At 71.2% G+C, this 55,004-nt stretch carries 61 protein-coding genes (2 of these 61 running past the window's edge); 49 read left to right on the top strand and 12 right to left on the bottom strand.

The window, feature by feature from the left end; genetic code table 11:
• A protein-coding gene (locus CLV43_RS10760; RefSeq protein ID WP_106186970.1) for a type III secretion system chaperone family protein crosses the window boundary here: on the top strand, window positions 1-284 show its 3' portion. Its footprint begins 196 nt before the window's first position; the window shows 284 of its 480 coding nt (coding positions 197-480); the start codon falls outside the window, past its left edge; the stop codon is at window positions 282-284.
• An 80-nt stretch (window positions 285-364) separates the two neighbouring features.
• Complete coding sequence (locus tag CLV43_RS10765; protein ID WP_106186971.1) at window positions 365-1,264, top strand: DUF4349 domain-containing protein; 900 nt, start codon at window positions 365-367, stop codon at window positions 1,262-1,264.
• 539 nt (window positions 1,265-1,803) lie between these two features.
• Here CLV43_RS10765 and CLV43_RS10770 read toward each other — a convergent pair.
• Window positions 1,804-3,381: a 4-coumarate--CoA ligase family protein gene (locus CLV43_RS10770; protein WP_106186972.1), complete on the bottom strand. Its 1,578-nt coding sequence runs from the start codon at window positions 3,379-3,381 to the stop codon at window positions 1,804-1,806.
• A 459-nt stretch (window positions 3,382-3,840) separates the two neighbouring features.
• Window positions 3,841-5,256 carry an MFS transporter gene (locus tag CLV43_RS10775; RefSeq protein WP_245886279.1) on the bottom strand — a complete coding sequence of 472 codons (1,416 nt, stop codon included), beginning with the start codon at window positions 5,254-5,256 and terminating at the stop codon, window positions 3,841-3,843.
• A 52-nt stretch (window positions 5,257-5,308) separates the two neighbouring features.
• On the opposite strand from CLV43_RS10775, the gene CLV43_RS10780 reads away from it, so the two are divergent.
• Window positions 5,309-6,031: a TetR/AcrR family transcriptional regulator gene (locus CLV43_RS10780; protein WP_106186974.1), complete on the top strand. Its 723-nt coding sequence runs from the start codon at window positions 5,309-5,311 to the stop codon at window positions 6,029-6,031.
• A gap of 73 nt (window positions 6,032-6,104) precedes the next feature.
• On the opposite strand, the gene CLV43_RS10785 is transcribed toward CLV43_RS10780, so the two are convergent.
• Window positions 6,105-6,698, bottom strand: coding sequence for a TetR/AcrR family transcriptional regulator (locus tag CLV43_RS10785; protein WP_106186975.1), 594 nt, complete (start codon window positions 6,696-6,698; stop codon window positions 6,105-6,107).
• A 121-nt stretch (window positions 6,699-6,819) separates the two neighbouring features.
• Between CLV43_RS10785 and CLV43_RS10790 the strand changes: the two genes are divergently transcribed.
• Complete coding sequence (locus CLV43_RS10790; protein WP_106187531.1) at window positions 6,820-8,370, top strand: MDR family MFS transporter; 1,551 nt, start codon at window positions 6,820-6,822, stop codon at window positions 8,368-8,370.
• Between the two features lie 61 nt (window positions 8,371-8,431).
• Window positions 8,432-9,178, top strand: a complete 747-nt coding sequence (locus CLV43_RS10795; RefSeq protein WP_106186976.1) for a phosphoglyceromutase — start codon at window positions 8,432-8,434, stop codon at window positions 9,176-9,178.
• Here the strand turns inward: CLV43_RS10795 and CLV43_RS10800 are convergent.
• Entirely contained in the window at window positions 9,175-9,801 is a 627-nt protein-coding gene (locus CLV43_RS10800; protein WP_106186977.1) for a helix-turn-helix transcriptional regulator, read from the bottom strand. The two genes, CLV43_RS10795 and CLV43_RS10800, sit on opposite strands and share 4 nt — an antisense overlap.
• A 66-nt stretch (window positions 9,802-9,867) precedes the next feature.
• Here CLV43_RS10800 and CLV43_RS10805 point away from each other — a divergent pair, with 66 nt between their 5' ends.
• The 13 genes from CLV43_RS10805 to CLV43_RS10865 all read left to right on the top strand — a co-directional run bounded on the left by CLV43_RS10805 (window position 9,868) and on the right by CLV43_RS10865 (window position 21,486).
• Window positions 9,868-10,665, top strand: a complete 798-nt coding sequence (locus CLV43_RS10805) for an oxidoreductase (RefSeq protein WP_106186978.1) — start codon at window positions 9,868-9,870, stop codon at window positions 10,663-10,665.
• A 133-nt stretch (window positions 10,666-10,798) separates the two neighbouring features.
• Window positions 10,799-11,974 (top strand): sensor histidine kinase, encoded by a 1,176-nt coding sequence (locus CLV43_RS10810; RefSeq protein WP_106186979.1) that lies wholly within the window; start codon window positions 10,799-10,801, stop codon window positions 11,972-11,974.
• A complete protein-coding gene (locus CLV43_RS10815; RefSeq protein WP_106186980.1) occupies window positions 11,971-12,651 on the top strand; it encodes a response regulator transcription factor in 681 nt (226 codons plus the stop codon). Before CLV43_RS10810 ends, CLV43_RS10815 begins: the two co-directional genes overlap by 4 nt.
• 27 nt (window positions 12,652-12,678) lie before the next feature.
• A complete protein-coding gene (locus tag CLV43_RS10820) occupies window positions 12,679-13,689 on the top strand; it encodes a Ppx/GppA phosphatase family protein (RefSeq protein ID WP_106187532.1) in 1,011 nt (336 codons plus the stop codon).
• Window positions 13,689-15,107, top strand: coding sequence for a hypothetical protein (locus CLV43_RS48435; RefSeq protein WP_211304323.1), 1,419 nt, complete (start codon window positions 13,689-13,691; stop codon window positions 15,105-15,107). The genes CLV43_RS10820 and CLV43_RS48435 overlap by 1 nt, the downstream gene beginning before the upstream one ends.
• The gene (locus CLV43_RS10830) at window positions 15,104-15,916 is read left to right on the top strand and encodes a sugar phosphate isomerase/epimerase family protein (RefSeq protein WP_106186981.1); all 813 of its coding nucleotides are present in this window, start codon (window positions 15,104-15,106) and stop codon (window positions 15,914-15,916) included. Before CLV43_RS48435 ends, CLV43_RS10830 begins: the two co-directional genes overlap by 4 nt.
• 28 nt (window positions 15,917-15,944) lie before the next feature.
• A complete protein-coding gene (locus tag CLV43_RS10835) occupies window positions 15,945-16,865 on the top strand; it encodes a proline dehydrogenase family protein (protein WP_106186982.1) in 921 nt (306 codons plus the stop codon).
• Window positions 16,866-16,885: 20 nt separating this feature from the next.
• Window positions 16,886-17,695: a thioesterase family protein gene (locus CLV43_RS10840; RefSeq protein ID WP_425445740.1), complete on the top strand. Its 810-nt coding sequence runs from the start codon at window positions 16,886-16,888 to the stop codon at window positions 17,693-17,695.
• 55 nt (window positions 17,696-17,750) lie between these two features.
• Window positions 17,751-18,563, top strand: a complete 813-nt coding sequence (proC, locus tag CLV43_RS10845) for a pyrroline-5-carboxylate reductase (protein ID WP_106186984.1) — start codon at window positions 17,751-17,753, stop codon at window positions 18,561-18,563.
• 153 nt (window positions 18,564-18,716) lie between these two features.
• Window positions 18,717-18,929 (top strand): helix-turn-helix domain-containing protein, encoded by a 213-nt coding sequence (locus tag CLV43_RS10850; protein ID WP_106186985.1) that lies wholly within the window; start codon window positions 18,717-18,719, stop codon window positions 18,927-18,929.
• A gap of 144 nt (window positions 18,930-19,073) precedes the next feature.
• A complete protein-coding gene (locus tag CLV43_RS10855) occupies window positions 19,074-19,175 on the top strand; it encodes a 30S ribosomal protein bS22 (protein ID WP_015105422.1) in 102 nt (33 codons plus the stop codon).
• Between the two features lie 254 nt (window positions 19,176-19,429).
• Window positions 19,430-20,467: an NAD-dependent epimerase/dehydratase family protein gene (locus tag CLV43_RS10860; protein WP_106186986.1), complete on the top strand. Its 1,038-nt coding sequence runs from the start codon at window positions 19,430-19,432 to the stop codon at window positions 20,465-20,467.
• 17 nt (window positions 20,468-20,484) lie between these two features.
• Window positions 20,485-21,486 (top strand): lysophospholipid acyltransferase family protein, encoded by a 1,002-nt coding sequence (locus tag CLV43_RS10865; RefSeq protein ID WP_106186987.1) that lies wholly within the window; start codon window positions 20,485-20,487, stop codon window positions 21,484-21,486.
• A 6-nt stretch (window positions 21,487-21,492) separates the two neighbouring features.
• Here CLV43_RS10865 and CLV43_RS10870 read toward each other — a convergent pair whose 3' ends face one another.
• Entirely contained in the window at window positions 21,493-22,080 is a 588-nt protein-coding gene (locus CLV43_RS10870; RefSeq protein ID WP_106186988.1) for a TetR/AcrR family transcriptional regulator, read from the bottom strand.
• Between the two features lie 209 nt (window positions 22,081-22,289).
• Between CLV43_RS10870 and CLV43_RS10875 the strand changes: the two genes are divergently transcribed.
• Together CLV43_RS10875 and CLV43_RS10880 are read left to right on the top strand one after the other, a co-directional pair.
• Window positions 22,290-23,138, top strand: a complete 849-nt coding sequence (locus tag CLV43_RS10875) for an alpha/beta fold hydrolase (RefSeq protein ID WP_106186989.1) — start codon at window positions 22,290-22,292, stop codon at window positions 23,136-23,138.
• Between the two features lie 47 nt (window positions 23,139-23,185).
• A complete protein-coding gene (locus CLV43_RS10880) occupies window positions 23,186-24,172 on the top strand; it encodes a zinc-dependent alcohol dehydrogenase family protein (protein ID WP_106186990.1) in 987 nt (328 codons plus the stop codon).
• Between the two features lie 54 nt (window positions 24,173-24,226).
• Here the strand turns inward: CLV43_RS10880 and CLV43_RS10885 are convergent, their stop codons facing one another.
• The 3 genes from CLV43_RS10885 to CLV43_RS10895 form a co-directional block, all read right to left on the bottom strand.
• Window positions 24,227-25,123: an HAD family hydrolase gene (locus tag CLV43_RS10885; RefSeq protein ID WP_245886281.1), complete on the bottom strand. Its 897-nt coding sequence runs from the start codon at window positions 25,121-25,123 to the stop codon at window positions 24,227-24,229.
• Between the two features lie 48 nt (window positions 25,124-25,171).
• Complete coding sequence (locus tag CLV43_RS10890) at window positions 25,172-26,272, bottom strand: DUF5667 domain-containing protein (protein WP_146174728.1); 1,101 nt, start codon at window positions 26,270-26,272, stop codon at window positions 25,172-25,174.
• Between the two features lie 90 nt (window positions 26,273-26,362).
• On the bottom strand, window positions 26,363-27,016 hold the full coding sequence (locus CLV43_RS10895) for a sigma-70 family RNA polymerase sigma factor (RefSeq protein ID WP_106186993.1): 654 nt from the start codon (window positions 27,014-27,016) through the stop codon (window positions 26,363-26,365).
• Window positions 27,017-27,187: 171 nt separating this feature from the next.
• Between CLV43_RS10895 and CLV43_RS10900 the strand changes: the two genes are divergently transcribed.
• The 20 genes from CLV43_RS10900 (at window position 27,188) to CLV43_RS10995 (ending at window position 44,530) form a co-directional block, all read left to right on the top strand.
• Window positions 27,188-28,663 carry an AMP-binding protein gene (locus CLV43_RS10900; RefSeq protein ID WP_106186994.1) on the top strand — a complete coding sequence of 492 codons (1,476 nt, stop codon included), beginning with the start codon at window positions 27,188-27,190 and terminating at the stop codon, window positions 28,661-28,663.
• Window positions 28,664-28,705: 42 nt separating this feature from the next.
• A complete protein-coding gene (locus CLV43_RS10905) occupies window positions 28,706-28,942 on the top strand; it encodes a glutaredoxin family protein (RefSeq protein WP_106186995.1) in 237 nt (78 codons plus the stop codon).
• A gap of 172 nt (window positions 28,943-29,114) precedes the next feature.
• A complete protein-coding gene (locus CLV43_RS10910) occupies window positions 29,115-30,671 on the top strand; it encodes a molybdopterin-dependent oxidoreductase (protein WP_106186996.1) in 1,557 nt (518 codons plus the stop codon).
• Window positions 30,672-30,760: 89 nt separating this feature from the next.
• Window positions 30,761-31,438, top strand: coding sequence for a fasciclin domain-containing protein (locus tag CLV43_RS10915; protein ID WP_106187533.1), 678 nt, complete (start codon window positions 30,761-30,763; stop codon window positions 31,436-31,438).
• Between the two features lie 439 nt (window positions 31,439-31,877).
• Window positions 31,878-32,690, top strand: a complete 813-nt coding sequence (locus CLV43_RS10920) for a redox-sensing transcriptional repressor Rex (RefSeq protein WP_106186997.1) — start codon at window positions 31,878-31,880, stop codon at window positions 32,688-32,690.
• Between the two features lie 55 nt (window positions 32,691-32,745).
• On the top strand, window positions 32,746-34,113 hold the full coding sequence (locus CLV43_RS10925) for a glutamyl-tRNA reductase (RefSeq protein WP_106186998.1): 1,368 nt from the start codon (window positions 32,746-32,748) through the stop codon (window positions 34,111-34,113).
• Entirely contained in the window at window positions 34,110-35,060 is a 951-nt protein-coding gene (gene hemC / locus CLV43_RS10930) for a hydroxymethylbilane synthase (protein WP_106186999.1), read from the top strand. Before CLV43_RS10925 ends, hemC begins: the two co-directional genes overlap by 4 nt.
• A 15-nt stretch (window positions 35,061-35,075) precedes the next feature.
• A complete protein-coding gene (locus CLV43_RS10935) occupies window positions 35,076-36,608 on the top strand; it encodes a bifunctional uroporphyrinogen-III C-methyltransferase/uroporphyrinogen-III synthase (protein WP_106187000.1) in 1,533 nt (510 codons plus the stop codon).
• 106 nt (window positions 36,609-36,714) lie between these two features.
• Window positions 36,715-37,692 carry a porphobilinogen synthase gene (hemB, locus tag CLV43_RS10940; RefSeq protein ID WP_106187001.1) on the top strand — a complete coding sequence of 326 codons (978 nt, stop codon included), beginning with the start codon at window positions 36,715-36,717 and terminating at the stop codon, window positions 37,690-37,692.
• Window positions 37,689-38,222 (top strand): hypothetical protein, encoded by a 534-nt coding sequence (locus CLV43_RS10945; RefSeq protein ID WP_106187002.1) that lies wholly within the window; start codon window positions 37,689-37,691, stop codon window positions 38,220-38,222. Before hemB ends, CLV43_RS10945 begins: the two co-directional genes overlap by 4 nt.
• Before the next feature lie 52 nt (window positions 38,223-38,274).
• Window positions 38,275-38,895 carry a hypothetical protein gene (locus tag CLV43_RS10950; RefSeq protein WP_146174729.1) on the top strand — a complete coding sequence of 207 codons (621 nt, stop codon included), beginning with the start codon at window positions 38,275-38,277 and terminating at the stop codon, window positions 38,893-38,895.
• 155 nt (window positions 38,896-39,050) lie between these two features.
• Complete coding sequence (locus CLV43_RS10955; RefSeq protein WP_106187004.1) at window positions 39,051-39,587, top strand: hypothetical protein; 537 nt, start codon at window positions 39,051-39,053, stop codon at window positions 39,585-39,587.
• A complete protein-coding gene (locus CLV43_RS10960; protein WP_106187005.1) occupies window positions 39,584-39,982 on the top strand; it encodes a hypothetical protein in 399 nt (132 codons plus the stop codon). The genes CLV43_RS10955 and CLV43_RS10960 overlap by 4 nt, the downstream gene beginning before the upstream one ends.
• A gap of 15 nt (window positions 39,983-39,997) precedes the next feature.
• Window positions 39,998-40,612, top strand: coding sequence for a hypothetical protein (locus CLV43_RS10965; protein WP_106187006.1), 615 nt, complete (start codon window positions 39,998-40,000; stop codon window positions 40,610-40,612).
• The gene (locus tag CLV43_RS10970; RefSeq protein ID WP_106187007.1) at window positions 40,609-41,205 is read left to right on the top strand and encodes a hypothetical protein; all 597 of its coding nucleotides are present in this window, start codon (window positions 40,609-40,611) and stop codon (window positions 41,203-41,205) included. Before CLV43_RS10965 ends, CLV43_RS10970 begins: the two co-directional genes overlap by 4 nt.
• The gene (locus CLV43_RS10975; protein ID WP_211304324.1) at window positions 41,205-41,666 is read left to right on the top strand and encodes a hypothetical protein; all 462 of its coding nucleotides are present in this window, start codon (window positions 41,205-41,207) and stop codon (window positions 41,664-41,666) included. Before CLV43_RS10970 ends, CLV43_RS10975 begins: the two co-directional genes overlap by 1 nt.
• Window positions 41,663-42,007 carry a hypothetical protein gene (locus CLV43_RS10980; RefSeq protein ID WP_106187008.1) on the top strand — a complete coding sequence of 115 codons (345 nt, stop codon included), beginning with the start codon at window positions 41,663-41,665 and terminating at the stop codon, window positions 42,005-42,007. Before CLV43_RS10975 ends, CLV43_RS10980 begins: the two co-directional genes overlap by 4 nt.
• A gap of 11 nt (window positions 42,008-42,018) precedes the next feature.
• Window positions 42,019-43,335, top strand: coding sequence for a glutamate-1-semialdehyde 2,1-aminomutase (hemL, locus tag CLV43_RS10985; protein ID WP_106187535.1), 1,317 nt, complete (start codon window positions 42,019-42,021; stop codon window positions 43,333-43,335).
• Window positions 43,332-43,961 (top strand): histidine phosphatase family protein, encoded by a 630-nt coding sequence (locus CLV43_RS10990; RefSeq protein WP_106187009.1) that lies wholly within the window; start codon window positions 43,332-43,334, stop codon window positions 43,959-43,961. Before hemL ends, CLV43_RS10990 begins: the two co-directional genes overlap by 4 nt.
• Window positions 43,958-44,530 (top strand): TlpA disulfide reductase family protein, encoded by a 573-nt coding sequence (locus tag CLV43_RS10995; RefSeq protein ID WP_106187010.1) that lies wholly within the window; start codon window positions 43,958-43,960, stop codon window positions 44,528-44,530. The genes CLV43_RS10990 and CLV43_RS10995 overlap by 4 nt, the downstream gene beginning before the upstream one ends.
• 463 nt (window positions 44,531-44,993) lie before the next feature.
• On the opposite strand, the gene CLV43_RS11000 is transcribed toward CLV43_RS10995, so the two are convergent.
• Window positions 44,994-45,989 carry a M64 family metallopeptidase gene (locus tag CLV43_RS11000; protein WP_106187011.1) on the bottom strand — a complete coding sequence of 332 codons (996 nt, stop codon included), beginning with the start codon at window positions 45,987-45,989 and terminating at the stop codon, window positions 44,994-44,996.
• Between the two features lie 169 nt (window positions 45,990-46,158).
• Between CLV43_RS11000 and CLV43_RS11005 the strand changes: the two genes are divergently transcribed.
• The 4 genes from CLV43_RS11005 (at window position 46,159) to CLV43_RS11020 (ending at window position 51,028) form a co-directional block, all read left to right on the top strand.
• Window positions 46,159-46,938, top strand: a complete 780-nt coding sequence (locus tag CLV43_RS11005) for a cytochrome c biogenesis CcdA family protein (protein ID WP_106187012.1) — start codon at window positions 46,159-46,161, stop codon at window positions 46,936-46,938.
• Complete coding sequence (gene resB, locus CLV43_RS11010; RefSeq protein ID WP_106187013.1) at window positions 46,939-48,489, top strand: cytochrome c biogenesis protein ResB; 1,551 nt, start codon at window positions 46,939-46,941, stop codon at window positions 48,487-48,489.
• Complete coding sequence (gene ccsB, locus CLV43_RS11015) at window positions 48,489-49,451, top strand: c-type cytochrome biogenesis protein CcsB (protein ID WP_106187014.1); 963 nt, start codon at window positions 48,489-48,491, stop codon at window positions 49,449-49,451. Before resB ends, ccsB begins: the two co-directional genes overlap by 1 nt.
• A 122-nt stretch (window positions 49,452-49,573) precedes the next feature.
• Window positions 49,574-51,028, top strand: a complete 1,455-nt coding sequence (locus CLV43_RS11020; RefSeq protein WP_106187015.1) for a MinD/ParA family ATP-binding protein — start codon at window positions 49,574-49,576, stop codon at window positions 51,026-51,028.
• Window positions 51,029-51,087: 59 nt separating this feature from the next.
• Here the strand turns inward: CLV43_RS11020 and CLV43_RS11025 are convergent, their stop codons facing one another.
• Window positions 51,088-51,273, bottom strand: coding sequence for a hypothetical protein (locus tag CLV43_RS11025; RefSeq protein ID WP_106187536.1), 186 nt, complete (start codon window positions 51,271-51,273; stop codon window positions 51,088-51,090).
• A gap of 58 nt (window positions 51,274-51,331) precedes the next feature.
• On the bottom strand, window positions 51,332-51,550 hold the full coding sequence (locus tag CLV43_RS11030; RefSeq protein WP_106187537.1) for a BldC family transcriptional regulator: 219 nt from the start codon (window positions 51,548-51,550) through the stop codon (window positions 51,332-51,334).
• A gap of 157 nt (window positions 51,551-51,707) precedes the next feature.
• Between CLV43_RS11030 and CLV43_RS11035 the strand changes: the two genes are divergently transcribed.
• The 5 genes from CLV43_RS11035 (at window position 51,708) to CLV43_RS11050 (ending at window position 54,246) form a co-directional block, all read left to right on the top strand.
• Complete coding sequence (locus tag CLV43_RS11035; protein ID WP_106187016.1) at window positions 51,708-52,184, top strand: Lrp/AsnC family transcriptional regulator; 477 nt, start codon at window positions 51,708-51,710, stop codon at window positions 52,182-52,184.
• A gap of 11 nt (window positions 52,185-52,195) precedes the next feature.
• Entirely contained in the window at window positions 52,196-52,459 is a 264-nt protein-coding gene (locus CLV43_RS11040) for a DUF4229 domain-containing protein (RefSeq protein WP_281262151.1), read from the top strand.
• A 227-nt stretch (window positions 52,460-52,686) separates the two neighbouring features.
• Window positions 52,687-52,872 (top strand): hypothetical protein, encoded by a 186-nt coding sequence (locus CLV43_RS47065; RefSeq protein ID WP_146174730.1) that lies wholly within the window; start codon window positions 52,687-52,689, stop codon window positions 52,870-52,872.
• Between the two features lie 4 nt (window positions 52,873-52,876).
• Window positions 52,877-53,464 (top strand): RNA polymerase sigma factor, encoded by a 588-nt coding sequence (locus CLV43_RS11045; RefSeq protein WP_106187018.1) that lies wholly within the window; start codon window positions 52,877-52,879, stop codon window positions 53,462-53,464.
• A complete protein-coding gene (locus CLV43_RS11050) occupies window positions 53,461-54,246 on the top strand; it encodes an OmpA family protein (protein WP_106187019.1) in 786 nt (261 codons plus the stop codon). The genes CLV43_RS11045 and CLV43_RS11050 overlap by 4 nt, the downstream gene beginning before the upstream one ends.
• A 43-nt stretch (window positions 54,247-54,289) precedes the next feature.
• On the opposite strand, the gene CLV43_RS11055 is transcribed toward CLV43_RS11050, so the two are convergent.
• A protein-coding gene (locus tag CLV43_RS11055) for an ADP-ribosylglycohydrolase family protein (protein WP_106187020.1) crosses the window boundary here: on the bottom strand, window positions 54,290-55,004 show its 3' portion. It continues 260 nt past the right edge of the window; 715 of the gene's 975 nt are visible here — the last part of the coding sequence; its start codon lies off the right edge, out of view — the gene reads right to left on this strand; it ends in the stop codon at window positions 54,290-54,292.

The raw sequence follows: 55,004 nt of genomic DNA on the forward strand, positions 1-55,004 counted from the left end.
ACCGGTTCCTGCTGCGCCGCAACGCGAAGCTCTACGGCGTGCACTACACCGTCGACACCGAGGGCGACATCTACCTGGTCGGCCGGATCGGCCTGGCCGCCGTGACGGCCGACGAGCTGGACCGCGTGCTCGGCCAGGTCGTCGAGGCCGCCGACGGCGACTTCAACACGCTGCTGGAGATCGGGTTCGCGGGCGCCATCCAGCGCGAGTGGGACTGGCGGGTCTCGCGCGGCGAGTCGCTGGCCAACCTCCAGGCGTTCAGGCACCTGGTGAACGAGGCCTGATCGTGACCAGGCGGGCGCAACTGGGTGCCCGCGCCCTTCCGTCTACCCCCTGAACGCGGGGCGACTGGAGGGGATCTGACATGGGTAGACGCACGCTCGTGGTGACCGCGCTGGCGGTCATGGCGCTGGCCGGGTGCTCCGGCACCGAGAGCAAGAGCTCCAGCGGGGGCGCGGACGTGGCCGCACCGGCCATCGCCCCCGTCCCCGCTCCCGCGCAGGGCAACAGCACACCCGGCGCCAAGGAGGCCGCACCCGACCAGCGGCAGAACGAGGCCCAACCAGCGGGCACACCATCACCCGACCGCCAGCTCGTCCGCACCGCCGACGTCAGCCTCCGCGGCGAGGACGTCGAGGCGGTGCTGGCGAAGGTCAAGGAGCTCGCCCAGCGCGAAAGCGGCTTCGTCAGCGTCGAGAACTCCAACTCCTCCAGCGGATCGGTCACGCTGCGCGTGCCTGCCGACCGGATGGACGCGCTGCTCAAGGGCATCGGCGAGATCGACGGCACCACGCTGGTCAACCGGTCCGTGAAGTCCGAGGACGTGACCGAACAGGTCGTCGACGTCGAATCCCGCCTCGCCACCCAACGCGCCAGCGTCGACCGCGTGCGCGCCCTGCTGGACCGGGCCGCCACCACGTCGGAGATCACCCAGATCGAGGGCGAGCTGACCAGGCGGCAGAGCGAGCTGGAGTCGTTGCAGCGCAGGCACGACACGCTCAAGGGCCAGGTAGCGCTGTCCACCATCTCCGTGACCATCCGCAAGGAAACCACCGCCAAGCCCGCCGAGGAGGACATCGGCTTCCTCAGCGCCCTAGCCTCCGGCTGGTCCGCCCTCGTCAAGGCGTTCCGCGTCATCGTCGTCGTCATCGGCGCCGTCCTCCCCTTCGCCGCCGTCCTCGGCCTGCTCGGCGCCGCCCTCTGGGCCCTCCGCAAGCGCCGCCGCACCACGAAGACGCCGGCCGCCGTTCCGTCGTCTGAGTGACCGCACGGGAAAGGCCCCCGGCGGGGGATCTTGTCGGGGGCCTTTCCGTGGTGATCAGGGCAGGAGTATTGGGAAACACGCAGTCGCTTGTGAGCACGGTTGCACCAATCTCGACCAAGACGCCCATGGCGTTCCGCAGCATCGGCTACAGAGGGCACATGTCGAATTCCTTGCGGGTCATGACGGCGTTGTCGGCCGCGGTGACAGCGGTTTGCGCTGTGGTCCTGGTGGTCGTCGTGTTGTCGGGGAACGTGACGGTGCAGGTGCAACCACTGCGGACGTGAGGGGACACGTTCAGCGCCGAACTGGAGGTAGGCGCTCCAACACCTTGACCTCACTTGACCGGTTGCGCTGCACACCACAGCCTCGGCTTCGCCCGGTAGAGCGCATGAAAGGGCCCCCGGCGATGATCTTGCCGGGGGCCCTGGTGGCGAAGTGCCGCAGTCAGGGGCAGACGGTGGCATTGGCGGTCCGACCGCCGTTGGCTTGTTCTGCTTGGTCAGACCCTCAACGGGGCCTCGACCAGCACCGCCCAATAGCTACGAGTCCGCCTTCTCCCGCGCCCGGAGGTCCTTGCGCAGGATCTTGCCGGCGGCGGACTTAGGGATGGCTTCGATGAACTCGACGACGCGCACCTTCTTGTGCGGGGCGACGCGGTCGGCGACGAAGGTCATCACGCCGGCGGCGTCGAGGTCGTCGGCGTTGGCTTGGCGGACGACGAAGGCTTTCGGGACTTCTTCGCCGTCGGCGTCGAGGACGCCGACGACGGCGGCGTCGGCGATCTGGGGGTGGGTCAGGAGGACGGCTTCGAGTTCGGCCGGTGGGACCTGGTAGCCCTTGTACTTGATGAGCTCCTTGACCCTGTCGACGATGCTGACGACACCGTCGGCGTCGATGACGGCGACGTCGCCGGTGTGCAGGAAGCCGTCGGCGTCGAGGGTGGCGGAGGTGGCTTCCTCGTTGTTGAGGTAGCCCTTCATGACGTTGGGGCCGCGGCACCACAGCTCGCCGCGTTCGCCGACGCCGACGTCCTCGCCGGTGGCGGGGTCGACGAAGCGGTTCTCCATGTTGGGGTAGATGACGCCGACGGTGCCGACGGAGATGTCGTCGCGGCCCTCGGGGATGGCGTGGCTGACAGGGCTCATCTCGGTCATGCCGTAGCCCTGGAGGACCTTGCAGCCCAGGCGTTTGCGGACCGCGGCCGCGAGGTCGACGTCGAGGGGGGCGGCGCCGGAGAAGATGGTGTCGATGGCGGAGAGGTCGAACTGGTCGACCAGGGGGTGCTTGGCCAGTGCGACGGCGACCGGCGGGGCGATGTAGACGCGGTCGGTGCGGTGCTCGGCGATGACCCGCAGGAACTCGGGGAGGTCGAAGCGGGGCATGGTGACGACGGTGGCGCCGACGGAGAGGCCGTTGTTCATCAGGACCTGCATGCCGTAGATGTGGAAGAACGGCAGGACGGCCAGGATGCGGGTGTCGCCGCCGATGTTGATGATCGGCGTGGACTGGACGATGTTCGCCACGAGGTTGCGGTGGGTGAGCATCACGCCCTTGGCCTTGCCGGTGGTGCCCGAGGAGTAGGGCAGCACGGCGACGTCCTCGGCCGGGTCGATCACCACCTCCGGCACGGGGCCGGTGCTCGCGAGCAGCGTCGTGAGGGACGGGTGGCCCTCGGCGCCGTCGAGCACGACGACGTCGTCGTCGGTGAGACCCACCTGCTGGGCCGCGGGCAGGCCGTTGGGCAGCAGCACCGAGACGGTGAAGAGCATCTTGGCGCCCGCGTCGGCGAGCTGGCTGGCCACCTCGTTCGCGGTGTAGAGCGCGTTGATCGTGGTGGCGGTGGCGCCCGCGCGCAGGATGCCGTGGAAGACGACCGCGTAGTACGGCGTGTTGGGGCTGAGGATGCCCACCACGTCGCCCTTGCCGATCCCCCTCTCGGCGAGAGCGGCGGCGAGCCTGTCGATCGCGCCCGCGAGCTGCCCGTAGGTCATCTCGGCGCCGGAGGTGCCGTCGATGAGCGCCACGCGGTCGGCGCGCTCGGCGACGTCCGCGAACAACAGCTCGTGCAAGGAGACGTCCGGGACCACTACGTCGGGGAACGGACTGCGGAAGATCATGCGGCGGCCTCATTCGGTCGGTCGTTGCACCGTGATCGCGTCATCGTGTGTCACCCCACACCACAGGTCAAGGCGTAGCAAGACGTTACCGACGGAGACCAATAGCACTCGAATGGAGTAGTGGTTGACCTTGTGGACGCCGGGCCGGATCTGCGAAGTTGACAGGGCCTGCGCGGCTCGGCTCCCACGCACTCCACGAGCCCCGCAGGGAACCTCGCGGTTCGCAAACCCCCCGTCGAACCGCGGCCCGCTGGACTTCCGGGCTCCCCCCGCCCGATGTCCGCTCTAGCGGGGAACCAACGCGGGGTGGTCCGAGTTGTGACTCCCCCTCTCTCCCGGACCGCCCCGCGCTTCCCCCGCCGTGTTGCTCTGAGTAGCTTTTTCGTCAGAAACCGATGCTCAATTGGCTGACAGGGTGACCTGGGCTTTCACCCGACCGGGAAGTAGATCCCCCCGAGGTCACGCTTCCGCGCGCTGGGCGTGTTTCGGCAGCAGCCAGACCAGGGCGAAGGTGAGCAGGCACAGGGTGGCGGCGAGGGCGATGACCAGCTCGGTCGCGTAGGTGGTGGTGGCGTGGTCGGCGCTGGTGAAGAAGACGGTGCCGAGTGCGGCCACGCCGATGGCGGCGGAGAACTGCTGGACGGCGTTGAGCATGCCCGAGCCGGTGCCGATCTCGTCGGTGGTGGCGTCGCCGAGGACGAAGTCGAAGAGGGGGACGAAGACCAGGCCGGTGCCGAAGCCGGTGACCAGCAGGGCCGGGGCGAGGGTGGTGGAGGTGGTGGGCGGGGCGGAGATGGTCCACCAGAGGGCGAGCAGGCCGAGGACGGTCAGGCCGAGGCCGAGGTGGAGGGTGGTGCGGCCGAGCTTGCGGGTGAGCACGGCACCTGCCAGGACGACGGCCACGGCGCTGCCGAGCGCCCAGGGGATGAGGGTGAGGCTGGTGTGCAGCGGGGTCCAGTGCAGGCCCAGTTGCAGGAGCAGGGTGAGGGCCAGCTGGAAACCGCTCGACGAGGCGTAGAAGCACGCGACGACGGCCAGGCCGACGACGAAGCCGCGCCTGGTGAACAGGGTGGGGGCGATCACCGGGTGGGGGCTGCGGCGTTCGGAGGAGACGAACAGGGCCAGGGTGGCGACCGCGCCCGCGATGGACAGGTGGGTCCACGGCGGCCAGCCGAGCTCGCGGCCCTGGACCAGGGGGATGATCAGCAGGGCTGAGGCGAGCGTGAGCAGGGCGACGCCGCGCAGGTCGAGGCGGGTCGTCCTGTCCTCGCCGGTGCGGTGCGGCAGGTAGCGCAGGCCGAGGGGCAGGGCCGCGAGGCCGATCGGCACGTTGACCAGGAAGATCGAGCGCCACTGGGCGCCGAACAGGTCGAGGTGCAGCAGCCAGCCCGCGGCGATCGGACCCGCCACCGTCGCGAGGCCCATGACGGGGCCAAACGGGATGAGGGCCTTGCGCAGCTCCTGGGGCGGGAAGACGAAGGCGACCATCGCGAAGCCCTGCGGGATCATCACGGACCCGAACAGCCCTTGCAGGACGCGGGCGGCGATCAGGAAACCGACGCCGGGCGCCAGGCCGCAGGCCAGCGAGGCGAGCGTGAAACCGGTCATGCCCAGCAGGAACAGCCTGCGCCGGCCGAACAGGTCGCCCAGCCGTCCGGACGTGACCAGGCCGATGGCGAACGCCGCGGTGTAGGCGGTGAGCACCCACTGCACGGTGCTGTCCGCGCCGCCGAGGTCGGCCCGGATCGACGGGCCCGCGAGGGTGGCGATGGTCGAGTCGACCACGTCCATGACGTCGGCGACGACGACCACCAGGAGCACGAGCCAGGCGCTTCGGAGGGGAGGAGCAGTCAGCGAACTATGTTCGATACTCACGAACAAAGTTCTACGCATCGAATGACGTTCGTGTCAAGGTACGCTCATCCGCATGCCAGCCGACCCGAGACAGCGCCGCGCTGCCCGGCACGCCCAGCCGGTCGCCACCCCGGCGCGGCAGCCGCGCCGGAAGGAGCCGATCACCGTCGACCGGATCACCGACGCCGCGCTGGAGGTCGTCGCCACCCAGGGCTACGACGCCCTGACGATGCGCAGCGTCGCCGCCGTGCTCGACACGGGCCCCGCCTCGCTGTACGCGCACGTGGTCAACAAGGCCGACGTCGACGAGCTGGTCATCGGCAGGCTCTGCACCCGGCTGGTGCTGCCCGAACCCGACCCCGCGACGTGGCGCGAGCAGATCTTCGACGTCTGCGCCCAGATCCGCGACCAGTACCTGGAGTACCCCGGCGTCTCCCAGGCAGCGCTGGCGATGTTCTCCACCAACCTCGACGTGCTGCGCGTCAACGAGGGGATGCTGGCCATCCTGCTCGCGGGCGGCGTCGAGCCCCGGAAGGCGGCCTGGGCGATCGACGCCCTCTCGCTCTACGTCAGCGCCTACGCGCTGGAGATCTCCCTGGTGGCGCAGCGGCGCCGCCAGGTGGAGGACGACTGGGTGGTCGGCCGCGAGGAGCTCGTCAGCCGGTTCGCCGCGCTGCCCGCCGACCGCTTCCCGCAGACCAGGCGCTACGCCGCCGAGCTGACCTCCGGCACCGGCCACGAGCGCTTCGACTTCACGCTCGGTCTGATCGTCGACAACCTCACCCGGAGCCCGTAGGTCCGCGCCGAGGTGTGGAACCCCTTGTCCCGCAAGGGGAGCGCTGACGCCTCCGCACCGTCCGAAGTGGACGTCAGGAGGGCGTGATCGCGGCGGCCAGGCCGGGGGCGAGCAGGCCCGCGGTCTCGGCGGCGGCGCGGATGATCTCCTCGTCGGTGAGGTCGAGGTTGTGCGAGCCCATGACGGCCAGGTTGGCGCTCATCAGGGCCATGCGGATCTTCAGCAGCTCCAGCGGTGGCGTGTCCGGGCCCGCCATGAGGGCGGAGACCTTCTGCATGCGGTCGAGACCGCCGCCGCCGCCCTTGTGCGGCATGAGGTCGCGCAGGGCGGCCTGGTTGGCGAGGGCGAAGCGGGCGAAGCCGAGACCGCCCTCGACGACGAGGGAGAACCAGCCCGCGGCGATGCGCGCGGTGCGCTCGGGGCTGTGCGGCCGGGCCTCGGCCCACTCGATGAGCGCGTCGAGCGTCGCCAGCCGTTCCTCGAACAGGCTGCGGACGATCGCTTCCTTGCTGTCGAAGTGGTAGTAGAGCGCGGCCTTGGTGATGTCGAGCCGTTCGGCGATCTCGCGCATCGAGGTTGCCTCGTAGCCGTGGACGGTGAAGAGCTCCAGTGCCACGCGGCGGATCTCCGCACGGCGGTCGTCGCCCGTCTTTCGTCGCTGGGTCATGCGCCTGCCTTCGGTCCGTCCGTTTTGCCCATGTCGAGCATAGCGGTTGCTTACCTGCCGGTCAGTAAGTACTCTCTGACCGACCGGTAAGTAAGTTGAGCATCCCGTGAAGGACCGCACGATGACGACAGAAGCCACCCCGGTGGCCGGGACCGGATCCCCGGCCCAGTTCACCCACCGGCAGATCATGGTCACGATGAGCGGTCTGGTCATCGCGATGCTGCTGGCCATGCTCGACAACATGATCGTGGCGCCCGCGCTGCCCACGATCGTCGGAGACCTCGGCGGCCTGAGCCACCTCGCGTGGGTGACGACGGGCTACGTGCTGGCGTCCACGGCGTCCACCCCGATCTGGGGCAAGCTCGGCGACCTGTTCGGCCGCCGGATCACGTTCATCTCGTCCGTGGTGGTGTTCCTGGCGGGCTCGGCGCTGGCCGGGATGTCGCAGAACATGGGCGAGCTGATCGCGTTCCGCGCCATGCAGGGCCTCGGCGCGGGCGGCCTGATGGTGGGCGTGCTGTCGATCGTCGGCGAGATGATCCCGCCGCGCGAGCGCAGCAAGTACATGGGCCTGATGATGGCCGTCATGCCGGTCGCGATGATCGGCGGACCGCTCGCGGGCGGCTTCATCACGGACAACTTCTCGTGGCGGTGGGCGTTCTACGTCAACCTGCCGCTGGGTGCGATCGCGCTGGTCGTCTGCTGGTTCACCCTGGCCAAGCTGCCGCGCGGCACCGGCAGGGCGAAGATCGACTGGCTGGGCGCGGGCCTGCTGACCGTGTGGATCACGTCGCTGGTGCTGATCACGAGCTGGGGCGGCACGGAGTACGACTGGTCCTCGCCGACGATCATCGGTCTGGTCGTGCTGACGCTGGCCGCGTTCGTCGCGTTCGTGGTCGTGCAGCGCCGGGTCGCCGAGCCGATCATGCCGCTGCGCGTGTTCACCAACCTCAACTTCAACCTCTCCGGCGGCCTCGCGTTCATCTCGGGCTTCGCGATGTTCGGCGCCGTGACGTTCCTGCCGCAGTTCCAGCAGTTCGTCCAGGGCTCGTCGGCCACCAACAGCGGCCTGCTGCTGATGCCGATGATGATCGCCGCCATGGCGGTGTCGCTCGCCAGCGGCACGATCATCGGCAAGACCGGCCACTACAAGGTTTTCCCCATCGTCGGCAGCACGCTGATCGCCCTGTCGCTCGGCCTGTTCGCCACCATCGACGTCGACACCACCAAGACCACCACGGCGTTCTACATGGTCCTGCTCGGTGCGGGCATGGGCTGCCTGATGCAGACCTCCACGCTGATCGCGCAGAACAGCATCGAGCTGCGCGACATCGGCGCGGGCACCGGCGCGTCGACGTTCCTGCGCAACATGGGCAGCTCGCTCGGCGTGTCCCTGCTGGGCGCGCTCTACACCAGCTCGCTCACCGACTCACTGTCCGGCGGCGGCGCGGCACTGCCCGGCGAGGCCAACCAGATGACGCCCGCCGTCCTCAAGGCCCTGCCCCCGCAGGCGCAGCACGTCTTCCAGACGGCCGTGACCGACGGCGTCACGACCCTGTTCACGGTCGCGGGCTGCGTGGCCGCGGTGGGCATCGTGGTGGCGCTGTTCATCAAGCAGGTGCCCCTGCGCGGCCGGGCCACGGCCGAGGAGGTCGTGGTCGCCGAGGTCTGACCGGTGTGGCGCCGCACTCGCTCCGCTCGCGGGTGCGGCGCCACCCCTTAGGGTTGGGCGCATGTCTGTGGGAACCCTGGTCCTGCTCCGCCACGGCGAGAGCGTGTGGAACGCCGAGAACCTGTTCACCGGCTGGGTGGACGTGCCCCTGTCGGAGAAGGGGGTGGCCGAGGCCAAGCGCGGCGGAGAGCTGCTGAAGGCGGCCGGTGTGCTGCCCGAGGTCCTGCACACCTCGCTGCTGCGCCGGGCGATCATGACGGCGAACCTCGCCCTCGACGCCGCCGACCGGCACTGGATCCCGGTCAAGCGCGACTGGCGGCTCAACGAGCGGCACTACGGCGCCTTGCAGGGCAAGAACAAGAAGCAGACCCTCGAGGAGTTCGGCGAGGAGCAGTTCATGCTCTGGCGCCGCTCCTACGACACCCCGCCGCCGCCCATCGAGCCCGGCACCGAGTTCAGCCAGGACGCAGACCCGCGCTACGCGGACCTCGGCCCCGACCTGCCGCTGACCGAGTGCCTGCTCGACGTGGTGAAGCGGATGATCCCGTACTGGGAGTCCTCCATCGTGCCGGACCTGCGCGCGGGCAAGACCGTGCTGGTCACGGCGCACGGCAACTCGCTGCGCGCGCTGGTGAAGCACCTCGACGGGATCTCCGACGACGACATCGCGGGCCTGAACATCCCGACCGGCATCCCGCTGCGCTACGACCTCGACGAGGCCCTCCAGCCCCTCAAGGTCGGCGGCACCTACCTCGACCCCGACGCGGCCGCCGACGCCATCAAGGCCGTCGCCAACCAGGGCCGCTAGACCAGGCCCAGCTCACGGGCCCGCGACCCCGCCTGGAAGCGGGACGTGGCGCCCATGGCGGCCATCAGCTCGGCCACGCGGCGGCGGTACGTGCGCAGGGACAGCCCCAGCGCCCGTGCCGCCGCCTCGTCGGTCAGGCCGTCGTTCAGCGCCGTGAGGATGCCGGGCGTCAACGGCCGCAGCTCCACCATGGACGCGTCGTGCACCTCCAGGGGGCTGGCGGCCCGCCACGCGGCCTCGTAGAGGGCGTGGATGCCCTGCACGGCCTGCGGGGCCGAGATGACGCTGTAGGACCTCTCGCCGTGCGACATGTCGCCCGCCATGATCACGAACCGGTCGCCGAGCAGCAGCGTCTCGTTGAGGTCGTCCGGGGACACCCGGACCTCCGCCCCCTGCTCGGCCATCACGTGGGCCCGTTGCGACCACGACGGGTCGAGCATCGCGCTGAGCCGGAACATCTTGCGCAGCCGCTTGAGCCGCCTCGGGTTCTTCGGCGCCTCCGCGTTCGTGCTCCACCACGTGAAGAGCGTGTTCGCCGCGCACGCCATCTCGTCGACGTCGAACAGGTGTCCGGCGCGCTCGAACAGCTCGCGTTCGCCGTGCACCACCTCGATCAGGTCCATGCCACGAGCATGGCAGCTTGTGGCCACGACGTGCGGGGCGTGGCAGGTTGCGGTCACCCTTGGCGCATGGAACTCAACGTGAAGCGGATCGGCTACGGCGCCATGCAGCTCGCGGGGCCCGGCGTGTTCGGCCCGCCCGCCGACGCCGACCAGGCGCGCGCCGTGCTGCGCCGCGCGGTCGAGCTGGGCGTGGACCACATCGACACCAGCGACTACTACGGCCCCTACGTCGTGAACGACCTCATCCGCGAGGCGCTGCACCCGTACCCGGACGACCTGGTGCTGGTCACCAAGGTCGGCGCCCGGCGCGACGACACGGGGGCGTGGCTGCCCGCGAACAGCCCCGACGAGCTGCGCTCGGCGGTGCACGACAACCTCAAGCGGCTCGCGGTCGACGTGATCGACGTGGTGAACCTGCGCATCATGTCCGACGACGACGTCACGGCAGGCATGACCGCCCTCGCCGAGCTGCGCGAGCAGGGCCTGATCAAGCACATCGGCGTCAGCAACGTCACCGCCGCGCAGCTGGCCGAGGCGCAGACCGTGGCGCCCGTGGTGTGCGTCCAGAACCAGTACAACCTGGCCCACCGCGACGACGACGCGCTGGTCGACTCCACCGCCGAGCAGGACATCGCCTTCGTGCCGTTCTTCCCGCTCGGCGGGTTCCAGCCGCTCGACCTGGAGCACCTGGAGGTGGTCGCCCGGCGGCACGGCGCGACCTCGCGCCAGGTCGCGCTGGCGTGGCTGCTGCACCGGTCGCCGAACATCCTGCTGATCCCCGGCACGTCCTCGGTCGGGCACCTGGAGGAGAACCTCGCGGCCGGTGGGTTGCAGCTGTCCGAAGAGGACCTCGCCGCGTTCTGAACGCCGGATGGACACGACTGGGTGAACACCGGCTGGACGGGCGAAGAACAAGCGCTCCGGGGGGTGTCGCGGGAGTCACGGTTGGCCCCTGCGCCCTAGGCCGCGACCGCCCTGACCTGCTTACCATTCGGACGTGACCGCAACGGGTTACCTCGCGCTGGTGGTCGGCCTCGTGCTGATCGGTGGCGCGGCCTTCCTCATCGGCCGCGCCACCGCTCGGAAGCAGGTGTCGACCGCCCCTGGACTGACGGTCGCGGACCTCATGGCGATGGTCGTCCAGTCCTCCCACGACGGCATCGCCGTCCTCAACGGCTTCGGCGACGTGGTGCTGCACAACGCCCGCGCCGAGGAGCTCGGGGTGGTGCGCAACAACCGCGCCGACGACCGGGCCCGCCGCGCCGCCGAGCTGGTCCGGCGCGACGGCGAGGAGGTGCACGTCGACCTGTCGCCGCTGGAGGTCAAGGGCCGCCAGCCGGAGGCCGTGCACGCGCGGGTCAAGGTGCTGGTCGAGAGCTTCACCGTCGTGGACGCCTCCGACGAGTCGGAGTCCGTCCGGCTGGAGGCGACCCGGCGCGACTTCGTGGCCAACGTCAGCCACGAGCTGAAGACGCCCGTGGGGGCGCTCGCACTGCTGGCCGAGGCCGTCCTGGACGCCGTGGACGACGAGGAGCAGGTCCGCAGGTTCAGCGCGAAGATCATGCAGGAGGCCACCAGGCTGGGCACGCTGGTGACCGAGCTGATCGCGCTGTCGCGGCTGCAGGGCGCCGAGAAGCTGCCCGAGCTGACGCCCGTCGAGGTCGACACCGTGGTGTCCGAGGCGCTGGGCCGGTCGCGGCTGGCCGCCGAGTCCTCCGGCATCGAGATCAGCAGCGACGAACCCGGCGGCCTCGTCGTCGAGGGCGACCGGATGCTGCTGGTCACGGCCCTGAGCAACCTCCTTGACAACGCTGTCGCCTACTCGCCGCCGGGCAGTCCGGTGTCGATCAGCCGCAGGCTCGTCGCGGGGTTCGTGGAGATCGCCGTGACCGACCGCGGCATCGGCATCGCCGAGGACCAGCAGACCCGCGTGTTCGAGCGCTTCTACCGCGTCGACCGGGCCCGGTCGCGCGCCACCGGCGGCACCGGGCTCGGCCTGGCCATCGTGAAGCACGTCGCGCTCAACCACGGCGGCGACGTGAAGCTGTGGAGCCTGCCCGGTACCGGCTCCACGTTCACCCTCCGCATTCCCGTCCACCTCGACCAGGTGGAGCCACGGGTCCCGCCCCTGCCGGAGCAGGAACTCGCAACAACGCATGGAGGAGAGCTGTGACCAGGGTGCTCATCGTGGAGGACGAGGAGTCCTTCGCCGATCCGCTCGCCTTCCTGCTCCGCAAGGAGGGCTTCACCGCCGCCCTCGCCGCGACCGGGCAGGAGGCGCTCGAGGAGTTCGACCGCAACGGCGCCGACATCGTGCTGCTCGACCTGATGCTGCCGGGCATGAGCGGCACCGACGTGTGCAAGCAGCTCCGCCAGCGCTCCGCCGTCCCGGTGATCATGGTCACTGCGCGGGACAGCGAGATCGACAAGGTCGTGGGGCTGGAGCTGGGTGCCGACGACTACGTGACCAAGCCCTACTCGGCCCGCGAGCTGATCGCCCGCATCCGCGCGGTGCTCCGCCGCGGCGGCGAGTCCGAGGAGCTGTTGCCGCAGGTGCTGGAGGCGGGGCCGGTCCGGATGGACGTCGAGCGGCACGTCGTCACGGTCGAGGGCGTCGAGGTCGCGCTGCCGCTCAAGGAGTTCGACCTCCTGGAGTACCTGCTGCGCAACGTCGGCCGCGTCCTCACCAGGGGCCAGCTGATCGACCGGGTGTGGGGCGCGGACTACGTCGGCGACACGAAGACGCTGGACGTGCACGTCAAACGCCTGCGGTCCAAGATCGAACCCGATCCGTCGGCTCCCAAGCACCTCGTGACGGTCCGGGGTCTCGGATACAAGTTCGAGTCCTGACCCGGCCGACCGGGTACGGTGCACCGCGTGCGCCTCGGGGTCCTCGATGTGGGGTCGAACACCGTCCACCTGCTCGTGGTGGACGCCCACAGGGGTGCCCACCCGACGCCGATGAGCTCGGAGAAGTCCGTGCTCCGGCTGGCCGAGCAGCTCGACGCCGACGGCCAGCTCACCAGGGCCGGTGCCGACCACCTGATCCGGACCGTCGCCGCGTCCAAGGCGGCGGCCCTGCGGATGGAGTGCGAGGACCTGATGGCCTTCGCCACGTCCGCGGTGCGCGACGCGGGGAACTCGGCCGAGGTGCTGGAGCGGGTGCGCAACGAGACCGGCGTGGACCTGAAGGTCCTCACCGGTGACGACGAGGCCCGCTACACGTTCCTCGCGGTGCGCCGCTGGTACGGCTGGTCGGCGGGCAGGCTGCTGTGCCTGGACATCGGCGGTGGCTCGCTGGAACTCGCGGTCGGCGTGGACGAGGACGCCGAGCAGGCGTTCTCGGTGCCGCTGGGCGCGGGCAGGCTCACCAGGACCCGGTTCCGCAAGGACCCGCCGAGCCGCGCGGAGATCCGCGATACCACCGAATGGCTCGATGATCAACTGGCCTCGGTGGCGAAGGAGCTACGCCGTTCGGGTACACCTGATCGTGTGGTCGCCACGTCGAAGACCTTCCGAACGCTCGCCCGGCTGACGGGTGCCGCGCCGTCCTCGGCCGGGCCGAGGGCCAAGCGCGTCCTCACCGACGCCGGGCTGCGGCAGCTGATCGCGTTCATCTCCCGGATGTCCGCGGGCGACCTCGCCGGGCTGGAGGGCGTGAGCTCCAGCCGCGCCCACCAGCTGGTCGCGGGCGCGCTGGTGGCCGACGCCACCATGCGAGCACTGTCACTCACGCAGCTCGAGATTTGCCCCTGGGCCCTGCGGGAAGGTGTCATCCTTCGGAGGTTGGACCACACTAACGGCTCGGAACAGACCGCGCCGACGGCTCCAGGCCGGCAGCCGGGTGACACTGGACGTTCAGGCCAGCACGGAGCACGGTGGAGTTGATGAGTCGAGAGAGCGAGTCCGAGCAGACCCAGCGCACGGTCGCTGAGCTGCTGGCCCAGTACGGCGCCAGCGCGGGCGACGCGCCGCCGCGCCGACGACGACGGCGCGCGGAGGACACGACCGACACCGGCCCGCAGGCGATCATCGAGCGGGTCAACTCCGACAGCGGCCAGATGAAGGCCGTCGACCCCGCCGTCGAGCCGCCGCCGACCCGTTCGGGGCGCCGGGCCAAGCCGGACACCGACCCGGACCGCACGCAGTACGCGGCCCCGGTGCGGCCGGAGCCGTCCCAGACCGACCTGCGCCGGACCGAGCCGCCGCCGAGGGTGACGCCGCCCAAGGCCGCCCCGCCGCGCGTCGAGCCGCCCAAGGCCGCGCCGCCGAGGGCGGAGCCGCCGCGCCCCAGCCGTCCGGAGCCCGCGCGCGCCGACCTGTCCCGGCCGGACCTGTCGCGACCCGACCTGTCCCGGCTCGACCCGTCCAGGTCCGACCTCTCGCGCCCGGACCTGTCGCGCCTCGACCCGCACAAGGCCGACCAGCCGAGGTCCGAGCCGCGCCGCCCCGAGGCGCGCCGTCCGGGGGTGCCGCCGGTCGACCCGGCCGAGGAGACCAGGCAGGTCCCGCCGATCGTCGACGAGTACTCGTTGCCGAAGTCGGACCCGTCGCGGACCGCCATCCCCAAGCCGGAGTCGTCGCGGGCCAACCTGCTCAAGACCGACCCGCCGTCGCGCAACAACCTGCCGAAGCCGGACCTGTCGCGGGGCAACCCGCCCAAGCCCGACCCGTCCCGGCCGAACCTGGCGCGCCCGCCCATGGGCCCGCCGCCGCAGCCGCCGGTGCGCGAGGCGATGACCGACCTCATCCCGCGCGTCCCGGCCCAGCCCGGTCTGGACGACACCCAGGTCACCCAGTCCGTGCCCCTGCTGCCCCCGGCACCGGCGAAGCTGCCCGAACCGCTGCCGGACGCGCGGCCGGAGGAGTGGTTCGGCGACGACGACGAGTTCGCCGAGCAGGAGAACACCGCCGCCCACCCCGGCCCGTACGTCGACGACTACTCGGACAACTACTCCGTCGACGGCTTCGACCCCACCGAGGGCCCGGCGGGCCTCGCGGACGTGGACGAGGACGACGAGGACTTCGAGGAGGTCGAGCGCTCCCCGGTCAAGGAGTGGCTGGTCATGATCGGCCAGCTCGCGGTCGGCGTGCTCGGCGGCGCGGTCCTCTGGCTCGGCTTCAACTTCCTGTGGCGCGCGCTCCCGGCGGCCGCGCTGGTGCTGGCGCTCGGCGTCACCGTCGGCCTGGTGCTGCTGGTCCGCAAGATCCGCAAGGCCGACGACCTGCAGACCACCCTGCTCGCCGTGCTCGTCGGGCTGATCGTGACGGTCTCACCAGCGGCGATGCTGCTGGTGAAGTCTTGACCGGGAACATCCCGGTCGGGCTGTCCACCGCATCGGTCTGGCCGCAGCCTGCGGGCGCCGCGTTCGAGCTGGCGGCCGAGCTCGGCTACGACGGCGTCGAGGTCATGGTGTGGGCCGACCCCACCAGCCAGGACGTCCGCGCCCTGGAACGGCTCAGCGGCCGCACCGGCGTCCCGGTGCTGGCCGTGCACGCCCCGTGCCTGCTGATCACCCAGCGGGTGTGGTCCCCGGACCCGGTCGAACGGCTGCGCCGCAGCGTCGAGGCCGCGGCCGACCTGGGCGCGCCCACGGTCGTCGTGCACCCGCCGTTCCGCTGGCAGCGCCGCTACGCCGACGGGTTCGCCGAGCTCGTCGAGTCGCTGGAGGACGCGAGCGGCGTCGACATCGCCGTGGAGAACATGTTCCCGGTCCGGCGCGCGCTCGGCCGCGGCCGCTCCGTGCAGGTGACCGCGTTCGCCCCGTCCATCGACCCCACCGACGTCGGCCACCGGCACTACACGCTCGACCTGTCGCACACCGCGGCCGCGGGCGTGGACGCCGTCGAGCTGGCCAAGCGCATGGGCGACGGGCTCACCCACGTCCACCTCGCCGACGGCAGCGGCGCGGCCAAGGACGAGCACATGGTCCCCGGCCGCGGCACCCAGCCGTGCGCCGCGGTGTGCGAGGGCCTCGCCCGGTCCGGGTTCACCGGCCAGGTCGTCCTGGAGATCAACACCAGGCGCGCCCGCGGCGCCGCCGACCGGTCGCGGATGCTCGCCGAGTCGCTGGTGTTCGCGCGACTCCACCTGGACTGGCAAGCCGCGCGCTGAGTGCCCCTGACCACGTAAGGTCAGCCGCGTGAACCCGTTGCGCTCCTTGATCCTCGCGGCGGCGGGCAACGACGCCGTCCGCGGACTCGTGGCGTCGGCCCCTGTCAGCCGCGACGTCGTGCGCCGGTTCGTCGCGGGCGAGTCGACCGCCGAGGCCGTCGACGTGACGAAGTCGCTGGTCGCCGACGGCCTCACCGTCACGCTGGACTACCTCGGCGAGGACACCACCGACCGCGCGCGGGCCGAGAGCACCGTGCGCAGCTACCTGGAGCTGCTCGACCGGCTGCACGCCGTCGGGCTGGCGGGCAGGGCCGAGGTCAGCGTGAAGCTGTCCGCCGTCGGCCAGGCCCTCGGGGAGAACCTCGCGCTCACCAACGCGTCCCGGATCTGCGCGGCCGCCGAGCAGTGCGGCACCACGGTCACGCTGGACATGGAGGACCACACCACCACGGACTCCACGCTGCGCGTGCTCGCCGAGCTCCGCCGCAGCTGGCCGTGGGTGGGCGCCGTGCTCCAGGCCTACCTGCGCCGCACCCTGGACGACTGCCGCGAGCTCGCGGGCTCCCGCGTGCGGCTGTGCAAGGGCGCCTACGCCGAACCCGACGGCGTCGCCTACGACGACCCGCACGAGGTCGACCTGAACTACGTCCGCTGCGCCAACGCGCTCCTCGCGGGCGACGGGTTCCCGATGTTCGCCACGCACGACCCGAGGCTGGTCGACGTGATCGGCGAACGGGCGCGCTGGCACGACCGGAAGCCCGGTAGCTTCGAGTACCAGATGCTTTACGGGATCCGCCCCGCCGAGCAGCGACGGCTAGCCTCGGAGGGGAACGTGGTCCGCGTGTACGTGCCTTACGGCGAGCAGTGGTACGGGTACCTGATGCGGAGGCTGGCGGAGCGCCCGGCCAACGTCACCTTCTTCCTGCGGTCGCTGGTCAGCCGCTCATGACAACTCGTACGAGGAGCTCGGTGCCCACGTTCACGGCCGCCAGTGCAGTGCGTTCGCTCGGTGACGGGACCTACACGGCCAGCCTGCCCGCGGAGTGGACCGTCGGTCCAAAGCCGCACGGCGGTTTCCTGCTCGTGCTCGCCGCCCGCGCCGCGACGAGGACGGCGACCGACGCCGTTCCCGGTACCGAGGGCCTGGCCCCCCTCGCCGTCAGCTCCCAGTTCCTGCGGGCTCCCGAAGTGGGTCCGGTGCTGCTCCGCACCGAGATCCGCAAGTCCGGCCGCACCGCGACGGTCGTGTCGGCCACGATCGAGCAGCGCGGCCGCAGCTGCGTCGAGTCGGTCGTCACCGTCGGGCACCTCCCGGACCAGACCCCGGACTACGCGGACCTGCCGTCCATCCCGGCCGAACCGCCCGCCGACTCCATCGACCTGAGCACGATGGAGTCCGGCGGCGTCTACAAGCTCGGTGCCGTCTGCGACGTCCGCCTCGACCAGCAGGGCGCGGGCTTCCTCACCGGCCGCACCGGCGACCCGCTCGTGCTGCGGCTGTGGGTCCGCCCCAAGGGCGAACGCCCCGACCCCTACTTCGCGCTCGTCGCGGGCGACATCTCCATGCCCGTCACGTTCAACCTCGGCCGGTTCGGCTGGTCGCCCACCGTCCAGCTCACGGCCCTCCTGCGCGCCAACCCGGCGCCGGGGTGGCTGCGCGTGCAGGTGTCGTGCAGCGCCGTGCACGGGCAGTGGTTCGACGAGGACGCCGTCGTGGTCGACTCGGCGGGCAGGCTCATCTGCCAGTCGCGGCAGCTGGCGCTGACGCCGGCGGGATGAGCGGTGGCCGCCACTGGAGCCGGTGCGGTGGTGGCCCAGTGGCACCCTTGTCCGCATGACGACTATCGCCGTGCTGGGCGCGGGCAAGATCGGGGAGGCCCTGCTGTCGGGGCTGCTCCAGGGTGGCCGCAAGGCACATGAGCTGCTGTTCACCGAGAAGCACCCGCAGCGCGCGGAGGAGCTGGCCAAGCAGTACGGGACCGAGGCGGTCGACGTCGCGGTGGCCGCGGCGCGCGCCGAAGTGCTGGTGGTGGCGGTCAAGCCGCAGGACATCGAGCCGCTGCTGGACGAGCTGGCGCCGGTGATCCGGCCGGGGGCGCTGGTCGTGTCGCTGTGCGCGGGCCTTCCGACGGCCCTGTTCGAACGCAGGCTGCCGGAGGGCACGGCGGTGGTGCGGGTCATGCCGAACACGCCGATGCTCGTGGGCGAGGCGATGAGCGCCATCTCGGCGGGGAGGCACGCGGGCCCGGAGCACCTGGACCTGGTCGAGGAGCTGCTGTCCACGGTGGGCAGGGTGGCGCGGGTGCCGGAGTCGCAGCAGGACGCCGTGACGGCGCTGTCGGGGTCCGGCCCGGCGTACTTCTTCTACCTCGTCGAGGCGATGATCGACGCGGGCATCCTGCTCGGCATCCCGCGCGACCTGGCCGGGCAGCTGATCATCCAGTCGGCGGTCGGCGCGGCGACGATGCTGGCGCAGGGCGACCAGCACCCGGTGATCCTGCGCGAGGCCGTCACGTCGCCGGCGGGCACCACGATCATGGCGATCCGCGAGCTCGAGAAGCACGGCGTGCGCGCCGCGTTCCTGGCCGCGATCGAGGCCGCGCGCGACCGTTCGGCCGAGCTGGGGCAGGCCCACCAGGACGGCTGAGCAGGGGCCCGCTGGGCCGACCGGCCGGGATGGGCGCCTTTGGACGTCGCAGTAGCCCCACCTGTCCCGCTACTCTCGGGAGCAGCACGTGCGTGTCGAACCGTCGGTGGGGAAGCCGACGGCACGACACGTGTCGAAGGACGCGGTGATTGCATGCCTGCGAAGGAGAACGATCGGTCGAGCCTCGTTCAGGTGCAGTTCCTGACCGTGGCCGAGGTGGCCTCCATGATGCGTGTCTCGAAGATGACGGTGTACCGGTTGGTGCACTCGGGAGAGCTGCCCGCGGTACGCGTGGGCAAGTCGTTCCGGGTGCCCGAGAAGGCGGTGCACGCCTACCTCGAGAACGCCTATTTCGACGCCGGGTGACCTCGGGGTCGGGCCGGTGCGGGGCGCGGGGTAAACTGGGCAGCCGTTCGTGCCTGGTGTCGGCGTGCCCGCTTGACGGGCGCGCGTCCGTAGGTAGCACCGGAGCATGGAGAACCACCAACGTCTAGTAGCTAAGGAACCCGCATGGGCTCGGTCATCAAGAAGCGCCGCAAGCGCATGTCGAAGAAGAAGCACCGCAAGTTGCTTCGCAAGACTCGCGTTCAGCGTCGCAAGCGCGGCAAGTAGCCCACGCGCGGGTTCTTCATCAGCGCTCGACTGCCGCCGATCCCGGTCTCCGGGGTCGGCGGCAGTTGTGTTTGGACGACCCGTCGTCCCAGTCGGTGGGCGCGGGCGCAGTACTGGCGGGATGGCCCCGGTCCGAACGGGTGATTAGCCGGTAAAGCCTGCGTGACCTGCGTCAAGAGGGCGTAGCGAGATGGCGCCGTCACCTCTTGGGGCTTGTAGCATCGACCAGTCGCAGCACCTGGACATGGAGTCGCATGGCGCCCAAGGTCGTTCTCGTCACCGGAGTGAGCCGCTTCCTCGGCGGCAACCTCGCCGCGCGGTTCGCCGCCAACCCCGACATCGAGCGCGTGCTCGGTGTCGACACCGAGCCGCCACCCCGCGACCTGCTGCGCCGGATGGGCCGCGCGGAGTTCGTGCGCGCCGACATCCGCAACCCGCTGATCGCCAAGGTGATCGCCACGGCGGGCGTGGACACCGTCGTGCACGCGTCGGTCACGGCCAACCCGGCCGGTCCGACGGGCCGGACGGTCATGAAGGAAATGAACGTCATCGGCACGATGCAGCTGCTGGCGGCCTGCCAGAAGTCGCCGCACCTGCGCAAGCTGGTCGTGAAGTCGACCAGCGCCGTCTACGGGTCGAGCGCCCGCGACCCCGCGGTCTTCGCGGAGGGCATGAGCCCCAAGGAGCTGCCCTCCAGCGGGTACGCCAAGGACGCCGTGGAGGTCGAGGGCTACGTCCGCGGCTTCTCGCGCCGCAGGCCGGACGTGGACGTCACCACGCTCCGGTTCACCAACTTCATCGGCCCGCGCATCGACACGGTGCTCACCAGGTACTTCGCGCTGCCCGTCGTCCCGACGGTGATGGGCTACGACGCCCGCGTGCAGCTGCTGCACTCCGAGGACGCGCTGGCGATCCTGGAGCGCGCCACCATGCACGACCTGCCCGGCGTGTTCAACGCCGGTGGCGAGGGCGTGCTGCTGCTCTCGCAGGCGATCCGCCGTGCGGGCAGGCTGACCCTGCCGGTGCCCAGCGGCGCCGTGCCGAGCGTCGGGCGGTTCTTCCGCAGCGCCCGGCTGGTCGACTTCTCGCCGGACCAGATGAGGTTCCTCAACTGGGGCCGGGTGGTCGACACCACCCTGCTCAGGAGCGAGTTCGGCTTCACGCCGCGCTGGACCACGCGGCAGGCGTTCGACGACTACGTGAGCGGACGCGGTCTGCGTCCCCTCATCGCCCCGGAGCGGGTGGAGGCGGTCGAGCGGGGGCTCCTCGACGCCGCCGCCAGGCTCCGCTAGTTCCGCTGAGTGAGGAGATGGACCCCGTGGCAGGAGCACGCGTGATTCCGTTGCACGGTGCTGACCGGAACGGCCAGTCCCCGACCAGGCCGCGCAGACCGCGTCCGGTCCCGCAGCCACCGGCGCAGGAGGACCCACCGCTCGCCGTCGCCCCCGAACCCGCCGCCCCGGAGCCCACCGAGTGGGAGGAGCGCCTAGGCGGGCTCCTGGACTTCGTCCGCAGGCGGATGGCGGGCGACTACCACGTCGACGAGTTCGGCTTCGACGCCGACCTCACCGACAACGTGCTGATGCCCCCGTTGAAGCCGCTGTACGAGAAGTGGTTCCGCGTCGAGACGATCGGCGTCCACAACATCCCGACCGAGGGCGGCGCGCTGCTGGTCGCCAACCACTCCGGCACCCTCCCGCTCGACGCGACCATGACCGCGTTCGCGGTCCGCTCCGAGCACCCCGGCAAGCGCCACCTTCGGATGCTCGGCGCCGACCTGGTCTTCAAGACCCCGGTCCTGGGCGCGCTGGCCAGGAAGTCCGGCCAGACCCTCGCCTGCAACCCCGACGCCGAGCGCCTGCTGCGCTCGGGCGAGCTGGTCGGCGTGTGGCCGGAGGGCTTCAAGGGCATCGGCAAGCCGTTCAAGGACCGCTACAAGCTCCAGCGCTTCGGCCGGGGCGGGTTCGTCTCGGCGGCGCTGAACACCGGCGTCCCGATCATCCCGGTCTCGATCGTCGGAGCCGAGGAGATCTACCCGATGATCGGCGACATCAAGGCGCTGGCCCGCCTCTTCGGCTTCCCCTACTTCCCGGTCACGCCGCTGTTCCCGCTGCTGGGCCCGCTGGGCGCCATCCCGCTGCCCTCGAAGTGGTACATCGAGTTCGGCGAGCCCATCCACACCGACGGCTTCGGCGAGCACGCGGCCGACGACCCGATGCTGGTGTTCAACCTCACCGACCAGGTGCGGGAGACGATCCAGCAGACGCTCTACCGCCTGCTGACCCAGCGCCGGAACGTCTTCCTGGGCTAGCCGGGGCTACTGGGGCAGCTCGACGCCCTGGGCCGCCAGCAGGGTGCGGGCGGTGGCGTGGACGCTGTCGGGCAGCGGCTGGTCGCGGACCGAGCCGTAGGACATCGCGCCGTCGAAGACCATGGCGAGCTGCTCGGCGAGCAGCTCGGGGTCCGCCGCGCCCGCGGCCTCGGCCTGCGCCCGGAAGTAGCCCTGGAGCCGGTCCTTGTACGACACGGCGATGCCGCGCATCGGGTGCCCGACGTCGGGGATCTCGGCGGTGGCGTTGAGCACCGGGCAGCCGCGGAAGTCGGGCTGGTGCGACTTGCGCTGGGTGGCCGCGAAGACCTCCAGGATCCTCCCGGCGGCTGACAGGCCGCTGTCCTCGGCGGGGACGAGCCCGTCCAGGAAGCGGTCGGTGGCGCGCGGCAGGTAGGCCGCGATCAGGTGGTCCTTGCTGGGGAAGCGCTGGTAGAGGCTGCGCTTGGAGACGCCCGCCACCTCCGACACGAGGTCGACCCCCGTGCTGTTGATGCCCCGGTTGGCGAACAGCTCGCAGGCGGCCTCGAGCACGCGCTCGCGCACGCCGTCCAGTGCCTGCGCCTCGGTCGTCATGCGATCACCCTAACCCGCTGGTCCCGCTCTCGGAAACAGATCTGTGTCCGGCCTGGTCGGTCAGGAAACAGATCTGTGTATAGTGACCGCGCCGCAGGAAACAGATCTGTTTCCCGGCGCGAACCCGAACCCTCGGACCGCGCGGCGCACCGGTTCGACGTGCGCCGACGCGGTACTTCGCCACGCCCGGACGACCGCACGGAGTGCCGATGACCCACACGCAGCTGACCGCCCCGAACCGCGCGCTGGCCGCCCCCAACGGCGTGACCTACGCCTACCGCCGCTTCGGCGACGCGGGCGCGTCGGCACCGCCGGTGCTGTTCCTCCAGCACCTCCGCGGGAACCTCGACAACTGGGACCCCGCCCTCGTCGACGCCGTCGCCGCCGAGCGCGAGGTCGTCCTGCTCGACAACGCCGGCGTCGGCGGGTCGACCGGCGCGGTGCCCACCACCGTCCACGAGATGGCCGTCGGCGCCCTCGCGTTCGCCGACGCCGCCGGGCTGGGGACCTACGACCTCTTCGGCTTCTCGCTCGGCGGTTTCGTCGCGCAGGAGATCGCGCTGCTGCGCTCCCACCAGGTCCGCCGGATCGTGCTGGCGGGCACCGCGCCGCAGGGCGGTCGCGGCTTCCACCGCTTCACCGGGACGGTGCTGGAGGCGGTGATGACCGACCAGCCCACGGCCGAGGAGTTCCTCACCCTCTTCTACACCGACAGCGAGGAGAGCCGGACCAGGGGCATGGAGTCCCTGGGCCGCGTCTTCACCCGGCAGGAGGACCGCGACGAGCCCACCGACCTGGCCACCAGGGAGGCGCAGATGCTCGCCATCAGCGGGTGGGGCGTCCCGGACCTCACCAGGCTCGGCCGCCTGGCGGCCATCACCCAGCCGGTGCTCGTCGCCAACGGCGACCACGACGTGATGACGCCGACCGAGAACAGCTACCTGCTCGCCGGGCACCTGCCCGACGCGACGCTGCGGATCTACCCCGACGCGGGCCACGGCTTCCTCAACCAGTACCCGGCGGAGTTCGCGCACGAGGTCAACCGGTTCCTCGGCTGACCCGCCACCACCGTCACCCCCGTCCCAGACCGAGATCGGAAGAGACCATGGCCAGACAGATCCGCTTCGACACCACCGGCGGCCCCGAGGTGCTGCGCCTGCACGAGACGCCGGTGCGCGACCCCGGCGCCGGGGAGGTCGTCATCAGGGTGGACGCGATCGGCGTCAACCGGGCGGACGCGATGTTCCGCGAAGGCCGCTACTTCTACCCGCCCGCCCTGCCCTCCGGGCTCGGCTACGAGGCCGCGGGCGTCGTGGAGGCCGTCGGCCCGGACGTCGCCGGGGCGGCCGTGGGCGACAGCGTGGCGGTCCTGCCCGCGTTCAAGCTCACCGAGCACGGCACCTACGGCGACCACGTGGTCGTGCCCGCGACCTCCCTCGTGCCGCGCACGGCGGACCCCGTCACCGCCGCGGCCACGTGGATGGCCTACGTCACCGCGTACGGCGCGCTCGTGGAGGGCGACCCCGTCGCGAAGGGCGACCACGTGCTGCTGACCGCCGCCTCCGGCGGGGTCGGCCTGGCCGCGATCCAGGTGGCGAACAGCATCGGCGCCGTTCCCATCGCGACCACCCGCACGCCCGAGAAGAGGCAGCGGCTGCTCGACGCGGGTGCCGCGCACGTCGTCGTGACCAGCGAGGAGGACCTCGTCGCACGGGTGCGCGAGATCACCGACGGCCAGGGCGTCAGCACGGCGATGGACCCGGTCGGCGGGCCGGGGCTCGCCGAGGTCGTCGGCACCGTCGCCCCAGGCGGGCGGCTGCTGGCCTACGGCCTGCTCGACCCCCGCAACGACCTGTCCAAGGGGCTGCCGACGGTCCCCGGCATCGAGCTGGGCCTGTACACGCTCTTCCCGGTCACCTACGACCCCGAGCGCCGTCGCCGCGCGGTCGAGTTCGTGGAGGCCGGGCTCGACGCGGGGACGTTCACGCCGGTCGTGGACCGCACCTTCGACCTCGGCGAGTTCGCCGAGGCCCACCGCTACCTGGAGTCGGGCGCGCAGTTCGGCAAGATCGTGCTCACCGTCGGCCTCTGACCCCACCTCGGGCGAACGGGCGCCGCCCACCTCGGGCGGCGCCCGTCGCGAGGGTCAGGCGTGCCGACGCCGGTAGGCCATCCCGACGGCCACCGCACCGGCCAGGACACCCGCGCCCAGCACCGACGGCACGCCGATCTTCGCCGCCTTGCGCCCGGTCCGGAAGTCCCGCACCTCCCACCCGCGACGGCGGGCGGTCTCGCGCAGCCCGGAGTCCGGGTTCACGGCCACCGCGTTGCCCACCACCGACAGCATGGGCACGTCGTTGGCGGAGTCCGAGTACGCGGTGCACCGCCGCAGGTTCAGGCCCTCCTTGGCGGCCAGCGCCCGGACGGCCTGCGCCTTGGCCTTCCCGTGCAGCAGGTCCCCGACGAGCCTGCCGGTGTAGATCGAGTTCTCCGACTCGGCCACGGTCCCCAGCGCCCCGGTCAGCCCGAGCCGCCGGGCGATGATCTGCGCCAGCTCCACCGGCGTGGCGGTCACCAGCCACACCCGCTGCCCGGCGTCCAGGTGCTTCTGCGCGAGCGCCTGCGTGCCGGTCCAGATCCGGTCGACCATCAGCTCGTCGTAGATCTCCTCGCCGAGCGAGACCAGCTCGGCCACGCTCCGCCCGGCCACGAACGACAGCGCCTGCTCCCGCATCGCCTTCACGCTCTGCGGGTCCTCCCGCCCACCCACGCGGAACTTCAGCTGCTGCCACACGAACCCCGCGAGGTCCGAGGTGTTGAAGTAGTCGCGGGCGGCGAGTCCACGGGCGAAGTGGAACATCGACGCGCCCATCATCATGGTGTTGTCGACGTCGAAGAACGCGGCGGCGGTGAGGTCCGTCGACGGTTCCGCCGGATCGTCCATCGGCAGTGCGAAGGCCAGCGCCGCTTCCGCGGAGGCCTCTCCGGCCTCGGCGGCCGCCTGTTCACGGTCCGCCGAGCTCTCTACCCGCCTCCACGACACAGCCAGCGCCTCCTGGTCAACCTGCGAGCTCCCTCATCAGGGTAGCGATCAGGTTCCGAACCGAACGCCGGGCAGGTCCGGGAGCGGCAGGGGCAACGGGATCACGATCGTCGGCAGCCCGCCGTCGGGGACGCTCGGCAGCACCGACGTGATGGGCAGGTCGGGCAGGATCTGGGGTGTGCTCGCCTGCGGCGTGGTCGTCGCGGTACCGGGCACGGCGGCCGACGCGGGCGGGACCGGTGCTGACGGAACGGTCACCCGCGGTTCGCTGACCAGGATCGACGGCTGCTGCGGCGGTGCGGAACCCTGCGTGGTCGGTGCCGGCGCGCAGGGGGTGGCCGCGGGCAGCGGACCGACCTCGTCGGACGCCCCGGTCGTGACAGGCGAGCAGTTCGTCCTGGCCCGCAGCTCCGCGGCCCGCTGGCTGATCCTGGACAGCAGGTCCAGGGAAGTAGCCGATCGGGTCACGGCGGGGGCGGGAAGCCTGCCCTTCAGCGCGGCCAGCCGCTCGGACTGGGACCTGGCCCACTCGTCCAGCGTCGCCAGCACGCGCTCGTCGGAGTTCGCGCCGACCGTCGCCAGCTCGCGGGCACCGGCGGCCGCGTCGGCGTCGAAGTCCGCCAACGCGCCCAGGTACCCGCCCAGCGGGGCCTGGTCGGCGTACTTGTCCGCCAGCGTCCCCATCTCGGCCAGCCGCGCGGCGGCGAACTCCAGCCGCTTGAGCGCCTTCGACTCGTCGCCGAAGGTGAAGCCGAGCGAGGCGGACTCGGCGGTCCGCTTCATCCCGTACAGGGCGTCGCCGGGCAGCGCGTCCCGGCTGAGCAGCAGGCTCATCCCGGCCAGCGACAGCACCAGGCACAGCGCCGCCGCCGCGGCGACCGCTAACCGGCCCCGCGCGCTCGACCGCCGCTGCCTGGGCAGGAGCACCACCGAAGCGGCCGGCCGTTCGGCGCCGAGGATCCGCTGCCGCATCCGCTCCCGCGCCTCGGCGTCCGGGCCGCTGCTCCCGGCGGCGGCGCGCAGCAGGTCGACGACGGCCAGCTCGTCGGCGAGCTCGGCGTCGACGTCGTCCGGGCGCGCGTCGACGGCACGGGCGAACCGCTCGTGCTGCCTGCGACGCCCCAACGGCGTGATACCTCTGCCCACCATCCCGCACCATCTCGACTTGGACGACGACCTGACCCGAACAACGAAAGGAGGTGTGCGGGGGTTACGCGTACCGGCGCTTTGCGATCGTGATCACCGCAGCCAGGACGGCAGCAGCTGCGCCAGCCGCCGCACGGCGCGGTGCTGCAGGGCCTTGATCGCGCCTTCGTTGCGCCCCATCCTGGCGGCCGTCTCGGCCACCGACAAGCCCTGGATGAACCTCAGCGTGATGCACTCGCGCTGGTCCTCGCCGAGCTGGCCGACGCACTTGAGGAGCTCCGCGTTGGTCGCGTCGGTCAGGACCTCCTGCTCGGGACCGCTCGCGACCTCGCGGTTGTCCGCCAGCTCCGCGGTGGTGATCTCCAACCGGTAGCGGCTGGACTTCACGTGGTCGTAGACGATGTTGCGCGCGATCGTGACGAACCACGCACCCACGTCGCGGCCCTGGTAGCTGACCGAGCCGATGCTGCGCAGCGCCCGGAGGAAGGTCTCGCTCGTGACGTCCTCGGCGAGGTTCCGGTCGCCGACGCGGAACAGCACGTACCGGAAGACGACGTCCACGTACCGGTCGTAGAGCACACCGAACGAGGCCGTGTCGCCCTCCTGGGCGGCGCGGACCAGGTCCCACGGCGACTGCGCCGTGTCGATGTCGGTCTCCTCGGCCGTGGTGGACTGCCCTCCTGCGCTCCGCGTCGAACCCGACGTCCGCAACGTCCGGACGTCGTTCGCGCGTCCCCTGGCGATCATCGGGTAGCGGCTCCTCCACAGGTTCGCCGTGGCGAGAGCATACGTCTGGTTACTCCTTAGTAGGTAGCGATGCGCAGTCACGGTTCCGCGACGTGTGAGCCATGCCTACATGACGCGGGCCACGCGTGACAGACTGCTGCGAGGTCCGGGAGTGTTCATCAGGAGGTCACCTTGACCGAGTCTGCCCGCAACGTCGCCGACCTGGTCAGCGCCTCCGCGCTGCGCGGTCCGCAGCACGTCGCGCTGATCGACGCGGCGAGCGGGGCGAAGCTCACCTGGCGGCAGGTCGACGCCGCGGTGAGCGCGCAGGCCCGCGTGCTGGTCGACGCCGGGGTCGCCCCTGGTGACCGGGTCGTCGTGCGGCTGCCCACCGGGCCGGAGTTCTGCGTCGCCGTCTTCGGCGTCCTGCGCGCGGGCGGTGTCGTCGTGCCCGCCGGGCCCGGCCAGCCGCTGCGGGAGCTCGAACGCCTGGTCGCCGACAGCGGCGCCCGCCTGCTCGTCGGCGACGCCGGTGGCGCCGACATAACCGCGATGGGCCCGCCCGCCCTGACCGCCTCCGACGAGCCGGAGTTCACCCCGGTCGGCGGCGACGAGGACCTCGCCGTGCTCGGTTACACCTCCGGCACGTCCGGGGTGCCGCGCGGCGCGATGCTCACCCACCGCGCCCTCATCGCCAACGTCGGCCAGTGCGCCGCCCTGCGGCCCGCCCCGGTGACCGCGGGCGACCGCGTGCTGCTGGCGCTGCCGCTCTTCCACGTCTACGGCCTCGGCCCCGGCCTGTTCCAGGTCGCGGGGGCGGGCGCGACCGCCGTGCTGCTGGAGCGCTTCGACGCCGAGGGTGCCGTCGCGGCCGTGCGCGAGCACCGGATCACCACCGTCGTCGGCGTGCCGCCCATGTACCAGGCGATCCTCGCCCTGCCCGCCGACCGGCTCGGCGACAGCCTCTCCACCGTCCGCCTCTTCACCTCCGGCGCGGCCCCGCTCGCCAAGGGCGTCCTGGACGCCATGCGCGACGCGGTCGGCCTCCCCGTCTACGAGGGCTACGGCCTCACCGAGACCGGCCCCGTGCTGACGTCCACGCTGGTCGGCGGCTTCCCGAAGCCGGGTTCGGTCGGTCGTCCGCTGCCCGGCGTCGAGCTCCGCCTCGTCGACACCGACGGCCGGGTCCTCGACCAGGACGAGGACGAGCCCGGCACCGGCCTGGTCTCCGTCAAGGGCGCGAACCTCTTCAGCGGCTACTGGCCCGACGGGAACCACGGCCCCGGCGCCGACGGCTGGTTCCGCACCGGCGACGTCGGCTACCTGGACGCCGACGGCGACCTCCACCTGGTCGACCGCGCGGGCGACCTGATCATCGTCAACGGGTTCAACGTCTACCCGCACGAGGTCGAGAAGGTGCTCGGCGAGCTCGACCAGGTCGCCGAGGCCGCCGCCGTCGGCGTCCCCGACGACCGCACCGGGGAGTCCGTCAAGGCCGTCGTCGTGCTGAAGGACGGCGCCGAGCTCGACGCCGACACGGTCAAGCAGCACTGCGCGGCCAGGCTCGCGAAGTTCAAGGTGCCGACCGCGGTCGAGTTCGCCGACGAGCTGCCGCACTCCGCCACCGGCAAGCTCGCCCGCTCCCGGCTGCGGATCCCGCTGGCCTGACCGGCCGGACCCCGCGCGGGCCGGGTCGGGGACGATGGGTGGGTGAGCCACCACGTGACGCTGATGACCCGTGTGAACTGCCACGCCTGCGACCGGGCCAAGGCCGACGTCGAGCGGATCTGCGGCGACCTCGGCGTGCCCTGGTCCACCGAGGACGTCGACGCGGACCGGGAGCTGCGGGCGGAGTACGGCGACCGGGTGCCGGTGATCCTGGTCGACGGCGAGGAGCACGGGTACTGGGAGGTCGAGGAGGCCCGCCTCCGGGCCGCGTTGGCCTGAACCGGACCGGGGATCCGGGCCGGACGACCGGCGCTGGGCGCCTCCGCGGGGCACGGGCGGGTGCTCCCGACCTGATCACCGCCCACCCCCGCCGCACCCGGATGATTACCGTCTGCTTACCTCTCCGGGCCCGGTGGGCGAACCGGCGGCCCGTGGGCGTCGAATGTGCAGCATGGATCCCTCCGCTCAGTCCGCACCGAAGCCGCCTCGCCTCGCCGCGCCGGTCGCGGCGCTCATCGGTGTGCTGGCGGTGGCCATCGCCCTCGCCGCCGGGCACCTCGTCGCCGGGTTCGTCGGCCCGTCGGCCTCCCCGTTCCTGGCCGTCGGCAACACCGCCATCGACCTCACCCCGCTCCAGCTGAAGGACTTCGCGGTCCGGACGTTCGGCACCTACGACAAGCTCGTGCTGCTCGGCGGCATGGGCCTGGTGCTGCTCGGGGCCGCGGTGGTGGCGGGGCTGCTGTCGCGGCGCAGCCCGCTGCCGGGGTCGATCATGGCCGGGGCGCTGGGGCTGCTGGGGGTGGCCGCCGTGCTCGCGCGGCCGGACTCCGGGCAGCTGAGCGTGCTGGCGCCGATCGCCAGCCTGGTGGCCGGGATCGCGGTGTTCCGCTGGCTGCACAGCAGGGCGCTGGTCCGGCGCGGTGACGCCTCGCCCGAGGGCAGGCGGACGTTCCTGGTCGCGCTCGGCGCGACGGCCGTCGGCGCCGGTGTGGCCGGTGTGCTCGGCCAGGTCCTGGGCAACCGGATCGACGTCGAGGGGTCGCGCAGCGCGATCGGGGAGATCAAGCCGACCACCCCGGCGGCGCCGATCCCGGCGGGCGCGGACTTCGCGAACCAGGGGACGCCGAGCTTCATCACGCCGAACGCCGACTTCTACCGCGTCGACACCGCGCTGAGCGTGCCGCGGCTGCGCGCGGAGGACTGGAAGCTGCGGATCCACGGCATGGTCGACCGCGAGATGACCCTGAGCTACGACGACCTGCGCTCGCGCGACCTGGTGGAGCGCACGATCACCATGACCTGCGTCTCCAACGAGGTCGGCGGGCCGTACGTGTCGACGTCGAACTTCACCGGTGTGCTGCTGCGCGACGTGCTGATGGAGGCGGGTGTGAAGTCCGGCGCGGACCAGCTGTTCGGCACCAGCTCCGACGGGTGGACCGCGGGCAGCCCGGTGGACGTGGTGATGGAGGCCGAGCGGGGCGCGCTGCTCGCGCTCGGCATGAACGGCGAGCCGCTGCCGGTGGAGCACGGGTTCCCGGTGCGGATGGTCGTGCCCGGTCTGTACGGGTACATCTCGGCCACCAAGTGGCTCGTCGACCTGGAGCTGACCACGTTCGACGCCAAGCAGTCGTACTGGATCGACCGCGGCTGGGGCAGGCTCGGCCCGATCAAGACCATGTCCCGGATCGACTCCCCGAAGGGCCTGAGCCGGGTCCGCAGCAGTGGGAAGACGACCGTGTCGGGGGTCGCGTGGGCCCAACCGACCGGCATCGCGAAGGTCGAGGTCCGGACCGACGGCGGGCCGTGGCAGGACGCGACGCTGGCCGCGGACGTCGGCAACAGCACGTGGCGGATGTGGAAGGTCGAGCTGGACCTGGCGGCGGGCGGTCACACGGTCGAGTGCCGGGCCACCGACAAATCGGGATTCGTGCAGCCCCAGGCGCGGGTGGCACCCATCCCGGACGGTGCCACGGGATGGCATTCCGCCTTCTTCACGGTAGAAAAATAACTCGTCCGGGTGAAAGTCGAACCGGATCGCGAACCGGGTCGAACGTCCTCATGACTAGCGAATCAGAAAATCAACAAGGAGTGATCCGCGTGAGGAAGACCCAGCTCGCCATCGTCGGTGCGATCGCCGCCGCCACCCTGTCGATCGCGGCCTGTGGCAGCAGCGACACCGCCTCCTCCGGTAGCTCGTCCACCGCCGGTGCCGCGACCACCACCAGTGCCGCCGCCGCCACCTCGTCCTCCGCCGCGGCCGCCGGGGCGAGCGACGGCGTGACCCAGACGACCGACGTGTTCGGCCCCGGCTGCGCCTCGGTGCCGCAGGACCCGTCCAACAAGGGCTCGCTGCAGGGCATGGTGTCCGACCCGGTCGCCACCGCCGCCAGCAACAACCCGCTGCTCACCAAGCTCGTGGCCGCCGTCACCGCCGCGAACCTGGGTGACACGCTGAACTCCCAGCCCGCCATCACGGTCTTCGCGCCCGCCGACCCGGCGTTCGCCGCGCTGGGCGACGCGAAGTTCGCCGAGCTGGCCGCCGACCCGGCGACCCTCGGCAAGATCCTGCAGTACCACGTCGTCGGCAAGCGCTACGACGCCAAGGGCCTCGAGGCCGCCAAGACCGTCGACTCCCTCACCGGTCAGAAGCTGACCATCGCCGGTTCCGGTGACACGATGACCGTGAACGGCGCGCCGGTGCTGTGCGGCAACATCCCCACCAAGAACGCCACCGTGTTCGTCATCGGCCAGGTGCTCACCCCGCCGGCCGCGTAATTCCCCGGCTTTTCCGCGAAGCGGTACCGGAGGGCGTCGACAATGCGCCCCCCGGTACCGCTTCGCCGTGTTTCCGCCCGATCGCGGCAATTCCGCGGTCGGGCGTTCGTCGTGCACCGACCCGATAACGGTGGTAATGCGTACAACGCGAAATCGGCGATTTCGGCGGGGCACTGGACGAATGCTCCCGAACTGAATCGGTAGAGGTCCTCCGACCCCCGCGGGAAGAGCGGCGGAAGTCACCCGATCCGTGGTCCGCGCCGCAGGTCACGGGCTGTGACCAGCGGGCGAGCCGCGACACGGTGATGATCGCCGACTTTGTGCATACCTTCACAAGCGGTACGGTGGTGAAGTCACACCGTCAGATGCCGGAGCGGTTTCACCGCCCGATGCCGACGGGTCCGTGCGTCGACTTTCGTGTGTGGTGAGGAGTTCCAGCGTGGTGGCTCAGCGGGGCGAGGGTGACGAGGTCGTGACCACCACCCCGGGGACGTCCGCCGCCCAAGCGGCGCCGGTCGTCCCGGAGCAGGACGAGGTCGTCGTTCGCGAACGGGCCCGCGCCATCCCGGAGGCCGCCGTCGCCCGCCTCGCGGTGTACCTGCGCGTGCTGTCCGGCATGGTCGACCAGGGCGTGACCACGATCTCCAGCGAGGAGCTGTCCGCGGCCGCCGGGGTCAACTCGGCGAAGCTCCGCAAGGACCTCTCCTACGTCGGCTCGTACGGCACGAGGGGCGTCGGCTACGACGTCGAGGTGCTCGTCAGCCACATAGAGCGCATCCTCGGACTCACCCGGAAGCACAGCGTCGCGGTGGTCGGGATCGGTAATCTTGGTCACGCGCTCGCCAACTACGGCGGCTTCCAGAGCCGCGGCTTCCCCGTCGCCGCGCTCTTCGACGTCGACGAGGACCTCACCGGGGTGCCGGTGGGCGGCATACCGGTCAACCACATCGACGACATCACCACCGTCTGCGTCGAGCGCGAGGTGTCGATCGGCGTCATCGCGACACCGCCGCAGGCCGCGCAGGCGGTCTGCGACCGTTTGGTATCCGCAGGCGTCCAGTGCATCCTGAACTTCGCACCCGTCGTCCTCCAGGTCCCGGACGACGTCGAGGTGCGCAAGGTCGACTTGGCGGTCGAGATGCAGATCCTGTCGTTCCACGTGGCGCGGCGGGCCGACGAGGCCTCGGCCGAGCAGGCGGCGAACGACTTGATCAACGGAGTGGGCGTGGACAGGGTGGTGATTCGCCCGTGAGTGCGCGAATCGGCTCGACCGCGAGCCGGACGGCTCGCGGAGACGTGGTGACGGCATGAGTGTGCTTGTCGTCGGTCTTTCGCACCGCACCGCCCCCGTCCCCGTGCTCGAACGGGTCACCGTCGCCGAGCCTGACCTGGGCAAAGTCCTCGACGAGCTGCTGCGCAGCCCGAGCGTCTCCGAGGCGATGCTGCTCTCGACCTGCAACCGGGTCGAGGTCTACGCCGTCGTCGAGACCTTCCACGGCGGCATGAACGACGTCGTCAACGTCCTCGCCGCCCAGGCGGGCGCCGAGCCCGCCGAGCTGTTCGAGCACCTCTACGTGCACTACGCGGCCGCCGCCGTCGAGCACGTGTTCCGGGTCGCGGGCGGCCTGGACTCCATGGTCGTCGGCGAGGCCCAGATCCTCGGCCAGCTGCGCTCCTCCTACACCACCGCGGACACCGCGGGCACGGTCGGCCGCTCGCTGCACGAGCTGGCCCAGAACGCCCTGCGCGTCGGCAAGCGGGTGCACACCGACACCGGCATCGACCACGCGGGCGCCTCGGTCGTCTCCGAGGCCCTGTCCGACGCCGAAACCGAGCTGGGTGGGCTCCGGGGCCGTCGCGCATTGGTCGTCGGCGCCGGGTCGATGGGCGGCCTGGCCACCGCGCACCTGCGCCGGGCGGGCATCGGCGAGGTCGTGATCGCCAACCGCACGGCCGCCAACGGCGCCCGGCTGGCAGGCGCGCTGCGCGCCGAGGGCGTGCCCGCCACCTCGGTCGACCTCGTCGAGCTGCGCTCCGAGCTGACCGACGCGGACGTGGTGTTCGCCTGCACCGGCTCGATGGAGACCGTCGTCGGCGTCGAGCTGCTCGCGGGCGCGCTGCTGGACCGCGACCCGAGCCGCCCGCTGGTCGTCTGCGACCTCGGGCTCCCGAAGGACGTCGACCCGGCCGCCGCCGACCTGGCGGGCGTGACCGTGGTCGACCTCGAGACGTTGCAGCGCAGGCTCACCGACGCCCCGACGGGGCAGGACGCGCACCGCGCCAACGAGATCATCGGCGAGGAGGTCCGCGGCTACCTCGCGGGCCAGCGCTCGGCCGAGGTGACCCCCACGGTCACGGCGCTGCGCAAGCGCGCCGCCGAGGTGGTCGACGCCGAGCTGCTGCGCCTGGACACGCGGCTGCCGGAGCTGGACGCCGCCGTGCGCGGCGAGCTCGCCAAGACCGTCCGCAGGGTCGTCGACAAGCTCCTGCACACCCCGACCGTGCGCGTGAAGGAGCTGGCGTCGGCTCCCGGCGGCGCCGGTTACGCGGAGGCGCTGCGCGAGCTGTTCGGGCTCGACCCCCACCTACCTACCGCCGTCAGCCAGACCCGCGCGCAGCAGGCCACCGAGGCCCCGCTCGCCGGGCCGAGCACGAATACAGGTGAGAAGCGGTGAACCGCATCCTCAGGATCGGCACCCGCGGGAGTGCCCTGGCACTCGCGCAGACCGGCCACGTGGCCGAAGTCCTCGAAAAGGCGGGTGCCAAGGTCGAGATCATCGTGGTCTCGACGCCCGGCGACCGCTCGGCCGCGCCCATCGCGGAGATCGGCGTCGGGGTCTTCACCTCCGCGCTGCGCGACGCGCTCGCGGCGGGCGAGATCGACGTCGCCGTGCACTCGTACAAGGACCTGCCCACCGCACCGGACCCGCGTCTGGTGCTCGCCGCCGTGCCGCCCCGCGAAGACCCGCGGGACGCGCTCGTCGCCCGTGACGGCCTCACCCTCGGGGAGCTGCCGCCGGGGTCGACCGTCGGCACCGGCTCGCCGCGGCGGGCCGCCCAGCTCGAAGCGCTCGGCCTGGGGCTCACCATCGTCCCGCTGCGCGGCAACGTCGACACCCGCATCCGCAAGGTCGCCGACGGGGAGCTCGACGCCGTCGTGCTGGCCCGTGCGGGGATCGCGCGCCTCGGCCGCTCCGCCGAGATCACCGAGACCTTGGAGCCGATCCAGATGCTCCCCGCGCCCGCCCAGGGCGCTCTAGCAGTGGAATGCCGGGTCGACGACGTCGACACCGAGCACCTCCTCCAGTCCACTTTGGACGACTCGTCCAGTAGGGCCGCGGTAACCGCGGAGCGCGCCATGTTGGCCGCGCTCGAAGCTGGTTGCAGCGCGCCGGTCGGCGCACTGGCCGATGTGGTGGAAGACCTCATCGAAGACCCGGTCGAAGGCACGACACGCGTCGTCCTCCGCCTGTCTTTGCGTGGGGTCGCGGCGACTCCGGAGAACGACATGCTCCGGGCTTCCGCCACCGGTGACTTGACCGCAGCAGAGGAACTCGGCCGCGCGCTGGCCGCCGAGTTGCTCGACCTCGGGGCCGCGGTGCTCAGCGGCCCGGAGGCGTAGATGGGGAGTGCCCTGATGACCCGCGCACGCAAGACCCCCGGCCGAGTCGCATTCGTGGGCTCCGGCCCCGGCGACACCGGGCTGCTCACCGTCCGGGCCCACGACCTGCTCGCGAGGGCTGAGCTCGTGGTCGCGGACCCCGATGTGCCAAGCGACATCGTCGCGCTGGTGCCAGAGGGCGTCGAGGTCCGGCCCGCCGTCGGCGAGCCCGCCGACGTCGCGAAGGACCTCGTGGCCGAGGCGAAGAACGGCCACACCGTCGTCCGGCTCGTCGCGGGCGACCCGCTCACCCTCGACTCGGTGGTGAAGGAGGCGCAGGCCGTCTCCCGCACCAGCATCGCGTTCGACGTGGTGCCGGGCGTGCCCGCCGGTACCGCGGTGCCCGCTTACGCGGGTGTCGCGCTCGGCGCCGTGCACACCGAGGTCGACGTCCGCGGCACGGTGGACTGGGCGGGCCTCGCGGCCGCGCCCGGCACGCTCGTGCTGCACGCCAGCGGCAGCCACCTCGCCGAGGCGGCCTCCTCGCTGGTGGAACACGGCGTCGCGCCGCAGACCCCGGTCGCGGTGACCGTCGACGGCACCGGCTTCGGCCAACGCACCATCGACACCACGCTCGCCTCGCTGGCCTCGGACGCGGGTGACCTCTCCGGTCCGCTCGTCGTCACGGTCGGCGCGGCCGTCGCGGGTCGCGCCCGGCTCTCCTGGTGGGAGTCGCGCGCCCTGTACGGCTGGCGCGTGCTGGTGCCGCGCACCAAGGAGCAGGCGGGCGCGATGAGCGACCGGCTGCACTCGCACGGCGCCATCCCGGTGGAGGTCCCGACCATCTCGGTCGAGCCGCCCCGCAGCCCCGCGCAGATGGAGCGGTCGGTCAAGGGCCTGGTCGACGGCCGCTACCAGTGGGTCGTCTTCACCTCGACCAACGCGGTCCGCGCGGTGTGGGAGAAGTTCCGCGAGTTCGGTCTGGACGCCCGCGCGTTCTCCGGCGTGAAGATCGCCTGCGTCGGCGAGAGCACGGCCGCGAAGGTGCGCTCGTTCGGGATCATCCCCGAGCTCGTGCCGTCGGGCGAGCAGTCCAGCGAGGGCCTGCTGAACGACTTCCCGCCCTACGACGACATCCTGGACCCGGTCGACCGGGTGCTGCTGCCGCGCGCCGACATCGCCACCGAGACGCTGGCCGCGGGTCTGCGCGACCGCGGCTGGGAGATCGACGACGTCACCGCGTACCGCACGGTCCGGGCGGCCCCGCCGCCCGCCGACACCCGCGAGATGATCAAGTCCGGTGGGTTCGACGCGGTGTGCTTCACCTCGTCGTCCACCGTCCGGAACCTGGTCGGCATCGCGGGCAAGCCGCACGCCAGGACGCTGGTCGCCTGCATCGGCCCGCAGACCGCCGAGACCGCGCGGGAGTTCGGCCTCCGGGTCGACGTGCAGCCGGAGGAGGCGAACGTCCCGGCGCTCGTCGACGCGCTGGCCCAGCACGCCGCGCGCCTGCGCGCCGAGGGTGCGCTGCCGCCGCCGCGCAAGACGAAGCGCCTGCGCCGTTCCTGATTCGAACCTGATGTACCCGCCAAGGCCATGTTCAGGGATTTCCCTCCCCGAGCATGGCCTTGGTGGTTTCCTGAACGCCTGAACCCTCTTCCAGGGAGTACCGCCAGTGTTCCCAGCACACCGCCCCCGCCGCCTGCGGACCACCGCCGCGATGCGCCGCCTGGTCGGCGAGACCACCGTCCGGCCGCGCCAGCTCGTGTTGCCGATGTTCGTCAAGGAGGGCGCGACCCAGCCGGTCGCGATCTCCAGCATGCCGGGCGTCTTCCAGCACACCCGCGAGTCGCTGCTCAAGGCCGCCGTGGAGGCCGTGCAGGCCGGTGTCGGCGGGCTGATGATCTTCGGTGTGCCCGCCGAGCGGGACGCGGTCGGCTCCGGCGCGACCGACCCCGACGGCATCCTCAACGCCGCCCTGAACGACCTGCGCGCCGAGCTCGGCGACAGCACGGTGCTCATGTCGGACTGCTGCCTGGACGAGTTCACCGACCACGGCCACTGCGGTGTGCTCGCGGTCGACGGCACGGTCGACAACGACGCCACGCTGGAGGTCTACGGCGAGATGGCCGTCGCCCAGGCCACCGCGGGCGCCCACCTGGTCGGCCCGAGCGGGATGATGGACGGCCAGATCGGCTTCATCCGCACCGCCCTGGACGAGGCCGGGTTCCTCGACACGGGCATCCTCGCGTACTCGGCGAAGTACGCCTCCGCGCTCTACGGCCCGTTCCGGGAGGCCGTGGACTCGCAGCTCAAGGGCGACCGCAAGACCTACCAGCAGGACCCCGGCAACGGCCGCGAGGCGCTGCGCGAGGTCGCCCTCGACCTCGCCGAGGGCGCGGACATGGTCATGGTGAAGCCCGCCGGGCCGTACCTCGACGTGGTGCGCTCGGTGAAGGAGATCTCGGACGTGCCGGTCGCGGCCTACCAGATCTCCGGCGAGTACGCGATGGTCGAGGCCGCCGCCGCGAACGGGTGGATCGACCGCGAGCGCACCGTCCTGGAGACGCTGACCTCGATCCGCCGCGCCGGCGCCGACGTCGTGCTCACCTACTGGGCCGTCGAGGCCGCGGGCTGGCTGGACCGGGAATGACCACCGGGACGACCCCGACCGCCGACCGGCCCGCGCCGCCGAGGCCGGTCGACATCTCGCGCTGGCTGTGGATCGGCAGCGCGGTGCTGGGCACCGTCCGCTTCCTGCTCCAGCTCACCGACAGCGACGTGCTGATCGACGAGCTGCGCAGGCAGCAGCCGAACCTTGGGCAGGACGAGATCGACGCCGCGCTGAACGCGAGCGTCACGTTCAGCCTGCTGGCGGGCATCGTGCTGGTGCTGGTCTACACGTCGCTGGCCAACCGGATGGCCCGCGGCCGCAACTGGGCCCGGATCGTGCTGGCGGTGCTCGGCGGGGCGGGCGTGCTGTTCGGCCTCACCCGGCTGGTGGCCGTCGGGACGGGCCTCGCGGCGGCGTTCGGCTTCGCCGTCGACCCCCGTGACCTGGTGCTCGGTTTGGTCACGATGTCGCTCGACTGCGCCGCGATCGTCCTCATGTTCCTGCCTTCCGCCGCAGGTCACTTCCGCCGTGCTGCGGTGGGTCAACGGGCGGCCACCCCCGGTAGCTAACGGATTGTGATTTCACCTGAAAAACACATCCGCAGGTACCTACCGTGCGCGCATGACGAATCCGAACGACCCTTACGCACAGCAAGCCGGCTACCCCCAGGGGCAGCCGCAGCAGGGCGGGTACCCGCAGACCCCGCAGGGCGGGTACCCCCAGGGCCAGGGTGGCTTCCCGCCGCCCCCGCCCCTGAGCCACGGCGAGACGGGCGCGCCCGTGAAGCCGAAGGCCGTCGAGACCGCCTACCTGCTCTGGCTGGTGGCGGCGGGCGTGTCCATCCTGTCCAGCATCCTCGGCTTCTTCACGGCCAAGGCGCTGGCGCGGGAGGTCGCGGCCGACATCCTCGGCACCAGCAACCTCGGCCCCGAGTTCGAGGCCGCCCTCGACCAGTCGGCCACCCCGAGCTACGGCGGGATCATCTTCTCGCTGGTCCTGTCGGCGGTGTGGGTCGTCGTCGTGATGCAGATGCGCAAGGGCCAGAACTGGGCCCGCATCCTGCTGACCGTCCTCGGCGGCCTCGGCCTGCTGTTCGGCCTCATCGGCGTGTGGGTGTACTTCGGCCTCGGCTTCCTCGGCCTGCTCCAGGGCCTGCTGGCGCTGGTCAGCTACGCCGCGATCATCGGCGGCATCGTGTTCATGTTCAAGCCCGAGTCCAACCACTACTTCAAGGCGAGTTGATCCGGACCCCGGGGTCGTCGTCACCGCCTGTCGCGGTGGACAGCGACCCCGGTCGGTTCTAGCGTTCCGCTGTGACTACTCCACAGGACCCGGGGGACCGGGAGCAGCCCGCACCGTTCCCCTCCGCTCCACCGCCTCCGCCCGAGCAGGCGCCGATGACGCCCCACCAGGGCGAGGTCCGGCCGAACACCTTCGCGGCGCCGCCGCTGGCCGCGCACGAGCTCTCCCCGGCCTCCGCCACCCGTCCCAAGGAGATCGACACCTCGGTCCTGTTCTGGGTCGGCGCGATCGTCCTGGGGCTGTTCTCCGTCGTGCTGAGCTTCCTGGTGATCGACCAGGCCGCCCTCGACGAGGTCAGGACCAAGGCGCTGGCCGAAAACCCGAGCATCACGGCCGAGCAGTACGACGCCACGCTCAACACCGTCAAGTTCGTCGGTGCCGGGCTCCTGGTGGTCGTCTACGGCCTGTGGCTGATGTTCGTGCTCTTCATGCGCTCGGGCAAGAACTGGGCCCGGATCCTGCTGGCCGTGCTGAGCGGCCTGTGGCTGGTCACGACGCTGCTGGGCATCGGGGGCGCGGGCGGCATCGGCATCGTGCTCGACGTCATCCAGATCGCGCTCGTCGTCGGCGCCGTGTACTTCATGTTCCGCCCGAACGCGAACGCCTACTTCGCACCCCGACGGGTCGGATGACCGAGACCACCACGCCCCCGCCCACCGCGCTGCGCGGTGCGGTGGGGGTGTGGCTCGCCACCGCGGTCTTCGGCGTGTTCACCGTCGGGTACCTCTGGATCCGCCCCGACGCGGTGCGCGAGGTCCTGCGCCCCGGCGGCTCGGTCGCGGAGGTGCTCGGCCCGCTCACGGTCGCCGCGCTGCTCTTCGGCGGCGCCTACGCGGTCTTCGCCCCGTTGCTGCTGCGCGGGCGGCGGTGGGCCAGGGTCGCGCTGACGGTCACCGCGTTCCTGCACCTGCTGTGGGTGATGCTGCCAGGGGTCAGCGTCGCCGGGTTCATCACCGTGCTGATGATCGGCATCGCGGCGGTACTCACGTGGCGCCGCTCCACGGCACACTGGTTGAAGGAGCAGTAGCCAGGGGGTCCCAGCATGGCCGAGCAGGAACCGTTCGCGTCGCCGTACCACCTGGTGGTGCTGCCCGGCCAGGAGCAGGAGCACCCGCCGGGCTGGGTGTCGCCGCTGGTCACCCCGATGCCCGTGGCCGCGGCGGACGCGCTGGAGTGGCGCCGCCCCGCGACGTTGACCGCCTCCTTCTGGTGCTGGCTCGGGGCGACCGTCCTGGTGGTGCTCGGCCTGCCGGGGATCTTCGCGCTTGACCACGACGTGTTCGCCCAGTCGCTCGTGGACGACGCCCGTGCGGCCGGTGAGGAACCGGTCAGCCGGGCCGAGGCGGTGTTCGGCGCCATCGCGACCTCGGGGGTGTTCGCGATCGCGTTCGCGCTGCCCGCCATCCCGTTCGTGGTCGGGTTCGTCAACCTGCGCGGCGGCAAGGAGTGGGCGAGGGTCCTGCTGACCTCGCTCGGCGGGTTCGGCCTGGTGCTCGGCCTGATCGGGCTCGCCGTGTCCGTGCACGGCGTCCCCTACCTGAAGTGGACCTACGGCGTCACCTGGGCCGTGGCGTTCGTGGTCACGACGGCGCTCGCGCTCGTCCTGATGTACCTGCCTGCTTCGAACACCTACGTGCGGGGGACGAGCCAGTCATGACCCAACCACCGGACCCGTACGCCTCGCCCTACCAGCCGGTGGACTACCCGGCCGCCGGTCAGCAGCCGCCCTACCCGGTCGTCGGCCCGCAGCAGCACCCGGTCTACCCGGTTCCCGGTGCGCCCCGGCCGGGCTACCCCGTCGGGATGCGGCAGGTCGACCAGACCACCAGCGGCTACGTCCGGCCGCCGATCGTGCTCCTCGGGTTCGTGCTGTGGCTGCTGGCCGCGTTGTCCTGGCCGCTGGGCACGCTGCTGCGCGAGCTCGTGGCGGGCTCGGCCATCGGCGGGTTCAGGGTGGTCATGGGGCTGTTCTTCTTCGCCTGCGTCGGCATCGCGGGCGTGGTCGGCGCGGTCATGTTCCTGCGCGGCAGCTACCACGCCCGGCTCGCGCTGTGCGGGACGTCGCTGCTGGTCGAGGTCATGGCGGTGGTCGGGTTCGTGTCGCTGCTGCGCGAGGGCAGCGGGATGACCGGGGCCGCGGCGGTCGTCGCCGCGGTGGTCGCGGTGGCGCGGCTGGTGCTGCCGCCCGCGGCGGTCGTGGTGAGCCTGCTGCCGGGAACGCGCCAGTACTTCGCCGCTAACCTCGGGTAGTGGACAACGACTCCGGTCCGGTGCTGTACGCGGAGGCGGGCGCCTCCTGGTGGCCGCTGCTGTGGGGGCCGGTGTTCGCCGTGCTCGGCGTCGGCGTGGAGCTGCTCACCGGTCCCGTCAGCGTGCTGTTCTGGTCGCTGGTCGCCTTCGGGCTGCTGATCCCGACCGCGCTGTGGGTGCAGGGCAGGCAGCGGCTGTACTCGGTCCGGCTGACCCCCTCCGTGCTCCGCGAGGGCCGCGAGGAGCTGCGGCTCACCGACATCGCCGAGGTCGAGGGCGTCGAGCCCCGCGCGGGCGCGACCGTCCTGGGCGGCGGGTGGGACATCCCGAAGGGCACCGGCGGCGTCCCGATCAGGCTGGCCGACGGCAGGGTCGTGCTCGGCTGGGCCCGCGACGCCGACGCCCTGCGCCGGGCGCTGCACGGGCTGCTGCCGTCCTCGCGTGAGAAACTGGGACCGTGACCGCACCAGCGTTGGACTCCGAGGCCGTCCCGGCACCGAGGCTGCACCAGCCGAGGCGGGGGCTGGTCGCCGCGGCCGAGGTCGTGGTCGCCGTGCTGCTCGGCCTGGCCGCGACCTGGTGCTGGTCGCGCGGCATCCAGGAGTTCTCCTACCCGCTCGACGGCCGCCCGCCGCTGGTGTCCACGCGCTACCACGGCAACTGGGTCGCGTTCGCGATCGCTCTGGTCACCGCGGGCGGCATCCTGCTGCTCGACGCCGTCCGGCAGACCGTCCTGGCCGTCCGCACGCGGGCGCCGAAGCCCGTGCAGGACGTGGCGCAGGCCACTGACGAGCACGTGTGAGACTGGAGCGCGTGACAGCGAGGAACACGGCAACGGACACCACCCGATCGCAGGAGCTGTTCGCGCGAGCGGCCACCGTGACACCCGGCGGGGTCAACTCCCCGGTGCGGGCCTTCCACTCGGTCGGCGGCACACCGAGGTTCATGGTCCGCGGCGAGGGCCCGCACCTGTGGGACGCCGACGGCAACCGCTACGTCGACCTGGTGTCCTCCTGGGGCCCGATGATCCTGGGCCACGCGCACCCCGAGGTGGTCGACGCGGTCCGCTCGGCCGCCACCCACGGCCTCTCGTTCGGCACCCCGACCGAGGGTGAGATCGAGCTGGCCGAGGAGATCATCGGCCGGGTCGCGCCGGTGGAGCAGGTGCGCCTGGTCAACTCCGGCACCGAGGCCACGATGAGCGCCATCCGGCTCGCCCGCGGGTTCACCGAGCGCCGCAAGGTCGTCAAGTTCGCGGGCTGCTACCACGGCCACGTCGACGCGCTGCTCGCCCAGGCGGGCTCCGGCGTCGCGACCCTCGGCCTGCCCACGTCGCCGGGCGTGACCGGCGCGCAGGCCGCGGACACCATCGTGCTGCCCTACAACGACGTCGAGGCCGTGCGGGCCGCGTTCGCGGAGAACGCGGGCGAGATCGCCTGCGTGATCACCGAGGCCGCCGCGGGCAACATGGGCGCCGTCGCGCCCCGCCCCGGCTTCAACGCCGCGCTGCGCGACCTGTGCCACGCCGACGGCGCGCTGCTGGTCGTGGACGAGGTCATGACCGGCTTCCGGGTCTCCGGCGCCGGGTGGTACGGCCTGGAGGGCGTCGCGGGCGACCTCTACACGTTCGGCAAGGTCATGTCCGGCGGCCTGCCCGCCGCGGCGTTCGGCGGCCGCGCCGACGTGATGGCGCGGCTGGCCCCGTCCGGCCCGGTCTACCAGGCGGGCACGCTCTCCGGGAACCCGGTCGCGGTCGCCTCCGGCCTGGCCACCCTGCGCGCGGCCGACGACGCCGTCTACCGCGCGCTCGACGCGAACGCCACCCGCCTCGGCGCCCTGTTCGCCGACGCCCTCACCGCGGCGGGCGTCGAGCACCGCGTGCAGTTCGCGGGCAACCTGGTCAGCGTGTTCTTCACCGCTGACGAGGTCGTCGACTACGCGGGCGCCCAGGCCGCGCAGACCTGGCGCTTCCCGCCGTTCTTCCACGCCCTGCTGGAACGCGGCGTCTACGCGCCGCCGAGCGCCTTCGAGGCGTGGTTCGTCAACGCCGCCATGGGCGACGACGAGTTCTCGATCATCGCCGACGCCCTGCCGCACGCGGCAGCGGCCGCCAAGGAGGCCAAGAAGTGACTCGGACCGTGGTGCACTTCCTCAGGCACGGCGAGGTGCACAACCCCGACGGCATCCTCTACGGGCGGCTGCCCGGCTTCCGGCTGTCGGACACCGGCCAGCGCCAGGCGCTGACCGTCGCCGAGCACCTCGCCGACCACGACATCGCGCACGTCGTCGCGTCCCCGCTGACCCGCGCGCAGCAGACCGCCGCGCCGATCGCGGACTCGCACCGGCTGGAGCTCGCCACCGACGACCGGCTCATCGAGGCGGACAACAAGTTCGAAGGCCTCCGGGTCGCGGTCGGCGACGGCGCCCTGCGCTCACCCGCCCACTGGCCCAAGCTCGTCAACCCGTTCACGCCGTCCTGGGGCGAGCCGTACCTCGTCATCGCCCACCGCATGCTCGGAGCCGCCCAGCGCGCCCGTGCGCTGGCCGAAGGGCACGAGGCGGTGTGCGTGTCCCACCAGCTGCCGATCTGGACGCTGCGGCGGTTCCTGGAGGGCAAGCGCATGTGGCACGACCCGCGCAAGCGCGAGTGCTCACTGGCGTCCCTGACGTCGTTGATCTTCGAGGACGAGAAGCTCGTGCGGGTCTCCTACAGCGAGCCGGTGGGAGCGACGAACCCGAGGATGACCGGGGCATGAGAGCCGTTCTCCTGCTGGCGCTCGCGCTCGTGGCGGGCGGCTGCTCGGCCGGGAAGGACGCGGTCGCCGTCGGCGGCGAGTTCCAGTTCGTCGCGCCCGGCGGGCAGGTCCGGCTGCGGTACTCCGGCGACGAGCGCAAGGTCGTGAAAGGCCTGTCCGGCCCCAGCCTCCTGGAGGACGGCAAGACGGTGGCGCTGGACGACTTCGCGGGGAAGGTCGTGGTCGTCAACATCTGGGGCTCCTGGTGCCCGCCCTGCCGCACCGAGGCACCGGAGATGCAGAAGGTCCAGGACGAGACGGGACCCAGCGGGGTGCAGGTGCTGGGGATCGACGTGAAGGAGCACTCACCGGAACCGGCACGGGACTTCGCGGTGGACCGCGAGCTGACGTACCCGTCGATCTTCGACGACTCGGGGAGGACGTTGCTGGCGTTCAAGGGATACCCGCCGAACGCTGTGCCGTCGACGATCGTGCTGGACAAGGGGCATCGGGTGGCGGCGATCTTCTTGGAGGGGGTGCTGGCGTCGGATTTGTTGCCGGTGGTGAAGGAGTTGGTGGGGGAGGGGTAGGGGGCGTTGGTGTAGAGCCCGGCTCTCTCATCCCTGGTGAGCCCTGGCCCCCGGCCCTCTCACCCTGCGAGTCTGGCTCTCGGCCCTCCCACCCTCTGGCGAAGCCCGGCCCCCGGCGCGCGATTGTCTCAATGCTTGATCTTGCTTGTCAAGACGGTGAAGCTGTCTTGACAAGCAAGATCAAGCAGGAGGGCGCTGTGGATCGGGGGCAGAGGGGAAGTCTGGCTTCGCCAGCATCGAGCTCCGCTCGACTCAAGCATCCTCGCTGCGCGTCGGACCAGGCATCGGACTCCGTCCGACAAAGCATCCTCGGCTTCGCCGTCGGACCAGGCATCGGCTGGCGCCGACAAGGCCCCAGGCGCTCCGCGCCGGATGCGCGCTGGCGAGCTTCGCTCAACTGCGTGTTGTGCTCGCTGCGCGTCGGAGTTCCTTGTCTCCCTCTTGCTTGCTGCTTCTTTTCCTCTTAGTTCTGCAGTTCTGGGATCTTTCGCTTGAAGGCTTCGATCATGGCGTCGCGGCCTACGAGGCTGTACTGCTTGCCGAGGGTGCGCATGATCGAGTTCTCGGTGGGGCGGTAGAGGCCGGTGCCGTAGTACTTCGAGCCTTCGTAGACGCCGACGACGCCGCCGTCGGGGGTGGGTTGGCCGAGGTACTTGGACCACTTGGAGCCGTCGGAGAGCTTGGAGGCGTTGATTTCGGCGGGTTCGGTGCCGGTGTAGGTGCCGGGGGAGAAGTACTCGTCGGCGAGGCCGCCGATGGAGTGGCCGAGTTCGTGGACGACGATTTGGCCGGCTTGGGCGTTGCCGCCCGCGGCGGTGGCGACGCCGCCGCCCGCGCCGCCGTACTTGGTGGTGTTGCCGAGGGCGATGACCTGGTCGGCGGCGGGGGCGAGGGCGGCGAAGTTGTAGGCCTCCTCCTCGTTGACGCAGAGCAGGCGTTCGGTGGTCGGGGTGGTGCCCTTGCACCAGAAGCCCATGTCGAGGGCGGTGCGCTTGTCGTCGTTGCCCTGGGGGTTGTCGTCCACGCCGGAGTCGACGGAGACGGCGTTGACCTGCCAGACGTTGAAGTAGTCCTTGTAGGACGCGAACGGCTCGATGGACGACAGCTCGGCCCACTTGCTCAGGACGTGCTGGTGGAACAGGTCCTGCTCGGTCCTGGTGTACCCGTCGCCGACGAAGACCAGGTCGAAGCGCTGGTCGGTGGGGCCGGTGTTCTGGATGGTGACCACGGTCGTGCGGGCGCGGGCGGAGGTCTTGCTGCGCGGCTGGACCGTGGCGGTGGGGGCGGGTGCGACGATCTTGGAGATCGTGCCGTCGGGGGAGAAGACCTCGCGGACGACGGTGGAGGAGGTCGGCGCGGGGACCGCGACCGATGCCGGTGCGGCGGTGGTCGGCAGCGGCGCGACGACAACCACGAAGCCCACCGCGAGTGCGGGCAAGATCAGCCGAGTTGAGCGCATGGAGGAACGTTAGGTACCCCAGTTGTCACCCACAAGGGTGCTTTAGCGTCTATTTCACATTTGCGATCACGGTTTGTCATACCTCCATGTCGCGAACGGGTGTGACCCAGGCCGCTGCTAATGGGCTCCGGTGGCCGCCGTGTCAAGAGGGGTACCTACTCTGGTCGGCGTGAACCACTGGACGGAGCTGGCCACCTCTGGCCCGCTGCTGCTGGCCACCGGTGTCGCCGTTCTTGCGGGGGCGATCTCGTTCGCCTCGCCGTGCGTGGTCCCGCTCGTCCCCGGCTACCTCGCCTACCTCGCCGGACTGGTCGGTGCGGAGGCCCCGGCCGTGCAGGACGGGGAGTCGCCGAAGGCGGGGCGCTGGCGGGTGACCGGTGCGGCGATGCTGTTCGTCCTCGGGTTCACCGTCGTGTTCTCGCTGACGTCGTTCGCCGTGCTCGGCCTGGTCGACACGCTCTGGCTCAACGAGGACGTGTTCCAGCGCGTCGGCGGTGTCATCACGATCGCGATGGGCCTGGTGTTCATCGGGCTGGTGCCCGCGCTGCAGCGCGACGTCCGGCTGCACAGGCGCCCGCGTGCCGGTCTGATCGGCGCACCGCTCCTCGGCGGCGTGTTCGCGCTCGGCTGGACCCCGTGCATCGGCCCGACGCTGGCCGGGGTGCTCGCGCTGGCCCGCGGCACGGAGGTCGGCTCGTCCACGGCCCGCGGCGCGGTGCTGGTGCTGGCCTACTGCCTCGGCCTCGGCCTGCCGTTCGTGCTGATCGCGGTCGGCGCCCGTTGGGCGGTCCGGGTCACCGGCTGGCTGCGCACCCACGTGCGCGGCGTCCAGATCTTCGGCGGCGCGCTGCTGATCGTGGTCGGGCTCGCGCTCGTCACGGGCCTGTGGGGCGACTTCGTGGGCTGGCTGCGCATCGCCGTGGTCAACGACCTGAAGCTGCCGCTCTAGATGCGCGACGCACTCGCCTTCCTGCGCAACACCTGGCGCGGCCTCACGGCCATGCGCACGGCGCTGACGCTGCTGTTCCTGCTGGCGCTCGGCGCGCTGCCCGGAGCCCTGCTGCCGCAGCGGGCCCTGAACGCGGCGAAGGTCGACGAGTACATCGCCGAGCACGGCTGGTGGGGGCGGCTGCTCGACAAGGGCCAGTTCTTCGCCGTCTACGGCAGCTTCTGGTTCTCGGCGATCTACGTGCTGCTGTTCGTGTCGCTGGTCGGCTGCCTGCTGCCGCGGCTGTGGGAGTACTTCACGCAGATGCGGGCGAAGCCCGTGCTGACCCCGCGCAACCTGTCCCGGATGCCGCACCACGCCGACGCGCACGTCGACCGGGACGTCGCCGAGGTCATGGCGGCGGCCCGCACGAGGCTGCGCGGCTGGCGGCTGGTCGAGCGCGAGGAGCCGGGCGGTGCCCGCACGATCAGCGCCGAGCGCGGGTTCCTCCGCGAGACCGGCAACCTCGTCTTCCACTTCGCGCTGCTCGGCCTGCTGGTGGCGTTCGCGCTGGGCAAGATGTTCGGCTACGAGGGCCAGGTCATCGTGCAGGCCACCGGCAAGCAGTACTGCAACTCCGGCGTCTTCAACTTCGACTCGTTCCGGCCGGGCCTGCGGGTGGACGGCACCCGGCTCACCCCGTTCTGCGTGCGGGTCAACGACTTCCACGCGTCCTACCTGCACAACGGGCAGGCGCAGAGCTTCCAGGCGGGCATCGACTACCAGTCGGGCGCGGACCTCGACACGGGCACGTGGCGGCCGTACTCGCTGGAGGTCAACCACCCGCTGCGCACCGAGGGCGACCGGCTCTACCTGCTCGGCCACGGCTACACGCCCAAGTTCACCGTGACGTTCCCCAACGGCGCCACCCGCTCCGCCGAGGTGCAGTGGCGCCCGGTCGACCCGATCACGCTGCTGTCCGAGGGCGCGACGAAGTTCGACCCGCCGCAGGTCACCGACTCCGAGGAGCGGCGCAAGAACCAGCTCGCGATCACCGGGCTGCTGGCGCCGAGCGCGGTGTTCGACGGCACGCTGATGAGCTCGAACTTCCCGGAGGCGCGCAAGCCCGCCGTGGCCGTGGACGTGTTCCGCGGCGACCTGGGCACCGACTCCGGGCGCGGCCAGTCGATCTTCTCGATCGACCGGTCCATGGTGGACAACGGGCGGCTCAAGAAGGTCGCCAGGGAGAACCTCGAGGTCGGCCAGTCCGTGACCCTCGACGACGGCACGGTGATCCGCTTCGACGGGGTCACCGACTGGGTGTCGCTGCAGGTGTCGCACGACCCGACCCAGGTGTACGTGCTGGTGTTCTCGATGCTGATCGTGGCCGGTCTCGGCGCCTCGCTGGCCATCAGGCGGCGTCGGGTGTGGGTGCGGGCGGTCCCCCGACAGGACGGGCGTACTTTCATCGAGGTCGGCGGGCTCGCGCGCACCGACCAGGCGGGCTACGGCGGGGAGTTCACCGGGCTGTCCCGCGACCTGCTCACGGGTGGCCAGGACAAGGAGAGCTGATGCCGGTCAACGCGACGCTGGCGACCTACGGCGACTGGCTGTACAACAGCGCGGTCGGCGTCTACATCCTCGCCACGTTCCTCTACCTCTACGAGCAGGCCTTCGGGCGCGCGCCCGCCAAGGCGAAGGAACGCGAGCTGGTCGTCGCGGGCGGGACGGGCGAGCAGTGGAAGCCCGGCCTGGTCGTGCCGAAGAAGCCAGAACGCCCGCGCGCGGAGCGGTTCGGCCGCATGGCCGTGGCGCTGACGCTGCTGGGCGTGCTGTTCCACGTGAGCGCGCTGGTCCTGCGCGGGGTCGCGACCGGGCGCGCGCCGTGGGGCAACATGTACGAGTACGGCGCGCTGCTCACGCTGGCGGCCGTGGCGACGTTCCTCGTGCTGATGCGGTCGTTCCCGGTCCGCAGGCTCGGCGGGTTCGTGCTCACGCCGGTCGTCATCCTGATGTTCCTCGGCGGCACCGCCCTCTACGCGCCCGCCGCGCCCGTGCAGCCCGCGCTCCAGTCGTACTGGCTGGTCATCCACGTCTCGGTCATCTCGATCTCCACCGGCATGCTGCTGGTGCCGGGCGTCGCGAGCCTGCTCTACCTGGTGAAGTCGACCAACGACGCCAAGCCCGAGCGCTTCGCCCGGTTCGCGGGCAGGCTGCCCGCCGCGGACACCCTCGACCGGCTCGCCTACCGCAGCACCGTGCTGGCGTTCCCGCTGTTCACGATCGGGATCATGTTCGGCGCCATCTGGGCCGAGGCCGCGTGGGGCCGGTTCTGGGGCTGGGACCCCAAGGAGACCGTCGCCTTCGTCTCGTGGGTCGTCTACGCGGCCTACCTGCACGCCCGCGCCACCGCGGGCTGGCGCGGCGCCCGTGCCGCGTGGGTCAACGCGCTCGGCTTCTTGCTGACCGTGTTCAACCTCTTCTTCATCAACTTGGTGACGGCCGGGTTGCATTCCTATGCGGGAGTGGGCTGAGTTCCGGCATTCCCCCAGGTGGGATGCCCACCCCCATTCGTGGAACCGCTGGTCGCCGACTACCGTCCCAAGGTGGGGGTCGGGGAGGTCTCGATCCGCTTGCTCAGGGGAGGACCCCAGCGGTGACTGGTCGTTACGAGGAGCCTGAGCCGCGGCACAGCGTGTCATGGCAGCCGTCCACCGGCGCGGAAGGCCACAAGAACCAACCCAACCCGTCGCAGTCCGGGCAGCACCCGGTCGACCCGGCTGCCTCGCAGCAGGCGGGCGGCGGCCAGTCCGGCTCCTACCCCGTCGGCGGCGGTCCCTCGGGCGCCTACCAGGTCGGGGGCGGGCCCTCCGGTTCGCACCAGGTCGGTGGCGGGCAGTCGGGGCAGCACAGCGTGGGAGGCGGTCAGTCCGGCCAGCACCACGTCGGCGGCGGTCAGTCCGGCCAGCACCCGGTGCCCGGCGCGCAGTCCGGCCGCTACCCCGTGAGCGGCAACCCGTCCGGCCCGTACCAGGTCAGCGGCGCCCCCTCCGGTCCGTACAACGTCGGCGGCGGGCCGTCCGGCGCGCACTACGTGGACCAGGGCCAGCAGCAGCCGCAGTATCAGGGGCAGGGCGCGTTCCCGAACAACTTCCCCCAGTCGCTGCCGCAGCAGCAGGTGCAGCAGCAGCCGATGACCGCGCACGACATGTCGTCGCAGCGGCTCATCAAGCAGGAGAAGCGGCCCCCGGCCACCGGGTGGCGCAAGACCCTGCACACCATGACCGGCGGCCTGGTCAACATGGGCGAGAGCCCGGCCGACGTCCGCCGCCGCGAGCTGATCACGCGGATCAACCAGCCGCTGCGCGGGTGCTACAAGATCGCGATGCTCAGCCTCAAGGGCGGCGTCGGCAAGACCACGACCACGGCGTCGCTCGGGTCCACGTTCTCGTCGCTGCGCGGCGACCGGGTCATCGCGGTCGACGCGAACCCCGACCGCGGCACGCTGGCGCTGAAGGTGCCCCGCGAGACGACCGCGACCGTGCGACACCTGCTCCGCGATGTGTCGAGGATCACCAAGTACAGCGATGTGCGGGCCTACACGTCGCAGAGCCCCAGCAGGCTGGAGGTCCTCGCCAGCGAGCAGGACCCGGCCGTGTCCGAGGCGTTCAGCGACCAGGACTACCTGCGCACGGTGGCGCTGCTGGAGCACTTCTACAACATCCTGCTCACCGACTGCGGCACCGGCCTCATGCACTCGGCCATGAAGGGCGTGCTCGACCAGGCGGACTCGCTGGTGCTCGTGTCGTCCGGTTCGGTCGACGGCGCGCAGACCTCGGCGGCCACCCTCGACTGGTTGGACGCGCACGGCTACCGCGAACTGGTGGCCAGGTCGATCGCGGTCATCAACTCGGTCCGGCCGGGCTCCGGGAAGGTCGACCTCGACCGGCTCGCGGCGCACTTCGCGTCCCGCTGCCGGTCCGTCGTCATGATCCCGTTCGACCCCCACCTGGAGGAGGGGGCCGAAATCGAGCTCGACAAACTGGAGCCGGCCACCCGGCTCGCGCTGCTGGAGCTCGCCGCCACCGTGGCGGACGACTTCCCCAGCTAGCCACCTCCTGTACGAGCGTGGGCCCGTGGCGAGATCTCGCCACGGGCCCACGCTCGTGTTCAGGAGTCTTTGCCCTCTTCAGGGCGGCGTTTCGTCTGCTCGCCGAGCTTCCGGAGGAAGTCCGGGTCGTCGTCGGGCGCGATGACCCGACCACGTGGAGCGGTTTCGAGCCTGCCCGGCCCGAAAGCCTTCCAGAGCAGCATGAACACGGTGAGCGCACCGATCGCCGCGAGCACGTACAGCATGGTCGCCACCTCCTTTGTCACGACATTACCCGTGACTAGGAGTACGTACGGGACCCGTTCAGTGGCGCACCGGTTCGGTAGCTTCGGTGGTGAGCTCGGAGAGCAGCGCCTGGACTTCGGATTCCCGGAACCGGCGGTGACCGCCGGGGGTGCGGATCGAACCGATCCGACCGGCGGTGGCCCAGCGGGTCACCGTCTTCGGGTCGACGCGGAACAGGTTGGCGACTTCACCAGGGGTGAGCAGCCGCTCCGGGCCGTTTTGACGACTTACCTGCATGGACGCGGTCACGATCGTCCTCCTCGGATCAGACTTACCGGTCGCATCCTGGCATCTCACCCGTCAGGTACTCGAACACTTGGCTGATGGTAAAGAGGGAGTAAGGGACGAAGTTCGCGGTTCGGACATCGCGCGGGTTGGGCTTAGGCTTCACGAGGTGGACGCCCTAGATCGACAAATCATCGCCGCGCTGCGCGAGAACGGCCGGGCCACCTACGCCGACCTAGGCCGCAAGGTCGGCCTCTCCGCCTCGGCCGTGCACGAGCGCGTCGGCAAGCTGGAGACCACCGGGGTGATCGTCGGCTACCACGCCGTCGTCGACCCCAGCGCCGTCGGCCTCGGCGTCACCGCCCTGATCGGCATCCACCCGACCGACACCGCGGACGACGACGACGTGGCGCTCGCGCTCGCCCAGCTCATCGAGGTCGAGTCCTGCTACCGCGTCGCGGGCGACGAGTCGTTCATCGTCAAGGTGCGCGTGGCGACCGTCGACGACCTCGAACGCGCCCTCGGCAGGCTTCGCCGCATCCACGGCGTCGCCCGCACCCGCACCACCGTCGTCCTGTCCACCAGGTTCGAGGGCCGGCCCAACACCTCGGACGCGGCGTTCGAACAGCCCGACCCCACCGCGTAGCCTGAGCAATCGTGCACCTGGGACGCGATGTGACGCTCTACGTACTGGCACGACTCGGCATGGTGGCCGCCACCACGGCCCTCCTCATGCTCGTCCACGTCCCCCTGCTCGTCGCACTCGCCGTCGGCATCGTCGTCGCCCTACCCCTGTCGCTGTTCGTGTTCAAGGGGATGCGCACCCGCGTGGCCGAAGGCCTCAACCACCGCGCCGCTCTCCGCCGCACCGAACGCGACCGCCTCCGCGCCCAACTCCGCGGCGAATCTCCCGCCGTCTGACACTTGCGGGTCCCGCGCCCGGACACCCTTGCCTGGGTGCCAGGGCTCGCCGAGTTCGTCGCACTGCGTCGATTAGTGCGCCCTTGCGAGAACATTGTTCTTGCCACTTCCTCGCGACAACTCTTCGGAATCCATTTTTTGCGGTTTGCTGGCCACCCTCATTCCTCTTTCCGGGTGAACTTCGCCCCGCTTTCGCGGAATCGACCGCCGCGTCGCCCCTAAGGGGCATGAGTTTGAGAAGCGGTGACAAGGCCGGCGGACGTGAAGGTGTCCCCACGCTGGTGAATGCGGTTCTTGTCGGTGCGGGCACGCTGTACGTCCTCACCGGTTCCCTTGTGCTGACCATCATCGTCACCCTGCTCGCAGTGTGCTTGGCCGTGGTGGCGATGGTGCAGCGCGGAAAGGAGCTGTGACGCGATGGTGCTGTCGGTCGGTGTCAGTACCGCGGGCAGTCGTGATCCCGAGCCGCGGAGGCGACGCACGATTGCGGAATACGATCGTCGTACCGAGCGCGAGTACGAGAAATTCGATCGTGCCGAACGCGCTGCGCTGCTGGCCTACCTGCTCTACCAGGGGTTCGCGCAGCACATCGCGGAAGAATCGGTGAACGACGCCATGCTCGAGGTGTACGCCAATTGGCTCGACGTGAAATCCCCGCGCGCCTGGATTCGCACGGTGGCGAGGAGGGTCGCCGTGAGGAAGGCGAAGGCCGACCGGCGGAGCCTGCTGGACAGGTTCAAGTACCACCGCCCTCCCGACGTCCTGGCTGAGGATGTCGTCCTCAGCCGCATCCTCGATCTGGACAGCGATCTCGTGGACGCCATCAGGCGGCTTCCGGTCCAGTGCAGGTCCGTGTTCATCCTGCACGTCGACGACTTCTCCGTCCGGGAGATCGCTGAGGTGGAGGGAATTCCGGAGAGGACTGCGTACGAGCGTTTGCGCGTAGCTCGGAAGATGCTGCGCGCCTGGGTCGAGGAGTCGCTCAAGAATGAGGAGGGAAAATGACCGAGGATGAATTCGACGAGGTCGTGAAGAAACGTCATCGCAACTTCGTTTCGGACCTGGACGTGGCCATTCGGGCTCCGTTCGACCCAGTGGCCGTCCCCGCTGCCCGTTCGGCTGAACACGACGTGATCCCCCGAGCGCGCACGAAGGTCGTTGCTGGTCGGCAGGCCCGCGCACGGTTCAAGACAGCGGCCGCGCTCGCCGGGCTCGTGCCCGCGCTGGTCGTCGTGCTGCTCTCCCAGGTTTCCCTGGTGCCGCTCGCCGAGCGGTCGATCGACTGCGTCGCCCCCCGCTGCCCGGTGTCCTCCACGTCCAGCCTGGTGGTGTCGACGCCGTCGAGCGCCACCCGGAGCCTGGCCCCGGTGAACGGCGCGCCGCCGGTGGCCATCCCGCGCCTGGCGAGGGCCGACGGGACGGAGATGACGCCCACACCGCTGAAGACCCCCCGGAGAATCGTCCACACCGTCAACTTCACAGCAGATTCAGTCGTACCGGTCGAGGGGATCGACGAGGTGCTGGCCGAGGTCGCGCGCGAGGCCAGTCCAGGGTCGGAGATCTCCATCGTGGGGCACACGGCCCGGAGTGGTGGGCGGCAGGGTGCGTACCTGTTGAGCCTCCGGCGCGCCGAGTTCGTCCGTGATCGGCTGGTCGTCCTGATGGAGGACCACGGGGAACTGCTGGTGACGGGTGTGGGCTACGACGACGTGGTCGAGCCGGGAACGGGAGTCAACCCGCTCGACCGCAGAGTGCAGCTCATGTTCGACTCGTTCTCCAGCCAGTAGCCGAAGGCCCCCGCCGCGAGGCGGGGGCCGGGTCAGCGGACTCCTAGCCGAACGTCGCCGACACCTCGTCCGCCGACCGGTGCAGCACGTGGGCCATCTCCACGCCTTCCAGCCAGTGCTCGGGGATCGCCTCGACGCCGTGGTAGGCGCCCAGGATGTTCCCGCAGATGGACCCGGTCGAGTCGCTGTCGCCGGAGATGTTGACCGCCAGCAGCAGCCCGTCGGCCAGCGACTCGGCGGCCAGCGCCGCGTACAGGCCGATGCCCATGGCCTCCTCGCCGACCCAGCCGCCGCCGAACAGCGTCTCGATCAGCTCCGGGGTGGGTCGTTTGCCGCGGCTGCTGAGCTGCACGGCCAGGTCGAGCAGTTCCAGCTGCTCCTCGTGCTCGTCCCACCGGATGAGCTCGCCGCGCGCCTCGGCGGTGGCGTCGAGCAGGGACGCGCCCGCCAGCAGCTGCTGCACGATCACGGCGAGCACCCCGGCGGACAGGAAGCCGCTGGGGTGGCCGTGGGTGATGGCGGCGGTGCCCGCGGCCAGGGCGAACACCTCGTCGATGTCCTCGGACCACAGGGCGGCGGGGGCGGCGCGCATGACGCCGCCGCAGCCCTTGGAGTTGTTGATGTGGTCGCTCGTGGTGCCGAAGTGGCCGTCGTACAGGGCGCTCAGGCACGTGGTGCCGGGCGCGCGCTGGGAGTACATGCCCGGCTCGTCGAGCAGCCACCCCTCCGGCTTGACGGCCGGTCCGCCCTGGGTGTGC

It is taken from the genome of Umezawaea tangerina, assembly GCF_003002815.1.
Lineage (GTDB): Bacteria > Actinomycetota > Actinomycetes > Mycobacteriales > Pseudonocardiaceae > Umezawaea > Umezawaea tangerina.

Excerpts from the sequence above, each read along its gene's own strand:
- CLV43_RS10875 (WP_106186989.1), top strand. The coding sequence starts at position 22,290 with ATGACCCACACGCAGCTGACCGCCCCGAACCGCGCGCTGGCCGCCCCC.
- CLV43_RS10785 (WP_106186975.1), bottom strand. The coding sequence starts at position 6,698 with ATGACCCAGCGACGAAAGACGGGCGACGACCGCCGTGCGGAGATCCGC.
- CLV43_RS10795 (WP_106186976.1), top strand. The coding sequence starts at position 8,432 with ATGTCTGTGGGAACCCTGGTCCTGCTCCGCCACGGCGAGAGCGTGTGG.
- CLV43_RS10950 (WP_146174729.1), top strand. The coding sequence starts at position 38,275 with ATGACGAATCCGAACGACCCTTACGCACAGCAAGCCGGCTACCCCCAG.
- CLV43_RS10925 (WP_106186998.1), top strand. The coding sequence starts at position 32,746 with ATGAGTGTGCTTGTCGTCGGTCTTTCGCACCGCACCGCCCCCGTCCCC.
- CLV43_RS48435 (WP_211304323.1), top strand. The coding sequence starts at position 13,689 with ATGAGTCGAGAGAGCGAGTCCGAGCAGACCCAGCGCACGGTCGCTGAG.
- CLV43_RS11000 (WP_106187011.1), bottom strand. The coding sequence starts at position 45,989 with ATGCGCTCAACTCGGCTGATCTTGCCCGCACTCGCGGTGGGCTTCGTG.
- CLV43_RS11045 (WP_106187018.1), top strand. The coding sequence starts at position 52,877 with ATGGTGCTGTCGGTCGGTGTCAGTACCGCGGGCAGTCGTGATCCCGAG.
- CLV43_RS10880 (WP_106186990.1), top strand. The coding sequence starts at position 23,186 with ATGGCCAGACAGATCCGCTTCGACACCACCGGCGGCCCCGAGGTGCTG.
- CLV43_RS10855 (WP_015105422.1), top strand. The coding sequence starts at position 19,074 with ATGGGCTCGGTCATCAAGAAGCGCCGCAAGCGCATGTCGAAGAAGAAG.
- CLV43_RS47065 (WP_146174730.1), top strand. The coding sequence starts at position 52,687 with ATGAGTTTGAGAAGCGGTGACAAGGCCGGCGGACGTGAAGGTGTCCCC.
- CLV43_RS10945 (WP_106187002.1), top strand. The coding sequence starts at position 37,689 with ATGACCACCGGGACGACCCCGACCGCCGACCGGCCCGCGCCGCCGAGG.
- CLV43_RS11030 (WP_106187537.1), bottom strand. The coding sequence starts at position 51,550 with ATGCAGGTAAGTCGTCAAAACGGCCCGGAGCGGCTGCTCACCCCTGGT.
- CLV43_RS10850 (WP_106186985.1), top strand. The coding sequence starts at position 18,717 with ATGCCTGCGAAGGAGAACGATCGGTCGAGCCTCGTTCAGGTGCAGTTC.
- CLV43_RS11050 (WP_106187019.1), top strand. The coding sequence starts at position 53,461 with ATGACCGAGGATGAATTCGACGAGGTCGTGAAGAAACGTCATCGCAAC.
- CLV43_RS10895 (WP_106186993.1), bottom strand. The coding sequence starts at position 27,016 with ATGATCGCCAGGGGACGCGCGAACGACGTCCGGACGTTGCGGACGTCG.
- CLV43_RS10960 (WP_106187005.1), top strand. The coding sequence starts at position 39,584 with ATGACCGAGACCACCACGCCCCCGCCCACCGCGCTGCGCGGTGCGGTG.
- CLV43_RS10805 (WP_106186978.1), top strand. The coding sequence starts at position 9,868 with ATGGAACTCAACGTGAAGCGGATCGGCTACGGCGCCATGCAGCTCGCG.
- CLV43_RS10790 (WP_106187531.1), top strand. The coding sequence starts at position 6,820 with ATGACGACAGAAGCCACCCCGGTGGCCGGGACCGGATCCCCGGCCCAG.
- CLV43_RS10890 (WP_146174728.1), bottom strand. The coding sequence starts at position 26,272 with ATGGTGGGCAGAGGTATCACGCCGTTGGGGCGTCGCAGGCAGCACGAG.
- CLV43_RS10970 (WP_106187007.1), top strand. The coding sequence starts at position 40,609 with ATGACCCAACCACCGGACCCGTACGCCTCGCCCTACCAGCCGGTGGAC.
- CLV43_RS10870 (WP_106186988.1), bottom strand. The coding sequence starts at position 22,080 with ATGACGACCGAGGCGCAGGCACTGGACGGCGTGCGCGAGCGCGTGCTC.
- CLV43_RS10995 (WP_106187010.1), top strand. The coding sequence starts at position 43,958 with ATGAGAGCCGTTCTCCTGCTGGCGCTCGCGCTCGTGGCGGGCGGCTGC.
- ccsB (WP_106187014.1), top strand. The coding sequence starts at position 48,489 with ATGCCGGTCAACGCGACGCTGGCGACCTACGGCGACTGGCTGTACAAC.
- CLV43_RS10955 (WP_106187004.1), top strand. The coding sequence starts at position 39,051 with ATGACGCCCCACCAGGGCGAGGTCCGGCCGAACACCTTCGCGGCGCCG.
- CLV43_RS11025 (WP_106187536.1), bottom strand. The coding sequence starts at position 51,273 with ATGCTGTACGTGCTCGCGGCGATCGGTGCGCTCACCGTGTTCATGCTG.
- CLV43_RS10780 (WP_106186974.1), top strand. The coding sequence starts at position 5,309 with ATGCCAGCCGACCCGAGACAGCGCCGCGCTGCCCGGCACGCCCAGCCG.
- CLV43_RS10865 (WP_106186987.1), top strand. The coding sequence starts at position 20,485 with ATGGACCCCGTGGCAGGAGCACGCGTGATTCCGTTGCACGGTGCTGAC.
- CLV43_RS10860 (WP_106186986.1), top strand. The coding sequence starts at position 19,430 with ATGGCGCCCAAGGTCGTTCTCGTCACCGGAGTGAGCCGCTTCCTCGGC.
- CLV43_RS10910 (WP_106186996.1), top strand. The coding sequence starts at position 29,115 with ATGGATCCCTCCGCTCAGTCCGCACCGAAGCCGCCTCGCCTCGCCGCG.
- CLV43_RS10965 (WP_106187006.1), top strand. The coding sequence starts at position 39,998 with ATGGCCGAGCAGGAACCGTTCGCGTCGCCGTACCACCTGGTGGTGCTG.
- CLV43_RS10770 (WP_106186972.1), bottom strand. The coding sequence starts at position 3,381 with ATGATCTTCCGCAGTCCGTTCCCCGACGTAGTGGTCCCGGACGTCTCC.
- CLV43_RS10765 (WP_106186971.1), top strand. The coding sequence starts at position 365 with ATGGGTAGACGCACGCTCGTGGTGACCGCGCTGGCGGTCATGGCGCTG.
- CLV43_RS10800 (WP_106186977.1), bottom strand. The coding sequence starts at position 9,801 with ATGGACCTGATCGAGGTGGTGCACGGCGAACGCGAGCTGTTCGAGCGC.
- resB (WP_106187013.1), top strand. The coding sequence starts at position 46,939 with ATGCGCGACGCACTCGCCTTCCTGCGCAACACCTGGCGCGGCCTCACG.
- proC (WP_106186984.1), top strand. The coding sequence starts at position 17,751 with ATGACGACTATCGCCGTGCTGGGCGCGGGCAAGATCGGGGAGGCCCTG.
- CLV43_RS10935 (WP_106187000.1), top strand. The coding sequence starts at position 35,076 with ATGACCCGCGCACGCAAGACCCCCGGCCGAGTCGCATTCGTGGGCTCC.